General features: G+C 72.9%; 57 protein-coding genes and 1 riboswitch (1 of these 58 only partly in view). Of the genes, 15 read left to right on the forward strand and 42 right to left on the reverse strand.

Translation table 11 applies throughout. The annotated features are described in order from the left end of the window. Nucleotides 1-244: 244 nt before the first annotated feature. The 9 genes from HZF07_RS04495 to argC are packed head-to-tail and all read right to left on the reverse strand — an operon-like array spanning nt 245 to nt 9409. On the reverse strand, nt 245-838 hold the full coding sequence (locus tag HZF07_RS04495; protein ID WP_157339988.1) for a DNA-3-methyladenine glycosylase: 594 nt from the start codon (nt 836-838) through the stop codon (nt 245-247). After that, nucleotides 831-2243 (reverse strand): argininosuccinate lyase, encoded by a 1413-nt coding sequence (argH, locus tag HZF07_RS04500; RefSeq protein ID WP_157339989.1) that lies wholly within the window; start codon nt 2241-2243, stop codon nt 831-833. The genes HZF07_RS04495 and argH overlap by 8 nt, the downstream gene beginning before the upstream one ends. Then, complete coding sequence (gene argG, locus HZF07_RS04505) at nt 2243-3676, reverse strand: argininosuccinate synthase (RefSeq protein WP_181644793.1); 1434 nt, start codon at nt 3674-3676, stop codon at nt 2243-2245. The genes argH and argG overlap by 1 nt, the downstream gene beginning before the upstream one ends. After that, nucleotides 3673-4215: an arginine repressor gene (locus HZF07_RS04510; RefSeq protein WP_181644794.1), complete on the reverse strand. Its 543-nt coding sequence runs from the start codon at nt 4213-4215 to the stop codon at nt 3673-3675. The genes argG and HZF07_RS04510 overlap by 4 nt, the downstream gene beginning before the upstream one ends. Then, nucleotides 4212-5138, reverse strand: a complete 927-nt coding sequence (gene argF / locus HZF07_RS04515; protein WP_157344498.1) for an ornithine carbamoyltransferase — start codon at nt 5136-5138, stop codon at nt 4212-4214. The genes HZF07_RS04510 and argF overlap by 4 nt, the downstream gene beginning before the upstream one ends. Further along, nucleotides 5135-6304, reverse strand: a complete 1170-nt coding sequence (locus HZF07_RS04520) for an acetylornithine transaminase (protein ID WP_181644795.1) — start codon at nt 6302-6304, stop codon at nt 5135-5137. Before HZF07_RS04520 ends, argF begins: the two co-directional genes overlap by 4 nt. Then, nucleotides 6301-7236 (reverse strand): acetylglutamate kinase, encoded by a 936-nt coding sequence (gene argB, locus HZF07_RS04525; RefSeq protein ID WP_157339990.1) that lies wholly within the window; start codon nt 7234-7236, stop codon nt 6301-6303. Before argB ends, HZF07_RS04520 begins: the two co-directional genes overlap by 4 nt. Next, entirely contained in the window at nt 7233-8384 is a 1152-nt protein-coding gene (argJ, locus tag HZF07_RS04530) for a bifunctional glutamate N-acetyltransferase/amino-acid acetyltransferase ArgJ (RefSeq protein ID WP_181644796.1), read from the reverse strand. The genes argB and argJ overlap by 4 nt, the downstream gene beginning before the upstream one ends. After that, a complete protein-coding gene (argC, locus tag HZF07_RS04535) occupies nt 8381-9409 on the reverse strand; it encodes an N-acetyl-gamma-glutamyl-phosphate reductase (protein ID WP_157339991.1) in 1029 nt (342 codons plus the stop codon). Before argC ends, argJ begins: the two co-directional genes overlap by 4 nt. 80 nt (nt 9410-9489) lie before the next feature. Here argC and HZF07_RS04540 point away from each other — a divergent pair, with 80 nt between their 5' ends. The 5 genes from HZF07_RS04540 (at nt 9490) to HZF07_RS04560 (ending at nt 15104) form a co-directional block, all read left to right on the forward strand. After that, the gene (locus HZF07_RS04540; protein ID WP_157339992.1) at nt 9490-10287 is read left to right on the forward strand and encodes a maleylpyruvate isomerase family mycothiol-dependent enzyme; all 798 of its coding nucleotides are present in this window, start codon (nt 9490-9492) and stop codon (nt 10285-10287) included. Nucleotides 10288-10291: 4 nt separating this feature from the next. Further along, nucleotides 10292-11683: an endonuclease/exonuclease/phosphatase family protein gene (locus tag HZF07_RS04545; RefSeq protein ID WP_157339993.1), complete on the forward strand. Its 1392-nt coding sequence runs from the start codon at nt 10292-10294 to the stop codon at nt 11681-11683. Nucleotides 11684-11839: 156 nt separating this feature from the next. Further along, nucleotides 11840-13201, forward strand: a complete 1362-nt coding sequence (locus tag HZF07_RS04550; protein WP_157339994.1) for an exonuclease/endonuclease/phosphatase family protein — start codon at nt 11840-11842, stop codon at nt 13199-13201. Nucleotides 13202-13281: 80 nt separating this feature from the next. Beyond that, nucleotides 13282-14271, forward strand: coding sequence for an ATP-binding cassette domain-containing protein (locus HZF07_RS04555; RefSeq protein WP_157339995.1), 990 nt, complete (start codon nt 13282-13284; stop codon nt 14269-14271). Continuing rightward, the gene (locus HZF07_RS04560; protein WP_157339996.1) at nt 14268-15104 is read left to right on the forward strand and encodes an ABC transporter permease; all 837 of its coding nucleotides are present in this window, start codon (nt 14268-14270) and stop codon (nt 15102-15104) included. The genes HZF07_RS04555 and HZF07_RS04560 overlap by 4 nt, the downstream gene beginning before the upstream one ends. A gap of 73 nt (nt 15105-15177) precedes the next feature. Here the strand turns inward: HZF07_RS04560 and HZF07_RS04565 are convergent, their stop codons facing one another. The 9 genes from HZF07_RS04565 to HZF07_RS04605 all read right to left on the reverse strand — a co-directional run bounded on the left by HZF07_RS04565 (nt 15178) and on the right by HZF07_RS04605 (nt 25945). Then, entirely contained in the window at nt 15178-18168 is a 2991-nt protein-coding gene (locus tag HZF07_RS04565) for an ATP-binding protein (RefSeq protein ID WP_157339997.1), read from the reverse strand. Then, nucleotides 18152-20632 (reverse strand): phenylalanine--tRNA ligase subunit beta, encoded by a 2481-nt coding sequence (gene pheT, locus HZF07_RS04570; RefSeq protein ID WP_181644797.1) that lies wholly within the window; start codon nt 20630-20632, stop codon nt 18152-18154. Before pheT ends, HZF07_RS04565 begins: the two co-directional genes overlap by 17 nt. Continuing rightward, nucleotides 20629-21735 (reverse strand): phenylalanine--tRNA ligase subunit alpha, encoded by a 1107-nt coding sequence (gene pheS / locus HZF07_RS04575; protein ID WP_181644798.1) that lies wholly within the window; start codon nt 21733-21735, stop codon nt 20629-20631. Before pheS ends, pheT begins: the two co-directional genes overlap by 4 nt. Nucleotides 21736-21795: 60 nt before the next feature. Continuing rightward, the gene (locus tag HZF07_RS04580; protein WP_157339998.1) at nt 21796-22830 is read right to left on the reverse strand and encodes a sensor histidine kinase; all 1035 of its coding nucleotides are present in this window, start codon (nt 22828-22830) and stop codon (nt 21796-21798) included. A gap of 51 nt (nt 22831-22881) precedes the next feature. Then, the gene (locus HZF07_RS04585) at nt 22882-23682 is read right to left on the reverse strand and encodes a TrmH family RNA methyltransferase (protein WP_309504482.1); all 801 of its coding nucleotides are present in this window, start codon (nt 23680-23682) and stop codon (nt 22882-22884) included. A 5-nt stretch (nt 23683-23687) separates the two neighbouring features. Continuing rightward, nucleotides 23688-24074, reverse strand: a complete 387-nt coding sequence (rplT, locus tag HZF07_RS04590) for a 50S ribosomal protein L20 (RefSeq protein ID WP_181644799.1) — start codon at nt 24072-24074, stop codon at nt 23688-23690. Nucleotides 24075-24118: 44 nt separating this feature from the next. Further along, nucleotides 24119-24313, reverse strand: coding sequence for a 50S ribosomal protein L35 (gene rpmI, locus HZF07_RS04595; RefSeq protein WP_157339999.1), 195 nt, complete (start codon nt 24311-24313; stop codon nt 24119-24121). Nucleotides 24314-24401: 88 nt separating this feature from the next. Beyond that, nucleotides 24402-25106 (reverse strand): translation initiation factor IF-3, encoded by a 705-nt coding sequence (gene infC, locus HZF07_RS04600; protein ID WP_181645496.1) that lies wholly within the window; start codon nt 25104-25106, stop codon nt 24402-24404. Nucleotides 25107-25402: 296 nt separating this feature from the next. Continuing rightward, the gene (locus tag HZF07_RS04605) at nt 25403-25945 is read right to left on the reverse strand and encodes an SseB family protein (RefSeq protein WP_181644800.1); all 543 of its coding nucleotides are present in this window, start codon (nt 25943-25945) and stop codon (nt 25403-25405) included. A gap of 122 nt (nt 25946-26067) precedes the next feature. On the opposite strand from HZF07_RS04605, the gene HZF07_RS04610 reads away from it, so the two are divergent. Genes HZF07_RS04610 through HZF07_RS04640 form a run of 7 tightly spaced genes read left to right on the forward strand, consistent with a single transcriptional unit; the run spans nt 26068 to nt 32061 of the window. Next, entirely contained in the window at nt 26068-26883 is an 816-nt protein-coding gene (locus HZF07_RS04610) for an ABC transporter permease (RefSeq protein WP_157340000.1), read from the forward strand. Next, on the forward strand, nt 26871-27650 hold the full coding sequence (locus tag HZF07_RS04615) for an ABC transporter ATP-binding protein (protein ID WP_157340001.1): 780 nt from the start codon (nt 26871-26873) through the stop codon (nt 27648-27650). The genes HZF07_RS04610 and HZF07_RS04615 overlap by 13 nt, the downstream gene beginning before the upstream one ends. Continuing rightward, nucleotides 27647-28675: an ABC transporter substrate-binding protein gene (locus tag HZF07_RS04620; protein WP_157340002.1), complete on the forward strand. Its 1029-nt coding sequence runs from the start codon at nt 27647-27649 to the stop codon at nt 28673-28675. Before HZF07_RS04615 ends, HZF07_RS04620 begins: the two co-directional genes overlap by 4 nt. After that, complete coding sequence (locus HZF07_RS04625) at nt 28675-29835, forward strand: LLM class flavin-dependent oxidoreductase (RefSeq protein ID WP_157340003.1); 1161 nt, start codon at nt 28675-28677, stop codon at nt 29833-29835. The genes HZF07_RS04620 and HZF07_RS04625 overlap by 1 nt, the downstream gene beginning before the upstream one ends. 36 nt (nt 29836-29871) lie before the next feature. Then, on the forward strand, nt 29872-30297 hold the full coding sequence (locus HZF07_RS04630; RefSeq protein ID WP_157340004.1) for a cellulose synthase: 426 nt from the start codon (nt 29872-29874) through the stop codon (nt 30295-30297). Further along, a complete protein-coding gene (locus HZF07_RS04635; protein WP_157340005.1) occupies nt 30297-31526 on the forward strand; it encodes an amino acid deaminase/aldolase in 1230 nt (409 codons plus the stop codon). The genes HZF07_RS04630 and HZF07_RS04635 overlap by 1 nt, the downstream gene beginning before the upstream one ends. Continuing rightward, a complete protein-coding gene (locus tag HZF07_RS04640) occupies nt 31510-32061 on the forward strand; it encodes a nucleoside/nucleotide kinase family protein (protein WP_309504488.1) in 552 nt (183 codons plus the stop codon). The genes HZF07_RS04635 and HZF07_RS04640 overlap by 17 nt, the downstream gene beginning before the upstream one ends. Nucleotides 32062-32138: 77 nt before the next feature. On the opposite strand, the gene HZF07_RS04645 is transcribed toward HZF07_RS04640, so the two are convergent. The 10 genes from HZF07_RS04645 to HZF07_RS04690 form a co-directional block, all read right to left on the reverse strand. After that, on the reverse strand, nt 32139-32603 hold the full coding sequence (locus HZF07_RS04645) for a PH domain-containing protein (protein WP_157340006.1): 465 nt from the start codon (nt 32601-32603) through the stop codon (nt 32139-32141). After that, nucleotides 32587-33435, reverse strand: coding sequence for an ATP phosphoribosyltransferase (gene hisG, locus HZF07_RS04650; RefSeq protein ID WP_157340007.1), 849 nt, complete (start codon nt 33433-33435; stop codon nt 32587-32589). Before hisG ends, HZF07_RS04645 begins: the two co-directional genes overlap by 17 nt. A gap of 9 nt (nt 33436-33444) precedes the next feature. Next, the gene (locus tag HZF07_RS04655; RefSeq protein WP_181644801.1) at nt 33445-33708 is read right to left on the reverse strand and encodes a phosphoribosyl-ATP diphosphatase; all 264 of its coding nucleotides are present in this window, start codon (nt 33706-33708) and stop codon (nt 33445-33447) included. Nucleotides 33709-33719: 11 nt separating this feature from the next. Beyond that, a complete protein-coding gene (gene ribH, locus HZF07_RS04660) occupies nt 33720-34202 on the reverse strand; it encodes a 6,7-dimethyl-8-ribityllumazine synthase (protein WP_157340009.1) in 483 nt (160 codons plus the stop codon). 1 nt (nt 34203) lies between these two features. Continuing rightward, entirely contained in the window at nt 34204-35460 is a 1257-nt protein-coding gene (locus HZF07_RS04665; protein WP_157340010.1) for a bifunctional 3,4-dihydroxy-2-butanone-4-phosphate synthase/GTP cyclohydrolase II, read from the reverse strand. Then, the gene (locus tag HZF07_RS04670) at nt 35457-36155 is read right to left on the reverse strand and encodes a nicotinamide mononucleotide transporter family protein (RefSeq protein WP_157340011.1); all 699 of its coding nucleotides are present in this window, start codon (nt 36153-36155) and stop codon (nt 35457-35459) included. The genes HZF07_RS04665 and HZF07_RS04670 overlap by 4 nt, the downstream gene beginning before the upstream one ends. Beyond that, nucleotides 36152-36766 carry a riboflavin synthase gene (locus tag HZF07_RS04675; protein WP_157340012.1) on the reverse strand — a complete coding sequence of 205 codons (615 nt, stop codon included), beginning with the start codon at nt 36764-36766 and terminating at the stop codon, nt 36152-36154. Before HZF07_RS04675 ends, HZF07_RS04670 begins: the two co-directional genes overlap by 4 nt. Before the next feature lies 1 nt (nt 36767). Further along, nucleotides 36768-37811: a bifunctional diaminohydroxyphosphoribosylaminopyrimidine deaminase/5-amino-6-(5-phosphoribosylamino)uracil reductase RibD gene (gene ribD, locus HZF07_RS04680; protein ID WP_232523012.1), complete on the reverse strand. Its 1044-nt coding sequence runs from the start codon at nt 37809-37811 to the stop codon at nt 36768-36770. A 78-nt stretch (nt 37812-37889) separates the two neighbouring features. Then, nucleotides 37890-38018, reverse strand: a riboswitch (FMN riboswitch). 216 nt (nt 38019-38234) lie between these two features. Further along, a complete protein-coding gene (gene rpe / locus HZF07_RS04685) occupies nt 38235-38903 on the reverse strand; it encodes a ribulose-phosphate 3-epimerase (RefSeq protein WP_181644802.1) in 669 nt (222 codons plus the stop codon). Nucleotides 38904-38909: 6 nt separating this feature from the next. Next, complete coding sequence (locus HZF07_RS04690) at nt 38910-40526, reverse strand: RecQ family ATP-dependent DNA helicase (protein WP_157340013.1); 1617 nt, start codon at nt 40524-40526, stop codon at nt 38910-38912. A gap of 56 nt (nt 40527-40582) precedes the next feature. On the opposite strand from HZF07_RS04690, the gene HZF07_RS04695 reads away from it, so the two are divergent. After that, on the forward strand, nt 40583-40891 hold the full coding sequence (locus HZF07_RS04695) for an iron chaperone (RefSeq protein ID WP_157340014.1): 309 nt from the start codon (nt 40583-40585) through the stop codon (nt 40889-40891). Here the strand turns inward: HZF07_RS04695 and ligD are convergent. Next, complete coding sequence (gene ligD / locus HZF07_RS04700; protein ID WP_157340015.1) at nt 40888-41850, reverse strand: non-homologous end-joining DNA ligase; 963 nt, start codon at nt 41848-41850, stop codon at nt 40888-40890. The two genes, HZF07_RS04695 and ligD, sit on opposite strands and share 4 nt — an antisense overlap. A gap of 39 nt (nt 41851-41889) precedes the next feature. On the opposite strand from ligD, the gene HZF07_RS04705 reads away from it, so the two are divergent. Beyond that, nucleotides 41890-42600: an AAA family ATPase gene (locus tag HZF07_RS04705; RefSeq protein ID WP_157340016.1), complete on the forward strand. Its 711-nt coding sequence runs from the start codon at nt 41890-41892 to the stop codon at nt 42598-42600. A 36-nt stretch (nt 42601-42636) separates the two neighbouring features. Further along, the gene (locus tag HZF07_RS04710) at nt 42637-43086 is read left to right on the forward strand and encodes a hypothetical protein (protein WP_157340017.1); all 450 of its coding nucleotides are present in this window, start codon (nt 42637-42639) and stop codon (nt 43084-43086) included. On the opposite strand, the gene HZF07_RS04715 is transcribed toward HZF07_RS04710, so the two are convergent. The 13 genes from HZF07_RS04715 to pyrF form a co-directional block, all read right to left on the reverse strand. Further along, nucleotides 43083-44408 carry an RsmB/NOP family class I SAM-dependent RNA methyltransferase gene (locus HZF07_RS04715; RefSeq protein WP_157340018.1) on the reverse strand — a complete coding sequence of 442 codons (1326 nt, stop codon included), beginning with the start codon at nt 44406-44408 and terminating at the stop codon, nt 43083-43085. The genes HZF07_RS04710 and HZF07_RS04715 overlap by 4 nt on opposite strands. Then, nucleotides 44401-44805, reverse strand: coding sequence for an MmcQ/YjbR family DNA-binding protein (locus tag HZF07_RS04720; protein WP_157340019.1), 405 nt, complete (start codon nt 44803-44805; stop codon nt 44401-44403). Before HZF07_RS04720 ends, HZF07_RS04715 begins: the two co-directional genes overlap by 8 nt. A gap of 1 nt (nt 44806) precedes the next feature. Continuing rightward, nucleotides 44807-45733: a methionyl-tRNA formyltransferase gene (gene fmt, locus HZF07_RS04725; RefSeq protein WP_157340020.1), complete on the reverse strand. Its 927-nt coding sequence runs from the start codon at nt 45731-45733 to the stop codon at nt 44807-44809. Further along, complete coding sequence (gene def / locus HZF07_RS04730) at nt 45733-46278, reverse strand: peptide deformylase (protein ID WP_181644803.1); 546 nt, start codon at nt 46276-46278, stop codon at nt 45733-45735. Before def ends, fmt begins: the two co-directional genes overlap by 1 nt. 20 nt (nt 46279-46298) lie before the next feature. Then, complete coding sequence (locus HZF07_RS04735; protein ID WP_181644804.1) at nt 46299-48341, reverse strand: primosomal protein N'; 2043 nt, start codon at nt 48339-48341, stop codon at nt 46299-46301. Between the two features lie 37 nt (nt 48342-48378). Continuing rightward, entirely contained in the window at nt 48379-51093 is a 2715-nt protein-coding gene (locus HZF07_RS04740) for a M4 family metallopeptidase (RefSeq protein WP_157340021.1), read from the reverse strand. A 132-nt stretch (nt 51094-51225) separates the two neighbouring features. Continuing rightward, a complete protein-coding gene (gene metK, locus HZF07_RS04745) occupies nt 51226-52416 on the reverse strand; it encodes a methionine adenosyltransferase (protein ID WP_181644805.1) in 1191 nt (396 codons plus the stop codon). Nucleotides 52417-52484: 68 nt separating this feature from the next. Next, the gene (gene coaBC, locus HZF07_RS04750; protein ID WP_157340022.1) at nt 52485-53741 is read right to left on the reverse strand and encodes a bifunctional phosphopantothenoylcysteine decarboxylase/phosphopantothenate--cysteine ligase CoaBC; all 1257 of its coding nucleotides are present in this window, start codon (nt 53739-53741) and stop codon (nt 52485-52487) included. A gap of 13 nt (nt 53742-53754) precedes the next feature. Beyond that, the gene (rpoZ, locus tag HZF07_RS04755) at nt 53755-54084 is read right to left on the reverse strand and encodes a DNA-directed RNA polymerase subunit omega (protein ID WP_181644806.1); all 330 of its coding nucleotides are present in this window, start codon (nt 54082-54084) and stop codon (nt 53755-53757) included. A gap of 9 nt (nt 54085-54093) precedes the next feature. Beyond that, complete coding sequence (gene gmk, locus HZF07_RS04760) at nt 54094-54690, reverse strand: guanylate kinase (RefSeq protein ID WP_181644807.1); 597 nt, start codon at nt 54688-54690, stop codon at nt 54094-54096. Beyond that, entirely contained in the window at nt 54683-55003 is a 321-nt protein-coding gene (mihF, locus tag HZF07_RS04765; RefSeq protein ID WP_181644808.1) for an integration host factor, actinobacterial type, read from the reverse strand. Before mihF ends, gmk begins: the two co-directional genes overlap by 8 nt. Before the next feature lie 121 nt (nt 55004-55124). Further along, a complete protein-coding gene (locus HZF07_RS04770) occupies nt 55125-55556 on the reverse strand; it encodes a hypothetical protein (RefSeq protein WP_157340024.1) in 432 nt (143 codons plus the stop codon). Then, nucleotides 55553-55878: the final stretch of an orotidine-5'-phosphate decarboxylase gene (gene pyrF / locus HZF07_RS04775; protein ID WP_157340025.1), read on the reverse strand. Its footprint extends 487 nt past the window's final position; only the last 326 of its 813 coding nucleotides appear in the window; the start codon falls outside the window, past its right edge; its stop codon occupies nt 55553-55555. The genes HZF07_RS04770 and pyrF overlap by 4 nt, the downstream gene beginning before the upstream one ends.

Below are 55878 nucleotides of genomic sequence, written 5' to 3' on the forward strand. Positions count from 1 at the left end.
GGCATAACAAACTAATTCGTCGACTATGACACACTGTTGAGTTCTCAAACATCAGACGCACACCGAGGCGACCCTCGAGGGGGCCGGCCGCCGGGGCAACCTGCAAAAACTTACCGGTTCCGATCCTCCCCGTCAACTCGGGGCCGATCCTCACTGGTGCCGGGCATGCAGAAGCGCCCTGGTTTGCCTTTCGGCCCGAGGGGCGCCGCTCAGCGCGACAAGAAGAACGTTAGCAGCGGCCTGCTCAGGAACTCAAATCGGGTCGGCGTGACGCCCGCAACGGTGCCGCAGGACGGTAGCTCGACACGGTCTGCTCCCCCGTGATCCAGAACCGCCAGGACCGCTCGGCCGCGGCCCGCAGGCCCACGCGCGGACCGGTCGAGACGTCGTCGGGCGGGCTGCCGAGCGTGAGGGTGACCGGCCCTCGCTCGAGGTCGACCCCGTCGTCGGCCAGGCCGATGCCGAGGGCGCGGCACAGCCGGGCCGGCCCGCGGGCCAGGTCCCGGTCGGACGCGCCGGCGCGGCGTTCGCGGGCGACCTCGATGCCGTCGACGACCTCCCCGGCGCGGAGCAGCACCGCGCTCGCGATGCCCTCGGGGCCGCAGACCACGTTGCAGCAGACGTGCATGCCGTAGGTGAAGTAGCAGTAGAGGCGCCCCGGAGGCCCGAACATCACCGTGTTGCGGCGGGTCATGCCCCGGTAGGCGTGCGAACCCGGGTCGTTCGCGCCGTCGTAGGCCTCGACCTCCGTGAGGCGCACGGCGACGTCGCCGTGGCGCAGCACCGCGTTGAGCAGGCGGGGTGCCTGCTCGAGCACGGGACCGGAGAGGTCAAGCAAGGCGGGCACGGTGTCCGTCGACGACGGCGGTCAGCTCGGCGAGCTGCTCCCGCACCCGGACGGGCGCGGTGCCGCCGCGGCCGTCGCGCGACCCGACCGAGCCCTCGACGGTAAGCACCTCGCGGACGCCCGGGGTCAGGGCTGGTGAGATCTCGGCGAACTGCTCGTCGCTGAGCTGGTCGAGCTCGATGCCGAGCTCCTCGCACCGGCGCACGCAGGCGCCGGCGACCTCGTGGGCGATCCGGAACGGGACGCCCTCGCGGACCAGCCACTCGGCGATGTCGGTGGCCAGCGAGAAGCCCTGCGGGGCGAGCTCGGCCATCCGGGCGCCGTCGAAGGTGAGGGTGGCGACCATGCCGGTGAACGCCGGGAGCAGCACCTCGAGGGTGTCGACCGAGTCGAAGACCGGCTCCTTGTCCTCCTGGAGATCGCGGTTGTAGGCGAGCGGCAGCGCCTTGAGCGTGGCCAGCAGCCCGGACAGGTTGCCGACGAGGCGACCGGCCTTGCCGCGCGCGAGCTCGGCGATGTCGGGGTTCTTCTTCTGCGGCATGATGCTCGAGCCCGTCGACCAGGAGTCGTGCAGCGTGACGAAGCCGAACTCCTTGGTGGACCAGAGGATCACCTCCTCGGCGATCCGGCTGACGTCGATGCCGATCTGCGCGGCGACGTAGGCGAACTCGGCGACGAAGTCGCGGGACGCGGTGCCGTCGATGGAGTTGGCGGTCGAGCCGGTGAACCCGAGCTCGGCGGCCACGCCCTCGGGGTCGAGGCCGAGGCTGGAGCCGGCGAGCGCGCCGGAGCCGTACGGCGAGTCCGCGGCGACCCGCGCGTCCCAGTCCTTCAGGCGGTCGACGTCGCGCAGCAGCGCCCAGGCGTGGGCGAGCAGGTGGTGCGCGAGCAGCACCGGCTGGGCGTGCTGCAGGTGCGTGCGGCCGGGCATCGTCACGTCGAGGTGGTCGCGCGCCTGGGCGGTCAGGGCGTCGACGAGGTCGAGCACCTGCGCGGCGACCACGGCGGCGTGGTCGCGCAGGAACACCTTGAACAGCGTGGCGATCTGGTCGTTGCGGCTGCGGCCGGCGCGGAGCCGGCCCCCGACGTCGGCCCCGACCTCCTCGACCAGCAGGCGCTCGAGCGCGCCGTGCACGTCCTCGTCGAACGGGTCGGGCAGGAGCGTGCCGGCGGAGTACCGCTCCCCCAGCGCCTCGAGCCCGCGCAGCAGCGCGGCGTGGTCGGCGTCGGTGAGCAGGCCCGCGCGGTGGAGAGCGTTCGCGTGCGCCCGCGAGCCCGCGAGGTCGTAGGGCGTGAGGCGCCAGTCGAAGTGCGTCGAGCGCGACAGCGCGTCGAGCTCGGGCGACGGACCGCCCGCGAACCGACCGCCCCAGAGCTTCCCGGTGTTGGTGCTCATCAGTCGGTGCCGAACTCCATCGCGGCGGCGTCGAGAGCCGCCTCGTCCGGCTCCTTCTCGACGGCGGGGTTGGCCGCGATCCGGTCCGCACCGCCGGACTCGAGCTCGCCGTAGAGGGTGCCGTGCTCGACGAGCACCTGGCCCTGGTCCAGCGGCTGGGCGGCGTACTCCTCGAGCTTGGCGCGGGAGTCCGCGATGTCGAGGTTGCGCATCGTGAGCTGGCCGATCCGGTCGAGCGGGCCGAAGGCCGCGTTGTCGGTGCGCTCCATCGAGAGCTTGTCGGGGTGGTAGGACAGCGCCGGGCCGGCGGTGCGCAGGATCGTGTAGTCCTCACCGCGGCGCAGCCGCAGGGTGACCTCCCCGGTGACCAGCGAGGCGATCCAGCGCTGGATGGACTCGCGCAGCATCAGCGCCTGCGGGTCGAGCCACCGGCCCTCGTAGAGCAGCCGGCCGAGCCGCCGGCCCTCGAGGTGGTAGTTGGCGATGGTGTCCTCGTTGTGGATCGCGTTGAGCAGCCGCTCGTAGGCGATCCAGAGCAGGGCCATGCCGGGCGCCTCGTAGATGCCGCGCGACTTGGCCTCGATGATCCGGTTCTCGATCTGGTCGGACATGCCGAGCCCGTGGCGCCCGCCGATCGTGTTGGCCTCGTGGACCAGCGCGACCGAGTCGGCGTACGTCGTGCCGTTGATCGCGACGGGGCGACCGCGCTCGAAGCGGACCGTGACCTCCTCGGGTGCGATCTCGACCGCGGGGTCCCAGAAGCGGACGCCCATGATCGGCTCGACGGTCTCGAGCGAGACGTCGAGGTGCTCGAGCGTCTTGGCCTCGTGGGTAGCGCCCCAGATGTTGGCGTCGGTGGAGTAGGCCTTCTCCTGGGAGTCGCGGTAGGGCAGGTCGCGCTCGGTGAGCCACTGGCTCATCTCCGCGCGGCCGCCCAGCTCGGTGACGAAGTCGGCGTCCAGCCAGGGCTTGTAGATGCGCAGGTAGGGGTTGGCGAGCAGGCCGTAGCGGTAGAAGCGCTCGATGTCGTTGCCCTTGAACGTGGAGCCGTCGCCCCAGATGTCCACGTCGTCCTCGTGCATCGCGCGGACCAGCATCGTGCCGGTGACCGCGCGGCCGAGCGGCGTGGTGTTGAAGTAGGCGCGCCCGCCGGAGCGGATGTGGAAGGCGCCGCACGCCATCGCGGCCAGGCCCTCCTCGACCAGCTGCCGGCGGCAGTCGACGGCGCGGGCGATCTCCGCGCCGTACTGCTTGGCCCGGCCGGGGACCCCGCTGATGTCGGGCTCGTCGTACTGCCCGATGTCAGCGGTGTAGGTGCACGGCACCGCGCCCTTGGCCCGCATCCACGCCACGGCCACGGACGTGTCCAGGCCGCCCGAGAAGGCGATGCCGACCCGCTGGCCGATGGGGAGGGAGGTCAGGACCTTGCTCACGAGTTGTCTGCTTTCTGGTCAGGGTGGGGGTGGTGGTCGGCCATGGTGAGGAACCGGCGGGCCAGGTCGTCGCCGCCCTCGGGGTCGCGGCCGATCACGAGCACGGTGTCGTCGCCGGCGATCGTGCCCAGGATGTCGTGGAACTCGGACTTGTCGAACGCCGAGGCCAGGAACTGGGCGGCGCCCGGCGGGGTGCGGAGCACGACGAGGTTGGCGCTCGCCTCGGCGCTGACGAGCAGCTCGCCGCAGAGCCGGGCCAGGCGCGCGGCCGCCGCGGCGGTCTCCGCGGGGGCCACCGGACGGCGGTCGCCGCCCTCGGCGGGTACGGCGTACACGAGCGCGCCGGAGGGGGTGCGCACCTTGACCGCGTCGAGCTCGACGAGGTCGCGCGACAGCGTCGCCTGGGTGACCCGCAGGCCGCTCTCGGCGAGCAGCGCGGCGAGGTCGCTCTGGGAGCGGACCTCGTGCTGGGTCACGATCTCGACGATGCGCTGGTGGCGGGCGTTCTTGGTCGTCGGGCGGAGCGGGGCGCTGGTCACGTCGCCGCCTCGATCAGGAACGTGAGGATCGCCTTCTGGGCATGGCGGCGGTTCTCCGCCTCGTCCCACACCACGCTCTGCGGCCCGTCGAGGACCTCGGCGTCGATCTCCTTGCCGCGGTAGGCCGGCAGGCAGTGCATGGCGATGGCGTCGGCCTTGGCCCGGTCGAAGAGCGCGGTCGTGAGCGAGTACGGCGCGAACACCTCGGCCCGCGCGGCCGCCTGGTCCTCCTTGCCCATCGAGATCCAGGTGTCGGTCACGACCACGTCGGCGCCGGTGACCGCGGCGACCGCGTCGGTGCCGGTGGTGGCGGAGCCGCTTGTGCTCGCCGCGATCTTCGCGGCCCGCTCGACCATCGCGGCGTCCGGCAGGTAGCCGTCGGGCGAGGCGATGCGGACGTGCATGCCGGCGGTGGCGCCGGCCAGCAGCCACGAGCTGCCCATGTTGGACGCCCCGTCGCCGACGAACGCCACGGTCAGGCCGGCCAGCTGCTGCTTGTGCTCACGCACCGTGAGCAGGTCGGCGAGCAGCTGGCAGGGGTGGAAGTCGTCGGTGAGCGCGTTGACGACCGGGACGCCGGCGTGCTCGGCCATCTCCTCGAGACGCGACTGCTCGTAGGTCCGCCACACGATCATCGACGCCTGGCGGCCGAGCACCCGGGCCACGTCGTGCACGGACTCGCGGACGCCGATGCCGGCGAGCGCACCGTCGACGAGCATCGGGAAGCCGCCGAGCTCGGCGATGCCGGCGGCGAAGGACGACTGCGTGCGCAGCGTCTGCTTGTCGAAGATCATCGCGACCGTCCGGGGGCCGGCCAGCGGCTTCGCGGCGTACGGCGACTGCTTGAGCTCGAACGCCAGGTCGAGGACCCGCGCCTGCTCCTCGGGGCTGAGGTCGTCGTCGGCCAGGAAGTGTCGCATCAGAAGGCCTCGTCCAGGATCGCGGGCCACGCGGCGAGGAACGCCTTGGCGTCGTCGTCGGTGAGCACCAGCGGCGGGGCGAGCCGGATGCGCTGCGGCGTCGCGTTGTTGATGATGAAGCCCGACTTCAGCGCCGCCGCCGCGACCTCCGCGGACCGCTCCTCCGCGAGGTCGAGCCCGATGAGCAGGCCCTCTCCCCTGACCTCGGTGACCCGGGGGTCGGCGACCAGGCCGTCGCGGAGCTTCTGGCCCAGCACGCTCACGTGCTCGAGCAGGTCCTGCTCCTCGATGGTGCGGATCACGGCGAGCGCGGCCGCGCAGGCGACGGGGTTGCCGCCGAACGTGGTCCCGTGGTTGCCGGGCTGGAGCAGCTCACCGGCCGGGCCGAGGGCGATGCAGGCGCCGATGGGGAAGCCGCCACCGAGGCCCTTCGCGACCGTCACGACGTCCGGCGTGACGCCCGACGGGAGGTGCGCGAACCACTCGCCGGTGCGGCCCATGCCGGACTGCACCTCGTCGAGCCAGAGCAGCGCGCCGTGCTCGTCGGCGATGGCGCGCGCGGTCGCGAGGAAGCCGTCGGGCAGCACGTTGACGCCCGCCTCGCCCTGGATCGGCTCGAGCAGGATCGCGGCGGTCCGGTCGGTGACCGCCGCCGCGAGCGCGTCGACGTCGCCGAAGGGCACGAACGTGACGTCACCCGGCAGGGGCTCGAACGGCGCCCGGTAGGCCTCCTTGGAGGTCAGTGCGAGCGCGCCCATCGTGCGGCCGTGGAAGGACTGCTCGGCGACCACGACGTGGGTGCGGCCGGTGCGGCGGGTGAGCTTGAACGCCGCCTCGTTGGCCTCGGTGCCGGAGTTGGTGAAGAAGACCTTGCCGCCGCCGGCGTCCGCGCCGATGAGCTCGAGGAGCTTCTCGGCGAGCTCGACCTGCTGCGGGGTGGTGAAGAAGTTGGAGACGTGCCCGAGGGTCTGCAGCTGGGCGGACACGGCCTCGACCAGCGCCGGGTGGCCGTGGCCGAGCGCATTGACGGCGATGCCACCGAGCAGGTCGACGTACTCGTTGCCGTCGACGTCCCAGACGTGGGCGCCCTCGCCCTTGACCAGCACCAGCTTGGGCGGGCCGAACGTGTTCATCACGGAGGCGGCGTACCGCTCCTGGAACGTGCTCACTGGGCGTCCCTCGCCTTCCGGGTCTTGGTCTCGACGCCGGGCAGCACCTGGGTGCCGACGCCCTCGCTGGTGAACAGCTCGAGCAGCACGGCGTGCGGCTCGCGCCCGTCGACCACGGTCGCGCGGGGTACGCCGTTCTCGACGGCCTGCAGGCAGGCGCCCATCTTGGGGATCATGCCGGACGCGAGCGACGGGAGGATCTCCGCGAGCGCCTCCGGGCTGATCTCGCCGATCACGTCGTCGGAGTGCCCCCAGTCGAGGTAGAGGCCCTCGACGTCGGTGAGCACGAGCAGCTTCTCGGCCTTCAGCGCGACCGCGAGCGCTGCCGCCGCCGAGTCGGCGTTGACGTTGTGCACGCGGCCGTCGACGTCGGGCGCGACGCTGGAGACGACCGGGATCCGGCCCGCCTCGATGAGGTCGAGCACCGACTCGGGCCGCACCTGGGTGACCTCGCCGACCAGGCCGAGGTCGACCTCCTCGCCGTCGACCACGGTGCCGGTGGTGGTGGCCGTGAACAGGCCCGCGTCCTCGCCGGAGCAGCCGACGGCGAGCGGGCCGTGCTCGTTGATCAGCCCGACCAGCTCGCGCTGGACCTGGCCGACGAGCACCATGCGGACGACGTCCATCGCCTCGGGCGTCGTGACCCGCAGGCCGCCACGGAACTCCGACTCGATCCCGAGCTTGTCGAGCATCGTGGAGATCTGCGGGCCGCCGCCGTGCACCACCACCGGCTTGAAGCCGGCGAAGCGCAGGAACGCGATGTCCTCCGCGAACGCGCGCTTGAGCGCGTCGTCGGTCATGGCGTTGCCGCCGTACTTCACCACCACGATCTTGCCGTGGTAGCGCTTCAGCCAGGGCAGGGCCGCGGCGAGGGTGCGGGCCTTCGCCGGGTCCGGCTTGCTGGGGTCGTGGTGCACGTGGTCGATGCTCATGAGGAGTACGCGCTGTTCTCGTGGACGTAGGCGTGCGTGAGGTCGTTGGTCCAGACGGTGGCCCGCGCGGACCCGGCCTTGAGGTCGATCGTCACGCTGACCTCGCGCGGCTTGAGGTCGACGGTCGCCGGGTCGGCGTGCGGGGTGGACTGCTTGCAGACCCAGATCCCGTTCATCGCGACGTCGAGGTCGGCGGGGTCGAACTGCGCGCTCGTGGTGCCGATGCTGGCCAGCACCCGGCCCCAGTTGGGGTCGTTGCCGAAGATCGCTGCCTTGAAGAGGTTGGAGCGGCCGACGCTGCGGGCGACCTCGACCGCCTCGTCCTCGCTGGCCGCGTTGACGACGGTGATGGCGATCTCGTGGTCGGCGCCCTCGGCGTCGGCGAGCAGCTGCATCGCGAGGTCGGTGCACGCCTGGGTGAGCGCCGCCGTGAAGTCGTCGAGGCTCGGGGTGATGCCGCTCGCGCCGCTCGCCATCAGGGTGACGGTGTCGTTGGTGGACATGCAGCCGTCGGAGTCGAGCCGGTCGAAGCTGACCCGGGTGGCGGCGCGGAGCGCGGTGTCGAGGTCGGCCGCAGGTACGACGGCGTCGGTGGTGATCACCACCAGCATCGTGGCGAGCTGCGGCGCCAGCATGCCGGCGCCCTTGGCCATGCCGCCGATCGTCCAGCCGGCGCCCTCGACGACGACCTGCTTGCTCACCGAGTCGGTGGTCATGATCGCCTGCGCGGCCTCGGCTCCTCCGTCGGCCGACAGCGCGGCGTACGCCGCCCGCGCGCCGGCGAGGACCTGGTCGCGCGGGTTGGTGAGCCCGATCAGACCGGTCGAGCAGACGACGACATCGATCGCGCCGACGCCGAGCTGTCCCGCGACCGTCTCGGCGACCTGGTGGGTGGTCTGGAAGCCGTCGGGGCCGGTGTAGCAGTTGGCGCCGCCGGAGTTGAGGAACACCGCCCGCACGGTGCCGTCCTTGACCGCCTCCTGGCTCCAGAGCACGGGGTTGGCCTTGCAGCGGTTGGCGGTGAAGACGCTGGCCGAGTCGAAGGTCGGGCCGTCGTTGACGACGAGCGCGACGTCCTTGGCGCCGGTGGACTTCAGGCCGGCGGCGACGCCGGCGGCCCGGAAGCCGGCGGGGGTGGTGACGGTCACGGAGCTACTCCTACGGTCGAGAGGCCCAGGCCTTCGTCGAGGCCGAGCGCGAGGTTCATGCACTGGACGGCAGCGCCGGCGGTGCCCTTGGACAGGTTGTCCACGGCACCGACGGCGACCATTCGTCGTGCGTCCTCGTCGACCGTCACCTGGAGGTGGACGGCGTTGGAGCCGGTCACCGACTTCGTCTGCGGCCACTGGCCCGGCGGGAGCAGGTGGACGAAGGGCTCGTCGGCGTACGCCTTGGCGTAGACGTCATAGGCCTCGTCGGCGGTGAGATCACCGGTGATCCGCGCGCTGCAGGTGGCGAGGATGCCGCGCGGCATCGGCACCAGCAGCGGCGTGAAGCTGACCCGCACGTCGGCGTCGGTGAGCGTCGAGAGGTTCTGGGTGATCTCCGGGGTGTGGCGGTGCACCCCGCCCACGCCGTACGCGCTGGCGTTGCCCATCACCTCGCTGCCGAGCAGGTGCGGCTTGGCCGCCTTGCCGGCGCCCGACGTGCCGGACGCGGCGACCACGGTGACGTCGGGCTCGACGAGGCCGGCGGCGATCGCGGGCGCGAGGCTGAGCGTGGAGACCGTCGGGTAGCAGCCGGGGACGGCGATGCGGGTCGCGCCGCGGAGCCGGTCGCGCTGGCCGGGGAGCTCGGGGAGCCCGTAGGGCCAGGTGCCGGCGTGGGGGCCGCCGTAGAACTTCGCCCACGCGCCGGGGTCGGCGAGCCGGAAGTCGGCGCCGCAGTCGACGACGACCGTGTCGTCACCGAGCTGCGCCGCGAGCTCGCCGGACTGGCCGTGCGGGAGCGCGAGGAAGACCACGTCGTGGTCGCGGAGGGTTTCGACGGTCGTCTCCTCGAGCACCCTGTCGGCGAGCGGCACGAGGTGGGGCTGCAGCGCGCCGAGCGGCTGGCCGGCGTTGGAGGCTCCGGTGAGGGCGCCGATCTCGACGTCGGGGTGGCTCAGCAGCAGGCGCAGCAGCTCGCCTCCGGCGTACCCGCTGGCTCCGGCGACGGCGATCCTGGTCGGCATAGCGCATGACTATACATGACCCTGCATGTTCATGAATTCGGCTGGTTCGGTGTCGCCGGTCGCCCCTAGGTTTGCTGACCATGACGAGACTCGCCTTCGACGACTACCTCCGCCACCTGCGCGCCGACTCCACGCGGCTGCGCACCGTGCTCGCCGGGTGCGACCCGGAGGCCCGGGTGCCGGGCTGCCCGGACTGGACGGCGGCCAACCTGCTCGGGCACCACGGCGGTGTGCTCCAGTTCTGGGCCGACATCGTCGAGCAGCGACCGGCCGGGCCGGACGACGACTGGACCGAGCCGGAGAAGCCCGCGTCGTACGACGACCTGCTCGCCTACCACGAGGAGCAGGAGGCCCGCCTGGTCGCGGCGCTCGCCGCGGCCGATCCCGCCGAGGAGGCCTGGACCTGGTCGAGCGAGCAGACCGTCGGGTTCACGTTCCGCCGCCAGGCCCACGAGGCGCTGATCCACCGCCTCGACGCCGAGCAGACCGCCGGCGAGGTCACCCCGCTCGACCCCGTGCTCGCGACGGACGGCGTCGAGGAGGCACTCGCGGTCATGTTCGGCGGCGGGCCCACGTGGGGCACGTTCACCGGCTACGGGCGCCATGTCCGGGTCGACGTGGCCGACACCGGGGCGTCGATCTGGGTGGAGCTCGGCCGCTTCACCGGCACCGACCCCGAGAGCGGCAAGGTGTACGACGAGGACGACATCGCCGCGGTCGCCGATCCCGGGAGTGAGCCCGACGCGGTGCTCGTCGGCCCGGCCGCCGACCTCGACGCCTGGCTCTGGCGGCGCGGCGGCGACGACCGGCTGGAGGTCTCTGGCGACCGCACGACCTACGATGCCTTCCGCCGGGTGGTGAACCAGGCCATCGAGTGAACGCATGACCGAGGGCGGGTGGCGGTACGGGCAGACCATGTCCGTCCGCCTCGCCAGCGCGACCGCTGCGGTCCTCGCCGGTGTGCTCACCGCCACCCTCGTCCCGGCCTCCCCCGCACCGTCGGCCGGACCGAGCCCCCTGTCCAGCACGACCGGGACCGGCCCCGGCAGCCAGCCCAATGGTCGCGGCAACCTGGAGCTCAGCCTCGCGCTCACGGCCGACGGCTCCGTCGCGGTCAGCTGGAAGCGCCCGACGACGCCCGACAAGCTGGAGAAGTTCGTGGTGAAGGTGGGCGTCAACCGGCGCCTCGACAACCTCGTCCAGAGCTATTACGTGAGCCCGACCACGCAGTCGCTGGTCGTGCCGCCGGCGTACGGCGTGCTGCCCGACTCGGGCAACTTCACCTTCGTCAAGGTGGTCATCCACCGCCGGTCCGGGCAGGTCGGCGCCAGCCCGACCAAGTGGATCCAGGCGCCCACCGTCAGCCCGTGTACCGCCGCGCCCGACGACCGGGTCACCGTCGGCACGTTCAACATCCGCAACTGGCTGACCGAGAGGCGCAAGCGCAACAAGACCTACCCGTGGACGGTCCGGCGCGACAACGTCATCCACCAGATCCTGCACAGCGGCGCGCACGCCGTCGCGATCCAGGAGGCCAGCGGACCCGAGAACGCGGGCTTCGGCAAGCTCGAGCAGGACGAGTACGTCCTCCGGCAGCTGAACGCCCAGGATCCCGACCGCGACGCGCGGTGGCGCGATGCCCTCCCGGACGCCGCCTACAAGAACCCCGGCGGCCGGCCCGGTCTCAAGGGCACGCGGGTGATCTACGACCGGAACAGGTTCCGGCTGCTCGCCTCCGGTCTCTACCGGCTGAAGGCCCCGGGTCTGCGGAGCGACTCCCTGATGCCCTGGGCACGCCTCCAGGCGGTGGCCGGGAGGAGGTCGACGACCGGGCTCGCCGCGCCGTTCGTGCTGACCTCGAACCACCTCGACCAGGGTGAGGACCGAGCGTCCTGGAGCCACCGGACCCACCAGGTCGCGCAGACGGCCGACCACGTGCGCGAGCTCTACGCCACGTTCGGGGACCAGGTCATCGTCGCGGGCGACCTCAACGAGACTGCCAACACCAACCCCTACAACCAGGCGCAGCTGCGGCTCCTGGAGATCGGCATGTTCGACGCCTTCGCCACCGGGAACCGGAGGAACGCCGCGTTCCCCACCACCAACGGACTCGCCTTCCCGGTCCGCCGGACGCCGAACCGGCGCGACTACATCCTGACCTACGGGTCCGTGCGCGGATCGTGCCGCTACGTCAACGTCGTCTTCCGCAGGCCCGCGCAGGCGTCCTCCGACCACTTCATGCAGGTCGCGACACTGCCGCTCCCGCCGTACTGAGGCGCCGATCGGCAGTGGTCCAGCCCGTCGGACCCAGAAATCGGCCGCAACGCCAAAGATTCCGTCGTCCGGTGCCGATCTCGTTATCGTTGAACGGTCGTGCCACGGCACGCGCACTCGCTCTGACGCTGAATCGCACTGGGGAGCCTCCAGCCAATGACTGCCACCTCCGCGCGCCGTTCCGCGCGCGCTGCTCTGGTCGCCGCACTCGTCCTCACCGCCCTCACCGCGGCGTCCGCGACGGGCGCCTCCGCGCGACCCGCCGACACGCGGGCCGACCGGCCGGTGCCGAAGCTCGGCAACGCCACGGGCACGGCCGCCGGGAGCGCCCCCAACGGCGCGGGCAACCTCAAGATGAGCCTGGCCCCGACACCCGACGGGAAGATCCGGGTGACCTGGAAGCGGCCCGCTCCTGCCAAGCAGATCCGCAAGTGGACCGTGACCGTCGGCCCCAGCCGCAGCCTCAACACCAAGACGCAGACCTTCAACGTCAAGCGCAACAAGCAGTCCCTGGTCATCCCGCACGCGTTCGGCGCGACGCCGGAGTCCGGCAACTACTCGTTCGTCCAGGTGACGATCTACCGGACGCGCGGCACCAAGGCGTCGAGCCCGACCAAGTGGATCCAAGCGCCGGTGAACTACCCCTGCACGGCGAGCCCGGCCAACCAGGTGTCGGTCGCGACCTTCAACGTCCGCGGCTGGGACAAGGAGCCCGCGTCGTCCCAGTTCAGCTGGAGCCTCCGCGGTGCGAACGCCGCCGCGCAGATCCTCTCGAGCGGCGCGAAGGTGGTGGCGATCCAGGAGGCCAACGGGCAGGCCGACATGGGCTTCGGTCCGGTCCGGCAGCACCAGTGGCTGCTCGACCAGATGAACGCCGTTGACCCGGACCCCAACCACAAGTGGGTGGACGCGCTCGGTGACGACTACTACCGCCGTGGCGGTGGGCTCGTCGGCACCCGGATCTTCGTCGACTCGGCCAAGTTCACCGTGCTCGACCGGGGCCTGGAGCGGCTCAACGGCGGGGACGGGAAGGGCGACTCGCTGCTGCCGTGGGCACGCCTCCAGGCCGTCGGGGCCACGCAGCCGGCGTTCTACTTCGCGGGCACGCACCTGCGCGTCGGCGAGGACGCCAGCGCCTTCCAGGCCCGGGAGGTGCAGCTGAAGACGCTGATCCCGTTCCTCACCACCGTGCAGGCGCGGTCCGGGGAGCAGGTCATCCTCGGCGGCGACCTGAACTCGTCGATCAACTCGACGCCGTTCAACCACGTCCAGATCGCGCTCCTCAACGCCGGGTTCTACGACTCGTTCGCCGCCGCGTCGATCCAGAACGCCCAGTACGGCTCGACGTTCGCGTTCCGGTTCCCGCTGCGCATCACGCCGTACCGCCGCGACTACCTCATGTCGCTGGGTCCGGTGAAGGGGTCGTGCTTCTACAAGAACCAGGTGCCCGCCGACGCCTCGCAGGTCGCGTCGGACCACTTCCTCCAGCTCGCGACGTTCCCGCTCGCGACGTACTGAGGGCCGCGCCACGCACCTCGCCTTCAGCAGTGAAACCGCGCTGAAGGCGGGGTGAAACCGCGCGACGGCACGGTGGTGCCATGACACGAGTACCTGACACCGACCTGGCCGTCGCGGCCGCCGGGCTCGTCAAGACGTTCGGTGACTTCCGCGCGGTCGACGGGATCGACCTCGAGGTGCGTCGCGGCGAGGTCTTCGGCGTGCTCGGGCCGAACGGCGCGGGCAAGACCACCACCCTGAAGATGCTCGCGACCCTGCTGCCGATGGACGGCGGCGAGGCCAGCATCTTCGGGGTCGACGTCCGCCGCAACCCGCACATGATCCGGCAGCTCGTCGGCGTGACCGGGCAGTACGCCTCCGTGGACGAGAACCTCACCGGCCACGAGAACCTCTGGCTCTTCGGCCGGCTGCAGGGCCTGTCCTCGTCGCGGGCGAAGGCCATGGCCGCCGACCTGCTCGAGCGCTTCGGACTCGCCGAGGCCCGCGACAAGCAGATCAGCGCCTTCTCGGGCGGCATGCGCCGACGCCTCGACCTCGCAGCCAGCCTGATCTCCCAGCCCCCGCTGATCTTCCTCGACGAGCCGACCACCGGCCTCGACCCGCGCACCCGCGGGCAGATGTGGGACACCATCCGTGACCTGGTCCGTGGCGGCAGCACCGTGCTGCTGACCACGCAGTACCTGGACGAGGCCGACCAGCTCGCCGGCCGCATCGCGGTCATCGACCGGGGCATCAAGGTGGGCGAGGGCACGCCGGACGAGCTCAAGACCTCGGTCGGCAGCTCCACCCTCCAGCTGCGGATGTCTGACCCGGCGGAGACCGCCGACGCCGCCGCCGTCGTACGCCGGGTGCTCGACGAGGAGCCGGTCCTGACCCCGGAGGCGGGCGGCATGAACGCTGCGCTCCCCGATGCCAACCGGGCCGCGGACGTGCTGATCGCGCTGCGTCAGTCCGGCCTGTCCATCGCGTCCGCGACCGTCCAGAAGCCCACTCTCGACGAGGTGTTCATGGCCATCACGGGCCACAGCGCCGAGGACGAGACCGACGCCGAGATGGAGGTGGCCCGATGACCACCCAGAGCACCCTGCTCCCCGACCGCGAGACGGCCGAGGTGCTCGACCGCACCCTGGTCGCCCGCCCGTCCCTGCGCGACACCGTCGACCAGAGCATCGCGATGGCCTGGCGCGCGATGAAGAAGATGCGCCGCAACCCCGAGCAGTTCTTCGACGTCACGATCCAGCCGCTGCTCTTCACCGCGATGTTCGCCTTCATCTTCGGGGGCGGCCTCGCCGGCTCCGTGCAGGACTACCTGCCGTGGCTGATCCCGGGCGTCCTCGCCCAGACCGCGCTGACCGCCTGCATGGCGACCGGCACGCAGATGCGCGAGGACATGGACAAGGGCGTCTTCGACCGCTTCAAGTCGCTCCCGATCGCGCGGATCGCACCGCTCGCGGGCCCGATGCTGGCGGACGTGCTGCGCTACGGCATCGCCGCGACGCTCACGCTGCTGACCGGCTTCCTCCTGGGCTACCGGCCCGACGGCGGCGTCATCGGCGTCACCGCCGGCTGGGCCCTGACGATCTTCGCCGGCTGGTCGCTGTCCTGGATCTTCGCCTGGCTCGGCACCGTCGCCCGCTCCGCGCAGGCCGTGCAGGGCATCGGCATGATGATCATGTTCCCGCTGACCTTCCTCTCCAACGTGTTCACGGACCCGGAGACGATGCCGGAGTGGCTGCAGAAGTTCGTCGCGGTCAACCCGGTTTCGCAGGTCGTGACGGCGTGCCGCGACCTGATCAACGACGGCAACTTCAGCGCCCACGTGGGCTGGGCGGTGCTCGGCTGCAGCGTGGTCGTCGCGGTCTTCGCGCCGTTGGCCGTGCGGTCGTACTCGCGCAAGATCTGAGACGGCGGGCCAACTCAACGGTGACCGGGGCCCAACTCGACGGTGACCGGGGCCCAACTCGACGGTGACGGGGTTACTCGAGCTCCGCCAGGAGGGCACCGACCTCCGGGCGGAGCTCGGGCGCGCTCCGGCCCTCGAGGGTGGCGCGGAACCGCGCCTCCTCCCCCGGCAGCGCCGCCTGGGCCAGGGCCAGGGCCGGCGCCCAGGCCAGGCTGGGCAGCTGGCGGTTGTAGCCGAACCGGTCCGCGTAGACGAGCAGCCGTACGGCGGTGGTCGCCCGCTCGGTGTCGAGCTCGCCGGCCAGCTCCCACTCCGCGAGCGCGAAGAGGATCGAGCCGAAGACCGGGTAGTCGAGGAAGCCGATCGCGCCCCCCAGGATCTTCGGCGCCTTGTCGAGCAGGTCGCGGCGCATCCCGGCGACCTCCTCGCGGCGGCCGCGCTGGGCGTGGGCGGTGATCGCGGCGGCCTCGGCGTACAGCGTCCACGGCTCGAAGCCGAGCACCATCTCGAGCCCGGGGAAGCCGCGCTCGGCCAGGTCGGTCACGGCGTCGCGGTACCGGCGCAGGCCCTCGTCGACCCGGCCCGCGGCGAGGGCGAGCTCGGCCCGACCGCACAGCAGGATGATCGCCCCGCCGAAGATGCTGGAGCCGAGGTCCTCGGCCTCGATCTCGTCGAAGAGCCGCTCGGCCTCGGCGACCCGTCCCTGGTCCATGGCGCCGACCGCGAGCACGGCCTTGAGCTGCGCGACGTCCTCGCTGGCGCCCAGCGCCTGCAGCACGGGGATCGCGTCGCGCGCGAACCCCATCGCCTCCTCCATGTCGCCGACCTGCATGGTCAGGCCGGCGAGCTGCGCTCGGATGAGCGCCGCGCTCCACGGCCCGTCGGCGTCGTGGGCGAGAGCCAGGGCGAGGGCGTCCGTGCCGCGCTCCTGCGCCAGACGGACGTCGCCCTGGTTCTCGTGGAACTGGCTCGACCACTGCATCGCGAGCTGCGCGACCCGGGGGTCGGGGTCCGCGCAGAGCGCCTCGAGCGCGTCGAGCCGCTCGTCGCCGATGGTCTGGCGAGCAGCGAGCAGGACCGTGGCCGCGATGTCGCTGCGGCTCGCCCGGCCGCCGGGGCCGAGCTGCTCGAGCCGCTCGAAGGCCGGCCCCGAGACCGAGTCGGAGAAGATCAGCGTGTTGAAGGCGATCGCGACCAGCGTGGTGCGGAAGGCGCCCTCGAGCTCCGCGGGGATGTGCGCGTCGATGATGACGTCCTCGACCTCGGCCGCGAGGTTGACGACCTTGAGGTGGCTGCCCTCGATCGTCCAGAAGTCCGAGAGGCAGGCGACCAGCACGACGACGGCGTCCGCCTGCCGGTCGCGCAGGCACCGCCGCAGCAGGTCGACGAGGTTGCCCTCCTCGGTGCGGATCTCCGACATCGTGGCGATCTGACCGGGCCCGAACAGCGTGCCGGACGCCCGCAGGCAGAACGCAACACCCCAGTCCCGCAGCCGACGAGCGGTCTCGGCGTCGTCGCCGGCGTCGATCAGCTGCATCTGCCCGAACTCACGCACCGTCTCCAGCAGTCGGTAGCGCAGCCCGCCGGCGCCCTCCACGACGGTGACGAGCGACTGCTCCACCAGGTGCGAGAGGGGCACGATCGCGTCCCCGTCGATCACGGCGTCGGCACCGCCGAGCGAGAAGCCGTCGCGGAACACCGCGAGCCGGCGGAGCGCGGTGCGCTCGTCCTCGCCGAGGAGGTTCCAGCTCCAGTCGATCACGGCGAGCAGCGTCTGGTGGCGCTCCGGCACGTCCCGGGAGCCGCCGGTGAGCAGCGCGAACCTGTTCTCCAGGCGCCGGCCGATCTCGGCCACAGACATCACCCGGACCTTGGCCGCGGCGAGCTCCACCGCAAGGGGCAGGCCGTCGAGCCGCTCGACGACCTCGCGCACCTCGCCGACGTCCAGACGGGCGCCCGGCCGCGCTGCGGACGCGCGGTCGGTGAACAGCTCGACCGCGTCGTCGAGGCTCAGCTGCGGGAGCTGGTAGACCCGCTCCGCGGCCAGGCCCAGCGGCGCCCGGCTGGTGGTGAGCACGCGCAGCGCCGGGGTGCGGGTGACGAGGACCTGCACGAGGTCGGCGACGGCCGCCACGAGGTGCTCGCAGTTGTCGAGGATCAGCAGCGCCGGAGCGGTCCCGACCTGGTCGACGATGCGGCCGACGAGGTCGGTACGGCGGGCCGCGACCGTGGTCAGGCGGCCGGCGACCGACTCCCGGACGCCGAGGACGTCGCCGACCTCGACCGCCACCCCCTCCGGGGAGGTGACGCCGGCCAGCTCGACGAAGTGCACGACCGGCTGCTCGGCGAGCCGACCCATGAGGTGCGCGAGCCGGGTCTTGCCCAGGCCGCCCGCGCCGACGATCGAGGTCACCCGAGCGGTGCGGATCGTCTCCGCGAGGGCGGCGACGTCGCCGTCGCGGCCGATCAGCCGTGAGGCCTCGTAGAGCAGGCCCTCCCGGACCGGGCGGTCACGGGCCAGCAGCTCGGTGTGCAGGGCCTGGATGACCGGGCTGGGGTCGATGCCCAGCCGGTCGGCGAGGTCGCTGCGGTAGGCCTCGTACCGCTCCAGCGCCGCGGGTACGCCGTGCACCCCGGCGACCGCTCGCAGGAGGGCGGCGACGACCTCGTCGTCGGCGTCGGCGCGCTCGAGGAGCGGCAGCGCGGCGGCGTACTCCCCCGCGGCCGCCAGCCGCAGCCCCTCCGGGCGCAGGGCCCACGCGTCGACGTCGTCGGCCGTGAGCGAGAGGCGGTAGCCGCGCGGCGTGCGCTCGATGACCTCGGGCCGGGTCGCCGAGCGCGCCCGGGAGACCACGACCTGGAGGGCCTTCGTCGGGTTCGCCGGGACGTCGTCGCCCCAGATGTCCTCGACCAGCGCGGTCTCCGACAGTCCGCGTGGGCCGGCGTCGACCAGGCTGCGGAGCAGCGCATGCGTCCGCTCCCCGGGGACGGGCTCGCCCTCCCAGGTGACGTCGTCGAGGACCGTGAGCCGGGAGCCGGACGGTCCGTCAGCGCTGGACGGCACCGGTCCGCTCTGCGGCGAGCGCCACGGCCGCGTCGCGCGCGGCCGCCGTCTCCTCCTCCGTCAGGGTGCGGTCGGGTGCCCGGAACCGGAGCGCGAACGCCAGCGACTTGCGACCCTCGCCGACCTGGTCACCGGTGTAGACGTCGAAGAGCCGGACCGACTCGAGCAGGTCCCCGGCGCCCTCGCGGAGCGCGGCCTCGACCTCGGCCGCGGTGACGTCGTCGGCCACGACGAGCGCGACGTCCTCCTTGGCCAGCGGGTAGGTCGAGAACTGCGGCCCGGGGGGCACGTCGCGCGCGTGCCGCAGGAGGAGGTCGAGGTCGATCTCGACCGCGGCGCTGCGCGCCGGCAGGCCGAACGCCTGGGCCACCTTCGGGTGGAGCTCGCCGGCGTGGCCGAGCTCCTCGCCCGCGACCGTGAACACCGCACACCGGCCGGGGTGCCAGGGCTGGTACGTCGCCGACGCGACCGCCACCTCGACGCCCAGCTCGGCCGCCAGCCGCCGCACGACCGCGATGGCGTCGGACCAGTCGGCCTCTCGGCCGGCGCCCCACCAGCCGCTGCGCTCCCGCTCGCCGGCGAGCACGACGGCGAGGTGCAGGGGTTGCGCCGGCAGGGCCTCGAAGAGCTTCGCGAGCTCGTCCTCGCTCGGTCGCCACTCGACGCCGTAGATCGGCGCCGGGCCGCTCTCGGAGGGGAACGCGACCGTGCCGGTCTCGAAGAGCGCGACCCCGGTCGCGCCGCGACCGACGTTGCGGGCGGCCGCCTTGAGCAGTCCGGGCAGCAGGGTCGTCGTGTAGGACGGCTCCTCGCTCGAGAGCGGGTTGGCCAAGCGCACGGTGCGGCGGCGTACGTCGTCGGCCGGCAGGCCGAGCGTGTCGAACGCGGCGTCGCCGACGAACGGGAAGCTGATCACCTCGACGCAGCCGGCCCCCGCGAGGGTGCGCCCGACGCGGCGACGCAGCCGCTGCTCCCGGGTCAGGCCGCGGCCCGCCGCGTCGCGCGGCAGCACCGACGGCACCTGGTCGTAGCCGACGATCCGCGCCACCTCCTCGACCAGGTCGAACGGGTCGTTGAGGTCGGGACGCCACGGCGGTGGCGTCGCGGTCAGCGTGGTGTCCTCCTTGGTGAGCGCGCAGCCCACCGCCTCGAGGTTCGTCACCGTCGTGGCCGCGTCGATGTCGATGCCGGTGACCCGCGCGGGCAGGTCGTAGGACATCGTGATCCGCGGCTGGTCCGGCGGCGTGCCGACGACCGTGACGCCGGGGTCGACCGTGCCCCCGCCGTACGTCGTCAGCAACTCGACCACGCGGTCGGCGGCAGCCGGGGTGATGACGGGGTCGACGCCGCGCTCGTTGCGCTTGCCGGCCTCCGAGCTGATCCTGTGGCGCTTGCCGGTGCGGAACATCGACCGGGCGTCCCAGTGGGCGGCCTCGACCAGGATGTCGGTGGTGGTCGCGGACATCTCGGTGGTCTCGCCGCCCATCACGCCGCCGAGTCCGATGATGCCGGAGTCGTCGGTGACGACGAGGTCCTCGGCGGAGAGCACCCGCTCGGTGCCGTCGAGCGTCGTCAGGCGCTCGCCCTCGTGGGCGCGCCGGACCCGGATCGGGCCCTGGAGCTTGGCGGCGTCGTAGCCGTGGATCGGGCGCCCGGTCTCGAGCATCACGTAGTTGGTGACGTCGACCGCCAGCGAGATCGGCCGCATGCCGGCCTGCTGCAGACGCTTCGCCATCCAGTCCGGGGTGGCCGCGGCGGGGTCGAAGCCGCTCACCCTGCGGGCCACGAACACCGGGCAGCCGTCGGGGTCGTCGATGACGACCGGGTAGCCGGCGTCGTTCGACGCGGGGACGTCGCGCTCGGTCGGGTCGGTGAACCGCACGCCGTAGGCCAGCGCAGCCTCGCGGGCGATCCCGCGCAGCGACAGCGCGTAGGCGCGGTCGGGGTTGATCTCGAACTCGACGACCTCCTCGCGGAGGCCGAGCACGTCGAAGGCGTCGTCGCCGGGCTCACCGGCGTCGGCGGGCAGCACGATGATGCCGTCGTGGTCCTCGCCGAGGCCGAGCTCGCGGGCCGAGCAGATCATGCCGGCCGAGAGGTGGCCGTAGGTCTTGCGCGCGGAGATCTCGAAGTTCCCGGGCAGCACGCCGCCGGGCAGGATCACCACGACCAGGTCGCCGGGCGCGAAGTTGTGGGCGCCGCAGACGATGCCCTGCGGCTCGCCGGTGCCGTTGGCGGCGCCGACGTCGACGGTGCACCAGTTGATGGTCTTGCCGTTCTTCTGCGGCTCGGGCTCCACCGTCAGCACCCGGCCGACGACGAGCGGGCCGGTGATGTCGGCGCCGGCGCTCTCGATCGCCTCGAGCTTGAGGCCGAGCGAGGTCAACCGGGTGGTGAGGTCCTCGGTGGTGACCTCGGCCGGGAGGTCGACGTACTCGCGGATCCAGGAGACAGGGGCCTTCACAGTTCACTCCCGAATGCCGTGGTGAAGCGGATGTCGCCCTCGAAGAGCTCCCGCAGGTCCTCGATGCCGTGGCGGAACATCAATGTGCGGTCGATGCCCATGCCGAAGGCGAACCCGGTGTAGCGCTCGGCGTCGACGCCGCAGGCGGTCAGCACCCGCGGGTTGACCACGCCGCAGCCGCCCCACTCGATCCAGCCCTCGCCCCGGCAGGTGCGGCAGGTGACGCCGTCGACCACGGTCGCGCCGCGGCACACGAAGCAGACCAGGTCGACCTCGGCGCTCGGCTCGGTGAAGGGGAAGTACGAGGGGCGGAAGCGGGTGCTGATGCCCTCCCCGAACATCTGCGCGGCGAAGTGGTCGAGCGTGCCCTTGAGGTGGGCCATCGTGATGCCCTCGTCGATGGCGAGACCCTCGACCTGGTGGAAGACCGGGCTGTGCGTCGCGTCGTACTCGTCGGTGCGGAACACCCGACCGGGGCAGACGACGTAGATCGGGGGCTCGGTGCTGAGCATCGTGCGGGCCTGGACCGGCGAGGTGTGGGTGCGCAGCACCAGGTGGTCGTCGGCCGGGTCGGTCCAGAACGTGTCCTGCATGGTGCGGGCCGGGTGGTCGGCGCCGAGGTTGAGAGCGTCGAAGTTGAGCCACTCCGCCTCGATGACCGGGCCCTCCGCGACCTCCCAGCCCATGGCGACGAAGATGTCGGCGATCAGCTCGGAGCCGGTGGTGAGCGGGTGGCGGGCGCCGGCCGGGAGCCGGTCGGTCGGCAGGGTGACGTCGACGGTCTCCTCGACCAGCATCCGCTCCTCGTGCTCGGCCTCCAGCACCTCCTGGCGGGCCGCGAGCGCCTGGTTGACCGCGCCGCGCGCCCGACCGATGCGCTGACCGGCCTCCTTGCGCGCCTGCGGCGGGAGCGCGCCGATCTCGCGGTTGGCGAGCGCCAGCGGCGACCGGTCCCCCGTGTGGTCGATCCGGACCTGCTTGAGCTCGGCGAGGTCGGCGGCGGCCGCGATGGCGGCGAGCGCGGCGTCGCGCGCGGCCTCGACCTCCTCGGGCTTCAACGGAGTGACCTCCACAGGGTCGTAGTCGCTGTTCGGTCCAGACACGGGGACGAGTCTATTGACGGGCTCCGGGCGTCCGCGAACGGGTAACGCCTGCCGGACCGCTCAGTCCGCGAACTCGCCCGCCGGCAGCAGCACGACGATCCGCGCCCCGCCGCCCTCGGCGTCCTCGATCGCGACCGTCCCGCCGTGGGCGCGCACGAGTCCGTGCACGAGGTAGAGCCCGAGCCCGGAGCCGCCGCCGCGCCCGCCGGTCCAGAACTTCGTGAACACCCGCCGGCGCATCTCCGGGGAGATCCCCTCGCCCTCGTCCTCCACGGTCAGCCGTACGCCGGGCCCCTCGGCCGCGGGGTCGGCCGGCTCGAGCCGGACCCGCACCGTGCCCTCGCCGTGCCGTACGGCGTTCTCCACGAGGTTGGTCACGACCTGGGTGAGCTTGTCGGGGTCGACGAGCACCTCGGGCACCGCGTCCGCGACGGTCAGCTCGAGGGCGCGGCTGGTGCCGGCGCCGACCGAGTCGACGACCCGTCGGACGAGCACGGCTGCGTCGACCGGCCGCGGGTAGAGCTGGAGCCGTCCGGTGTCGATGCGGGCGATGTCGAGCAGCTCGGCGATCAGCCGGGTGAGCCGGTCGGAGTCCGCCGCGACGGTGGTGAGCATCAGCTTCTTCTGATCGTCGTTCAGCTGGTCCCACCGGTTGAGGAGCGCCTGCACGAAGCCCTTGACGCCCGTGAGCGGTGACCGCAGCTCGTGGGCGACCGTCGCCACGAGGTCGGAGCGCTCGCGGTCGAGCCGTGCGCGGCCCCGGCCGGAGCGCAGGCTCACCGCGACCGTGGACACCGGCTCGGACAGGGCGGCCCGGTGCAGGCGGGCGACGACGAGGACCTCGGTGCCGTCCGGGAGGAGCCAGGGCTGCTCCGGGACCGCCGTGCGGGTGGGGAGGCCGGCGTAGGGCCGGTTGTGGGAGCACCAGTCCCGGCCCTCGTGGTCGCGCAGCGTGAGCACGTCCTCCAGGAGCTTGCCGATGCCGTCGCTCACGCCGAGCATGCGGCGCGCCGTCGCGTTGACGGCGGTCACGCGACCGTCGGCGCCTGCGAGCACCGCACCGTCGGCGAGTGCGTCGAGCAGGTCGTCTCCCATGCCAGCACAGTAGTGGGCGCACTCGCGCCCCGGGCTGCTCGCGAGGCGTGCTCAGGTGGGCGAGGCCCGCCGCTGCGCCCGAGCCGACGCGTAGAGGCAGAGTGCGGCGGCAGTGGAGAGGTTGAGGCTCTCCGCGCGGCCGTGGATCGGGATCCGGACCCGGTGGTCGGCGAGCGCGGCCAGCTCGTCCGGCAGTCCCCACGCCTCGTTGCCGAAGAGCCACGCCGTGGGTCGGGCGAGCAGCTCGTCGGCCTCGTCGAGGTCGACCTCGCCGGCGCCGTCGGCGGCCAGCACCTGCAGGCCCGCGGCCTGCGCCGCGCGGACGGCGCTCGCCGCGTCGGGCTCCGGCACGATCGGCAGGTGGAAGAGGCTGCCGACGCTGGCCCGCACGGTCTTGGGGTTGTAGGCGTCGACCGAGTGCCCGGCCAGCACGACGGCGTCCGCGCCGGCCGCGTCGGCACAACGGATCACGGTGCCGGCGTTGCCCGGGTCGCGGACGTCGGCGCAGATCGCGGTGAGACGCGCCCGGGCCGGGACCGCCCCGTCCAGGAACCGGCAGAGCGCGACCACACCGGCCGGGCTCACCGAGTCGCTGAGCGAGGCCAGCGCGGCGTCGTCGACCAGCGTCCACGCCGGGGCGTCCGCCGCGAGCGCGGCGTACTGCTCGGTGGCGGCGGTGGTGGCGAACACCTCGACGACGCAGCCGGCGCCGAGGGCGCCCTCGACGGCCTTCGGGCCGTCGGCAAGGAACAGCCGCCGCTCGGATCGCTCCGAGCGGCGGCTGAGCTTCCGCGCCTCCTTGACCCGGGCGTTGCCGCGGGTCAGGGGCGGAAGGTGGTGGTCGTGGCCCACCTGAATCAGGCAGAGACCTTGGGCGCGTTGACGTCCTCGGGCAGGGCGGCCCGCGCGGTCTCGACGAGCGCGTTGAACGCGGCCACGTCGTTGACGGCGAGCTCGGCGAGGATCTTGCGGTCGACCTCGACGCCCGCCAGGTTGAGGCCCTGGATGAAGCGGTTGTAGGTCATGCCCTGCGCACGCGCCGCGGCGTTGATGCGCTGGATCCACAGCTTGCGGAAGTTGCCCTTGTTCTTGCGGCGGTCGTTGTAGCTGTAGACCAGCGAGTGGGTGACCTGCTCCTTCGCCTTGCGGTAGAGGCGCGAGCGCTGGCCGCGGTAACCGCTGGCGCGCTCGAGGGTCGTCCGGCGCTTCTTCTGGGCGTTCACTGCCCGCTTGACGCGTGCCACTGTCTTACTCCTTGTTGCTTGTTAAGTCTGGGTGCGGGAGCCGGTCAGAGACCGAGCATCTTCTTCGCGCGGGGGACGTCGGCCTTGGCGACCTCGACCGTGCCGGTCATCCGACGGGTGACCTTGGAGGGCTTCTTCTCCAGGTTGTGGCGCTTGCCGGCCTTCTCGCGAAGGATCTTCCCGGACCCGGTCACGCGGAAGCGCTTGCCGGCGCCGGAGTGGCTCTTGTTCTTCGGCATCTCTGTGTGTCTCTCTCTCGTTGCTGCAGACCGCGCCGGCCAGGCTCTCGGGCTGGCTCGACCGGCGAACTCGTAGGTCTGCGGAGTCTCAGGCCTCGATCTCGGGATCGAGGTTCTCGGAGCGGCCGCGCTCCTTCTTCTGCGCGACCGGCCCGGCCGCGTGGGCGGCGTCGCGCTCGGCGCGCTCCTCGGCCTCGAGGGCGGCGCGCTCAGCGGCGCGGCTCTCCTTCTCGGCCTTCATGTCGACCTTGGCGTCGGCCTTCTTCTTGTGCGGGCCGAGCACCATGACCATGTTGCGGCCGTCCTGCTTCGGGGACGACTCGACGAAGCCCAGCTCGCTGACGTCCTCCGCCAGCTTCTGGAGCAGCCGGAAGCCCAGCTCGGGGCGGTGCTGCTCACGACCACGGAACATGATCGTGATCTTGACCTTGTCCCCGGCGCGCAGGAACCGCACGACGTGACCCTTCTTGGTCTCGTAGTCGTGCTGGTCGATCTTGGGACGAAGCTTCATCTCCTTGATGATCACGTTCGTCTGGTTGCGACGGGCCTCACGGGCCTTCTGGGCGTTCTCGTACTTGAACTTCCCGTAGTCCATGAGCTTGCAGACGGGCGGCTTGCCCTGCGGCGCGATCTCGACGAGGTCGAGGTCGGCCTCCTGGGCGAGCTTGAGTGCCTGGTCGGTCGGCACGATGCCGACCGTCTCCCCGTTGGGTCCAACGAGACGGACCTCGGGAACCCGGATCCGATCGTTGATACGCAGCTCGGTGCTGATGTGTCCTCCTGTTGGCCAGATGACCGGAAGCCGGTGTCGGCTCCGGGGCCCTGGGAGGGTCCGAAATCAACGAAGGCTTCCGCTTGGTGCAAGCGGAAGCCAGTCGGAAGGCCTCCCACGTCACGTGGGAGCACCGCCGCGACACCCTCATCGCCTACGACGTACGCCGCGGGCGGGTGCCTCGGGACCGGACCCGACGACCTGTGCTGACTAGCTGCGACAGCTGCGGTCGGTGCGGGTGGGAGGCGATCGTGCTGACCTCCGCTTGTCGGATCGGCTCCGGCTCGGCCGCGGACGGTCGGGTCGGAACTGATCGGTCAACCACGAATGCTAGCCGAAGATTCCCCGCCGGGCCGAATCCAGGCGACGTCCCCGCCCACCCGCGCGATCTCCCAGCCCTCGGCCAGGCCGCGGAGGTCCTCCCCCTCGACGACGAAGCGCACCGGGCCGGCCAGGTCGAGGACCAGTGCCGCGGCGCCGTCCAGGAGGGCCGACCGGGCCGCGACGGCGGTGGTCACGGGCACCGGACGGGCGTCGGGGCTCCAGGCGGCGAGCGCCTCGGTCCCGCTGAACGCCAGCAGCGCGAGGCGTCCGTCGGCGCCCTGCACCAGGACCGTGGCCATGTCGCTCGACTTGTCGTGGGTCAGCCCCGCCTCGTCGATCTCGACCTCGCCGAGGACCGCCACGACCGGAACCAGGACCCGCGCCTCGCGCAGGGCCCCGAGCGCGTCGGCGTACGCCGCCGGGTCGCGGTCCCAGGCGGCGAGCGCCCTGGCGAGGTCCGGTTGGGCCGCCCCGTCGTCGCCCGCGAAGCCGGGGTCCGGGATCACGCGGGAGTGGGTCGGGTCGGGCTCGAGCACCTCGCCATTCTCCCCGCCGACGCGGGCGAGGAGCGAATCGGCCGGCGGTGTGAGCCGACCCACGGGTCAAAGTCGAGTGTCTTAGTTGATTTACTCGTTTCGCTGGTCTAGACATGGACGACATGTCCACCACCGCCCTGGCAGGCACCCCTGCTCCCCCACGTCAGCGACCTCGGTCGCGGTCGGCGAGGTCCCGCTTCGCCTTCCTGCGCCGGTGGGTCTCACCGATCGCCCTGATCCTGCTGTGGCAGCTGCTGTGCGTCGCCGGCGTCATCGGCGCCCGCACGCTGGCCGCCCCGACCGAGGTCGTCGCCACCGGCATCGACCTGGTGCAGGACGGCACCCTGGGCACCGAGACTCTCATCTCGCTGCAGCGGGTCGCCCTCGGCGCCCTGATCGGCGGCGTGGTCGGACTGTCCTTCGCGATCGTCGCCGGCCTGAGCCAGATCGGCGAGGACGCCATCGATCCGCCGATGCAGATGCTCCGCACGCTGCCGCACTTCGGCCTGATCTCGCTCTTCATCACCTGGTTCGGGCTCGGCGAGATGCCGAAGGTGACGCTGATCGCCATGGGCGTGTGCTTCCCGCTCTACCTCAACACCCTCGGCGGCATCCGGGGCATCGACCGCAAGATGCTCGAGGCCGCCCGCTCGATGCACCTGACCTGGCGGCAGCAGGTGCGCCACGTGATCTTCCCCGGCGCACTCCCCCAGACGCTCGTCGGGCTGCGCCAGAGCCTCGGCATCGCCTGGCTGTCGCTGATCGTCGCGGAGACGATCGCCGCCGACTCCGGGCTCGGCTACATGATCAACGACGCCCGCGAGTTCTTCCGCACCGATGTCATCGTCGTCGGCCTCGCCATCTACAGCCTGCTCGGGCTCGGCACCGACGCCATCGTCCGCCACCTCGAGAGGAAGGCCCTCGCATGGCGAGCCTGACCACCACCGGCGCCCCGGTCGCCCGGGTCCGGGGACACCACCGCTCCTTCGGCGAGACCCACGTGCTCCGGTCGATCGACCTGGACATCGCCCCCGGCGAGTTCGTGGCACTGCTCGGACGCAGCGGGTGTGGCAAGTCCACGCTGCTGCGCAGCCTCTCGGGCCTCGACCCGACCCCGACCGAGGAGGTCGAGGTCGCCGGCCGCACGTCGGTCGCGTTCCAGGAGCCGCGCCTGCTGCCCTGGCGCCGCGTGCACGAGAACGTCGAGCTCGCGCTGCTCAACAGCCCGGAGCGCCGGCAGCGCGAGGAGCTCGCCCGGCGGACCCTGGTCGAGGTCGGCCTCGAGGAGAAGCTCGACGTCTGGCCGCTCCAGCTCTCCGGAGGCCAGGCGCAGCGGGTCTCGCTGGCCCGCGCCCTGGTCAGCAGCCCCGACCTGCTGCTGCTCGACGAGCCGTTCAGCGCCCTGGACGCGCTGACCCGCATCGACATGCACCAGCTCGTCATCGAGCTGTGGCGCCGGCACGCGATGGCCGTGCTGATCGTGACCCACGACGTCGACGAGGCCATCGCGCTCGCCGACCGGGTGCTGGTCATGGACAGCGGCCGGATCGCCCGCGAGTGGTCCATCGAGCCGCGCCGCGACGACCGCGACCTCTCCAAGCCGGAGATCGCCCGGATCCGGGCCGAGCTGCTCGACGCGCTCGGCGTCCGGCCGACCCCGCCCAACCCCAACCGTGAGCCCGTCCGAGACCAGGGAGCAGCATGATCCGCAAGCACAGCCCCACCCGCCGTACGAAGCTGGCCGCCCTCGGCGCCGCCCTCGCCACCGTCCTGGCCCTCGCGGGCTGCGGCGGCTCGGCGACCGGCAACGAGGGCGCCGTCGACGACGACGGCAACGTCGACCTCTCGAAGGTGACGCTGATCGTCGGTGACCAGAAGGGCGGCTCCAAGGCGCTGCTGGCGGCCGCCGGGCTGCTCGACGACGTGGAGTACGACGTGCAGTGGAAGGAGTTCACCTCCGGTCCCCCGCTGCTCGAGGCCCTCAACTCCGGCGCGATCCACGTCGGCGGCGTCGGCAACACGCCGCCGCTCTTCGCGGCGGCCGGGCAGGCCGAGTTCCAGGCGATCCAGGCGGCGACGTACGGCGGGACCGGCGACGCGATCGTCGTGCCGCCCGGGTCGTCGATCAAGAGCGTCGCCGACCTGAAGGGCAAGACCGTCGGAGTCGCCGAGGGCAGCTCGGCCAACTACCACCTGCTGGCGCAGCTCGAGAAGGCCGGCCTGACGTTCTCCGACATCACGGTGAAGGACCTCCAGCCCGGCGACGCGCTGACGGCGTTCGACGCCGGCCACCTCGACGCGTGGGCGATCTGGGAGCCGTTCACGTCCCAGGCGGAGATCCAGGCCGGAGCGAAGGTGATCGCCGACGGGACCGACGTGGTCAACGGCCTGGTGTTCCAGGCGGCGTCCAACGAGGCGCTCGAGGACCCCGCGACCACCGCCGCCCTGCAGGACTACGTCGGCCGGATCGCGCAGGCACAGGTGTGGTCGCAGACCCACCAGGAGGAGTGGGCGAAGACCTGGGCCGAGGAGACCGGCCTGCCCGAGGAGGTGACGCTCGCGGCCGTGCAGAAGCGCCGGATCGAGCTGGTGCCGATCGACCAGTCGGTCATCGACTCCGAGCAGGAGATGGCCGACACCTTCGTCGACAACGGACTGCTGCCCGAGAAGTACGACGTGGCGCCGTACTTCTCCGACGCCTACAACGAGTACACGACCGGGGAGAAGTGATGGGGCTCAAGCTGCACTGGTTCCTGCCCACCTCGGGTGACAGCCGGTCGCTGGTCGGCGCGGGACAGGGTGTGCCCGGCGGGCTCACCGGCCTCGGGGCAGGCGACGAGAGCGACTTCCGGGCGCCGACGATCGACTACCTGGCCCAGGTCGCCCGGACCGCCGAGCAGGCCGGCTTCGAGGGCGTGCTCACCCCGACCGGGACGTTCTGCGAGGACGCCTGGCTGACGACCGCCGCGCTGATCCGGGAGACGACCCGGCTGAAGTTCCTCGTCGCCTTCCGGCCGGGGGTCATCAACCCGGTGCTCGCCGCACAGATGGCGGCGGCCTACCAGCGCCACTCCGGCGGGCGGCTGATGCTCAACGTGGTCACCGGCGGCGAGCCGCGCGAACAGGCGCGCTTCGGCGACCGGGCACCCAAGGACGAGCGGTACGCCCGGACCGAGGAGTTCCTCGCGGTCGTGCGCGGCACGTGGAGCGAGGCGCCGTTCGACTTCCACGGCCGCTTCTACGACGCCGAGGGCGCGCTGGTCAGCGGTGGCATCGACCCGGTGCCGCCGATCTACTTCGGCGGCTCGTCGGGTCCGGCAGGCCCGGTCGCCGCGAAGCACGCCGACGTCTACCTCACCTGGGGCGAGCCGCTCGAGCAGGTCGCGGAGAAGCTGTCCTGGATGCGCGAGCTCGCGGCGCAGGAGGGCCGGGCGCTGCGGTTCGGACTGCGCATCCACACCCTCTCCCGCGACACCGCCGAGGAGGCGTGGCAGCACGCGCAGTGGCTGCTCGACGGGCTGGACCCGGCCGACGTGGCCAAGGCGCAGGAGGCGATGCGGCAGAGCGAGTCGACCGGCCAGCGGCGGATGCTCGGGCTGCGGTCGCGCACGGCGTACGCCTCGGCCCGCGAGCTGGAGGTGGCGCCGAACCTGTGGGCTGGCGTGGGCCTAGTCCGCGGCGGCGCGGGCACGGCGCTGGTGGGCAGCCACGAGGAGGTGGCCGACCGGCTCGCGGACTACCACCGCATCGGGATCGACGAGGTCATCCTCTCCGGCTACCCGCACGTCGAGGAGGCGTACCGGTTCGCGGAGGGCGTCACGCCGGTGCTCCGGCGGCGTGGCCTGCTCGACAGCGCACCGACCGACGCCCGGGTGGCGGCGCTCGCCTGAGCCGCCGCCCCACCGGGCGTGTGGGATCCTGGCACCGTGGAGGACGCAGCCTGGTTGGCCCTCGCCCTGAGCCTCACCGTGCTCGGCGGGATCTGGACGTGGATCTCGTTCCGGCGCCGGGGCGCCCGCTCGGGGCTCCGGGCGCTCGCGGTCACGCTGCTGCCCCTGGCGGCGTACTTCACCGACACGCTCCAGATGGTGACCGCCGTCGCCACCGAGGTCGGTGACTGGGCGACGTCCCTGGCGTTCAACCCGGTGACCTGGCTCGGGATCACCCTGGCCGGCCTCTCGGTGGTGCTGTTCGTCGTCGCCGGCAGGATGCGGCCCCGGGCCGTCGACCGCGCCTCCGGGACGCCCGAGATTCAGAATCGGACGCGTTCTGACGCAAAACGCCCGGCGATAGCCCAGGATGACGACATGGCGGAGATCGAGGCGCTGCTGCGCAAGCGAGGGATCAGCTGATGGCGTCGCGGTCCGGAGCGGGAGTGGTGGCCCGCAACCAGCTGTGGACGCGGCTCAACGACGCCGTCGCCAAGTCCGACGCGCCGCTGCCGACGCCGGTCTTCGTCGTCGACCTCGACGCGTTCGACGCGAACGCTGCCGACCTGGTCCGCCGGGCCGGTGGACTGCCGATCCGGGTGGCCTCGAAGTCGCTGCGGATCCCGGCACTGATCGAGCGGGCGCTCGCGCACCCCGGCTTCCAGGGCGTGCTGGCGTTCACGCTGCGCGAGGCGCTGTGGCTCTACCGCGAGGGCATCTCCGACGACCTCGTGGTCGCCTACCCGACCGTCGACCGCGGCGCGCTCGCCGAGCTCGTCGCCGATGAGGGCGCCGCGGCGGCGATCACGCTGATGGTGGACTCGGCCGCGCACCTCGACGTCGTCGAGAGCGTCCGGATCCCCTCCTCGCCGCAGGTGCGGCTGGCGCTCGACGTCGACGCCGGGCTGCACCTCGCCGGGCAGCACATCGGGCCGAAGCGCTCCCCGCTCCAGGACACCGCCGCGATCGTCGCTCTCGCGCGCGAGATCGCGCGTCGCGAGGGCCTGCGCCTGGTCGGCGTGATGACCTACGAGGGCCAGGTCGCCGGGCTCCAGGACACCGTGCCGACCGCGCGCGCCAAGTCGGTCGTCGTACGCCGGCTCAAGGCGCTGTCGATGTCGCAGCTCGCCGTACGCCGCCGCGAGATCGATGCCGCGCTGCGGCAGGTCGCGTCGCTGGAGTTCTGGAACGGCGGCGGCTCCGGCTCGGTCGCCGAGACCGCCGCCGACGCGGCGGTCACCGAGATCGCCGCCGGATCGGGCCTGCTGGTGCCGACGCTCTTCGACCATTACGCCTCCTTCGAGCCGCGGCCCGCGTCGTACGTCGGCCTCCCCGTCGTACGCCGGCCCGCGCCGGGCGTCGTCACCGTGCACGGCGGCGGGATCATCGCCTCCGGCCCCACCGGCGCCGACCGCTCCCCGACCCCCTGGGCGCCCGCCGGGCTCGAGCTGACCGCGCTCGAGGGCGCCGGTGAGGTGCAGACTCCACTCACCGGTCCGTCCGCCGACCTGCTCGAGGTGGGCGACCTGGTGTGGTTCCGCCCGGCGAAGTCCGGCGAGCCCTTCGAGCACGCCCCGACCGTGCACCTGCTGTCCGGCAGCGAGTTCGTCGACTCCGTGCCGAGCTACCGCGGGTGTGGCCAGGCCTTCTGACGGGACCGCCGCGGCCGTCCTCGACCTCCTGCTCGCCCGGCCCGCGACCCTGGGCGCGGGGCGGCTGCTGAGCATCGACGGCCCGTCCGGCTCGGGCAAGACGACGCTCGCGTCGGCCGTCGCCGGGCTCGTCCCCGATGCCCGGGTCGTGCACGTCGACGAGCTCGTGCACGGCTGGGACGGCCTGCCCGACGTGGCCGGCCGCCTCGACGCGCTCCTGCGGCCGCTGGCCACGGGTCGTGCGGGCGCCTGCCTCGGCTACGACTGGGTCGCGGCCGCGCCGGGCGGCGAGGTGGTCGTCGAGCCGGCATCCCTGGTCGTCGTCGAGGGCGTCGGGTCGGGGTGCCTGCCGATCGCCGACCTGGTGACCGTGCTGGTCTGGGTCGAGGCCGACCTCGACGTACGGATGACCCGCGGGCTCGAGCGCGACGGCGAGACCTTCCGGCCCCACTGGGAGCAGTGGGCGCTCGCCGAGCAGCAGCACTTCGCCGAGCACCGCAGCCGGGAGCGGGCGGACCTCGTCGTCCGCACCTAGGTCGAATCGAGACTTCTGACGGTCGAATCGATCGATTCGACCGTCAGAAGTCTCGACTCAACGGCAGAAGCCTTGCCTCACGGCGCGGACTGGTGCTCGACGGTGGCGCGGAGCTCGCGGACCGCCTGCTTGGCGCGGTTGCCGTCGGAGCCCTGGATGCCCATGGCGGCGACCGTGCTGCCGTCGGCGAGGTCGATGGTCACCCACGGGGCGCCGGGCGGGAGGTGCACGGCGACCACCTGCGCCCAGGCGTACTCGCGGCGGCGGTAGCCGTTGACGACGACCAGCCGGTCGGGCTCGGCCACGACCCGCGACCGGACGAGCGCGAACCACACCGCGAACGCCAGCAGGCCGAGGGCGATGACCGTGATCCGCTGGAAGGTCGTGAAGCGCGCCTGGGTCTCCTCGTCGAAGCCGACCCAGGCCAGCGCGCACACGATCAGCAGGCCGGCGCCGAGGACCGTGCCGGCCATCCGGACGCCGAAGGGGCGCCAGGTGTGCGGCAGCGCCGGCACCGGCCCGCGCTCAGAGGCGGCAGGCATGGATGTCGGTGAGGAGGATGCCGCGGGCACCGATCTCGAACAGCTCGTCCATCAGCCGCTGCGCTCCGGCGCGCGGGACCATCGCCCGTACCGCGACCCAGCCCTCGCGATGGAGCGGCGAGACCGTCGGGCTCTCGATGCCCGGGGTCAGCGCGACGGCGGCCGCGACGTGCTCGCTCTTGATGTCGTAGTCCATCATCACGTAGCTGCGGGCCACCAGGACGCCCTCGATCCGGCGGCGGAAGATCTCGAAGCCGTCGGGCACCGAGCCGCCGCGGGTGACGAGCACCGCCTCGGACTCCAGGATCGTGTCGCCGAAGACCTCGAGCCCCGCCTGGCGCAGCGTGCTGCCGGTCTCGACGACGTCGGCGATCACGTCGGCGACGCCGAGCTGGATGCTGGTCTCGACGGCCCCGTCCAGGCGTACGACGGTCGCCTCGATGCCGCGCTCCTCGAGGAACGCCCGCACGACCCCGTCGTACGACGTGGCGATGCGGGTGCCCGCGAGCTGGAGCAGGTCGGTGTAGACGCCCTTCGGGCCGGCGAACCGGAACCGGCTGCGGCCGAACCCGAGGCCCATGACCTCCTCGGCCTTGGCGCCGGAGTCGGAGAGCAGGTCACGGCCGGTGATGCCGGCGTCGAGGGTGCCCTCGCCGACGTACAGCGCGATGTCGCGCGGGCGCAGGTAGAAGAACTCGACGCCGTTCTCGGTGTCGGTCAGCGTGAGCTGCTTGGCGTCATCGCGCTGCCGGTAGCCGGACTCGCGCAGGATCTCGGAGGCCGAGAGGGACAGCGACCCCTTGTTGGGGACCGCGATGCGGAGAAGTGCCATGAGTCGTCCTCAGAGGTGTGCGTAGACGTCGTCGAGCTCGATGCCGGCGGCCAGCATCAGGACCTGGGCGTGGTAGAGCAGCTGGCTGATCTCCTCGGCCGCACGATCCTTGCCCTCGTGCTCCGCGGCCATCCAGGACTCGGCGGCCTCCTCGACCAGCTTCTTCCCGGTCGCATGGACGCCGGCGTCGAGCTGTCGCACGGTGCCGGATCCCTCGGGTCGGGTCCGAGCCTTCTCGCTCAGCTCGGCCCAGAGCTCGTCGAACGTCTTCACGGTCGTCAACCCTACGGCGTGCCGTCCCTCAGCCCCGCCAGGGTCCGGGCGGTGAGCAGCGCGGCCGAGGTCGCCTCGTAGCCCTTGTCCTCCTTGGAGCCCTCGAGCCCCGCCCGGTCGAGCGCCTGCTCGTCGTTGTCGCAGGTGAGGACGCCGAAGCCGACGGCGACCGTGTGGTCGAGCGCGACCCGGGTCAGGCCGTCGGTGGCGGCGCTGCAGACGTACTCGAAGTGGGGGGTGCCGCCGCGGACGACGACCCCGAGCGCCACGACGGCGTCGTACCCCTGCTGAGCGAGGGCGGCGGCGACGACCGGGAGCTCGAACGTGCCGGGCACCCGGACAGTCGTCGCGGTGGCGTTGAAGTCGCGCAGCGCCCGCTCGGTGCCGGCGAGCAGGCCGTCCATCACCTGGGTGTGCCAGCTCGCGGCGACGACGGCGACCCGCAGGCCGCTCGCGTCGAAGGTCTCCGCGTCCGGGGCTCCGTGTCCGGCCATGTCAGGCTCCGTCCTGGGTCGGCTGGTCGAGGTCGGGGAGATGGTGGCCCATCCGGTCCCGCTTCGTCAGCAGGTAGGCGAGGTTGTGGTCGTTGGGGTGCGGCGTCAACGGGACCCGCTCGGCCACCGGCACCCCGAAGTCCTCGAGGTTGGCGACCTTGTCGGGGTTGTTGGTGAGCAGCCGGACGCTGCCGATGCCGAGGTCGCGGAGCACCTGGGTCGCCGTGCCGTAGTGGCGGGCGTCGGCGGGCAGGCCGAGGTCGAGGTTGGCGTCGACGGTGTCCCGGCCGCCGTCCTGGAGCTGGTAGGCCTGCAGCTTGGCGACCAGACCGATGCCCCGGCCCTCGTGGCCGCGCAGGTAGACCACGACGCCGCGGCCCTCCTCGACGATCCGCTCGAGCGCCTCGTCGAGCTGGGGACCGCAGTCGCAGCGGTGGCTGCCGAAGACGTCACCGGTCAGGCACTCCGAGTGCACCCGGGTCAGCACCGGCTCGTCGCCGGAGACGTCGCCGTGGACGAGCGCGATGTGCTCGGAGCCGTCGACGGTGATCCGGTAGCCGTACGCCGTGAAGTGGCCGAACCTCGTCGGCAGCCGGGTCTCGGCGACCCGCTCGACGAGGTTCTCGTGCCGCCGCCGGTAGCGCACCAGGTCCTCGATCGAGATCATCGCGAGCCCGTGCTCGTCGGCGAACTCGCGCAGCTCGGGGGCCCGCTTCATCGTGCCGTCGTCGTTGACCACCTCGACCAGCACACCGGCCGGCGTCAGCCCCGCGAGCGTGGCGAGGTCGACCGCCGCCTCGGTGTGGCCGCGCCGGACCAGGACGCCGCCCTCCCGGTAGCGCAGCGGGAAGACGTGGCCCGGCCGGGTGATCTCCCACGGCTCGGTCGCCGAGTCGGCGAGCACCCGGGCCGTGTGCGCGCGGTCGGCCGCGCTGATCCCGGTGGTCACGCCGTCGCGGGCGTCGACCGAGATCGTGTACGCCGTGCGCAGCTTGTCCTTGTTGTGCGGGGTCATCAGCGGGATCTCGAGCCGGTCGAGCATGTCGGCCGGCATCGGCACGCAGATCACGCCGCTGCTGTGCCGGATCGTGAACGCCATCAGCTCCGGGGTGGCCTTGCTGGCCGCGAAGATGATGTCGCCCTCGTTCTCCCGGGTCTCGTCGTCGACGACGACGACCGCCTTGCCGGCCGCGATGTCGGCGATCGCGCGCTCGATGGGGTCGAGCCGGATGCCGTCGTGCTGGGCGTCGCTGCTCATGCGGGGACCTTCTCCCGTTCGGTGGGGCCGGGCGAGTCCGCAGTGGCGCGCCACCAGGTGACGAACCCGGCGAGGCACAGGCCGCCGTAGAAGACGTAGAGGATCGCGGACGGGTAGTAGCCGGAGTGCCAGAGCAGCGGCACCCCGACGAGGTCCACGGCGATCCAGACGAGCCAGAAGTCGTTCCAGCCGCGCGCCATCGCATAGGTCGCGAGCATCGAGCCGACGAAGATCCACGCGTCGCACCAGAAGTACCACCGCGGTGCCGGCCAGCCCGCGCCGACGACCGAGAACACCCACTGCAGCACCAGCACGCCGGCGACCGAGGCGACGACGTACGCCGTGCGCTCGCGCACCGTCGCCCAGCGCGGGTCGATCGCGGGGGCGTCGGCGCCGTGGAGCCGCTGCTGCTCGCGCCAGCGCGCCCAGCCGTAGACGCTGGTCGCGATGAAGAAGACCTGGCGGGCGGCCTGTCCGAACAGCGGCTGCTGCGCCTGCGCGTCGAACGTCGCGGCGATGAAGACCGTGAACAGCAGGACGTTGCCGACGATCCCGACCGGCCAGGCCCACACCCGGCGGCGCAGGCCGCCGACGGCCGAGGCGAAGCCGAACGCGTTGCCGAGGATCTCCCGCCAGGTGATCGGGTGGCCCGCGATCGTCAGGTGGGCGTCGTAGAGGGAGGAGAGGGCGCTCATGCGTGGTCCTGGCTCGTGGGGTTCTGGAAGGGCAGCAGGCGCTCGACGTACTTGGCGATCACGTCGACCTCGAGGTTGACCCGGTCGCCGGGCTGCCGGGTGCCGAGCGTGGTGCGGGCGAGCGTCTCGGGGATCAGGCTGACCGTGAACCGCTCGTCCCCGGCCTCGACGACGGTCAGGCTGACGCCGTCGACGGTGATCGAGCCCTTGTCGACGAGGTAGCGGCTCAGCGCGGCCGGCATCGCGACCTCGACGACCTCCCAGTGCTCGCTGGGCGTGCGGCTGACGACCTCGCCCACGCCGTCGACGTGGCCCTGCACGATGTGGCCGCCGAGCCGCTTGTCAGCGGTGACGGCGCGCTCGAGGTTCACCCGGTCGCCGGGGCGTACGCCGTGGAGGCTGGTCTTGTCGAGCGTCTCCTGCATGACGTCGGCGGTCCAGGTGTCGCCGTCGATGCTGGTGACGGTCAGACAGCAGCCGTTGACCGCGATCGAGTCACCGAGGCCGGTGCCCTCGAGCACGGTCGTGGCGCTGATGCCGAGGCGGATCGCGTCGCCCTGGTCCTCGACCGCGGCGACGGTGCCGAGCTCCTCGACGATTCCGGTGAACATGTCAGGCTCCTTGGTCGGTGCGGGCTGGTGCCAGGGTGAGGCGCACGTTGGGCTCGTCGCCGTCGAGCACGGCGATGTCTGTGACGCGGGGACGGAACGCGTCGGCGATGGTGGAGATTCCGAGGTCGGCGACCGCGCTGCGGCCGGCGCCGAGCAGCATCGGCGCGACGTAGACGACGATCTCGTCGACCAGTCCCGCCCGGAGGAACGCTGCGGCGAGCGTCGGTCCGCCCTCGAGGAAGACGTGCTGGCGGCCGCGGGCGTAGAGCTGCTTCAACGCGGTGTCGGGCTCGCGGGTGCGCAGGTGGACGGTCTCGGCGTCGCCGTTGAAGATCCGCCGGCCGGGGTCGAGGTCGCGCTCCCCCATCACCGCCCGCAGCGGCTGCCGTGCGAGCGGCTGGTCGTGCTCGTCGCGCACGGTGAGCAGCGGGTCGTCGACCGCGACCGTGTTGGTGCCGACCAGCATCACGTCGCACAGGGCGCGGAGCCGGTGGGTGTCGCGTCGGGCCGCCGGGGAGCTGACCCAGCGGCTGGTGCCGTCGGCCGCGGCGCTCCGGCCGTCGAGCGTCGTGGCGAACTTCCAGGTCACGAACGGCCGGCCGTGGTCGATCGCGAACGTCCAGACGGTGTTGAGCTCCCGGGCCTCGTCCTCTAGGAGACCGCCCTCGACCTCGACGCCGGCCGCGCGGAGCGTGTCGGCGCCGCCCGCGGCCTCGGGGTTGGGGTCGGGCTGGGCGAACACGACACGGCGTACGCCGGCCGCGACCAGCGCCTCGGCACAGGGCCCCGTGCGGCCGTGGTGGTTGCAGGGCTCGAGCGTGACGACGGCGGTGGCACCCCGAGCGCGGTCGCCGGCGGTGGCGAGGGCGTCGGCCTCGGCATGGGCGGTGCCGGCGCCGCGGTGGTGGCCCTCGGCGATCGTCGCGCCGGCGTCGTCGAGGAGCACGCAGCCGACCCGCGGGTTCGGCCCCAGCGGCACGCCGGGGGTCGCCGCGAGCGAGAGCGCGCGCCGCATGGCGGCCTGCTCGGCTGCGGTGTGGCCCATCACTGCCCCTCGTGTCCGGTCGCGGACTCCGGGGCTGACGGGTGGCGTCGTCGAGCGTCGCGGCTCGACGGATCCACCCAGCGTGCGCTTCCCATCCGGACTTTCACCGTCGGTCCAGGATTTCCACCTGGTCAACCGGTCACTGCTGTGACCGGGTCGCGGACTGTCACCGCCGGTTCGGAATTACACCGACCCCAGAGCACGCGAGCTGATTGCTCGTCGCGTCGAGTGTGCCACAGGGGCCGCCGTCCGGCGCCGTGGGCCGCGTCACACGAGGCGTCGAGTTGGGCCGGGCTGACCCGCGGGTCGGGCCGGGCTCACTCTCCAATTGGGCCGGGATTCCTGCCCAGCTCAACGGTGACGCGGGCCCAACTCGACGGTGACGCGGGCCCAACTCGACGGGGACGCGGGCCCAACTCGACGTCAGCCGGCGGTGGCCGCCTCGGCCTTCTCCCGCAGGGCGGCGATCATCCGGTCGGGGTCGTCGGCGGAGTAGACCGCCGAGCCGGCGACGAACACGTCGGCGCCCGCCTCGGCGCACCGCTCGATCGTGTCGAGGGACACGCCGCCGTCGACCTGGAGCCAGGTCTCGACGCCGTGCTTGTCCATCAGCTCGCGGGCGCGCCGGATCTTGGGCAGGCAGAGGTCGAGGAACCGCTGGCCGCCGAAGCCGGGCTCCACGGTCATGACCAGCACCATGTCGAGCTCGGGGAGCAGGTCCTCGTAGGGCTCGATCGGGGTCGCGGGCTTGAGCGCCATGCTGGCCCGGGCGCCCGCCTTCCGGATCTCACGGGCCAGCCGGACCGGCGCCTTGGCGGCCTCGACGTGGAAGGTGACCGAGCCGCACCCGGCATCGACGTACGCGAGGGCCTCGCGGTCGGCGTCCTCGATCATCAGGTGCGCGTCGAGAGGTACGTCGGTGGAGCGGACCAGCGCCTCGACCATCGTCGGCCCGAAGGTCAGGTTGGGGACGAAGTGGTTGTCCATCACGTCGACGTGCACCCAGTCAGCGCTGCCGATCCGGGCGACCTCCTCGCCCAGCCGGGCGAAGTCCGCATTGAGGATGCTCGGGGTGATCTGGATGTGTCCCACGGGCGCTCAGTCTAGGGGTTCGAGCAGGCCGCCCTCGGCCAGGTCGAGCGCCAGGGTCCGGTAGCCGACCTCGTCGAACAGCACGGTCAGCCGGTCGTCCTCGAGGTCGGTGACGACCCCGTCCCCGAAGTCCTCGTGCCGCACGCGGCCCTGGACGGCGTACGACGTGTCCGCGCGGTCGCGCGGGTCGGGCGCGACACCCGCCCGGCAGTTGTCACAGCTCCCGCACCGGTCGTCCTGCGGCTCGCCGAAGTAGCCGATCAGCAGCTCCGAGCGACACCGCCGGCTCTCGGCGTACTGGCGCATCATCTCGACCCGCGAGCGCTCCAGCTGCCGGTGCGACTCGGCCATCTCGATCACGACCGCGGCGAGGTCGAGGTCGTCCTCGGGCTCGGTGCGCGACTGGCGGGCCAGCTCGAGCAGGTTGAGGATCCGGCCGACCTTCCGCGGCCCGAGACCGGTCCGGTCGGCAACCGCGCGCGGCTCGTCGCCGACCTCCGCGGCGGCTCCGACGACGCGGTCGAGGTCGGCGCGCTTCGGCACGCCGGCGCTGAAGAAGCGGCCCAGGGAGAGGTCCTCGGGCCGGTAGAAGAGGGTGGCGGTCGCCGGCTCGCCGTCGCGGCCCGCGCGTCCGACCTCCTGGTAGTAGGTGTCCAGCGACTCCGGCACCTGCGCGTGCAGGATCCAGCGGACGTCGGGCTTGTCGATGCCCATGCCGAACGCCGAGGTCGCCACCATGACCTCGCGCTCTCCTGCCATGAACGCCTCGTGCTCCTCGGCGCGCCGACGGTGACCCAGCCCCGCGTGGTAGACGCCGGCCCGGCGGCCCCGCTCCGCCAGCGCGGCGGCGTACTCCTCCGCGGCGGGCCGGGTGCGGCAGTAGACGATGCCCGCGCCGGCGGCGGACGCCGCGGCGTCGAGCACCGCGGCCCGCTGGTCGTCTGCCGTCACCTGCCGCTCGACCGCCAGCGCGATGGTGGGCCGGGCGAAGCCCGTCACCACCGTCAGCGGCGACCGCATCCGCAGCCGGGTCACGATGTCGTCGCGCACGGGCGGCGCCGCGGTCGCGGTCATCGCCACCACACGCGGCTCGCCGACCTCGGCCAGCAGGTCCCCGAGCCGGAAGTAGTCGGGACGGAAGTCGTGGCCCCAGGTCGACACGCAGTGCGCCTCGTCGACCGCGACCAGGCTCGGCCGCAGGGCGGCCACCTGAGCGCGTACGTCTGGGTTCGCGAGCTGCTCGGGGGCGAGGAACAGGAACTCGAGGTCGCCGGCCGCCGCCGCCTCGAGCACGTCGCGGCGCGCGGACTCCGACTCCGCCGAGCTGACCCGGCCGGCGCGCACGCCGGCGGCCGACCGCTCGATGTGGTCGATCTGGTCCTGCTGGAGCGCGAGCAGCGGGGAGACCACGATCGTCGGGCCGTCGATCATCAGCCCGGCCACCTGGTAGACCAGGGACTTGCCCGACCCGGTCGGCGACACCAGCAGGACGTCGTGGCCCTCGAGCAGCGCCGCCGTCGCGTCCGCCTGCCCCGCGAGCAGGTCGTCGTGCCCGAACGCCGACCGCGCCGTCCGGCGGGCCGCCTCGGCGGTGTCGACAGCATCGGCGGCGGGCTGGGACATGCGGCGTGGGTGCCCGAGGCTGGGCGGCGGCATGCGCGGCCGCCTACGGTGGACCGATGGCGACCTACGACGAGCTCCACGACCACGTCCGCGGGCTGGTGCTGGCCGAGGTGCCCGACGCCGAGGAGGGCACCAGCTACGGGATGCCCGCCTGGCGGGTGAAGGGCAAGCCGCTGCTCGGCCTCAACCGGGCCAAGGCGCACGTCGGCGTCTACCCGTTCAGCCCCGAGGTGGTCGACGCCGTGCGCGGCAGGCTCGCGGGCTTCACCCTCACCAAGGGCGGCGTGCAGTGCACGCCGGACCGGCCGGTGCCCGACGACGTCCTCGTCGAGATGGTACGGCTGCGCCTGGCCGAGATCGGCTAGTCCTCCGGCTCGGCGGGAGTCTCGGCGCCGGCCGCGGCGTCGCGCTCCGCCCACTCCAGCAGCGGCGCGATGTCGAAGACGTGGTCGTCGATGTCGGCGTGCAGGTCGCCGAGCGCGGCGAACCGGTCGGGGACGGTGAAGATCGTGAAGTCCCGCGGGTCGGCGTCGTCGACCTCGTCCCAGCGGATCGGGGTGGAGACGCGGGCGTCGGGCAGGCCGCGCACCGAGTACGCCGCCGCGATCGTGTGGTCGCGGGTGTTCTGGTTGTAGTCGACGAAGAGCTGGTGCGGGTCGCGGTCCTTCTTCCACCACGTCGTGGTGACGTCCTCGGGCGCCCGGCGCTCCACCTCGCGGGCGAAGGCCAGCGCGGCCCGGCGTACGTCCTGGAAGCCGTGGTCGGGCTTGATCCGGACGTAGACGTGCATGCCCTTGCTGCCGCTGGTCTTCGGGTAGCCGACCGCGCCGAGGTCGTCGAGCACCTCGTGGGCGACGTGCGCGACCCGGCGGACCGTGGCGTAGTCGCAGAGCGGGCCGGGGTCGAGGTCGATGCGCCACTCGTCGGGCTTCTCGGTGTCCTCGCGTCGGCTGTTCCAGGGGTGGAACTCGACGGTCGACATCTGCACCGCCCAGATCACCGAGCCCAGCTCGGTCACGCACAGCTCGTCGGCCGTGCGCCCCCAGCGGGGGAAGTACAGCTGCACGGTCTCGACCCACGGCGGGGCGCCCGCGGGTAGCCGCTTCTGGTGGACCTTGTCGCCGGCGAGGCCCTTGGGGAACCGGTGCAGCATGCACGGCCGCTCGAAGAGGGCGTTGACGATCCCGGGCCCGACGGCGAGGTAGTACTCGACCAGGTCGAGCTTGGTGGCCCCGGACTCCGGGAAGTACACGCGGTCGGGGTTGCTCACCCGCAGCACCCGGTCGTCGACCTCGATCTCGACCGACGGCGACTTCGAGGGCATGGCCCCAATCTAGGGGGTGCCGGCCTCTACGGTTCGGACATGGACTTCGACCAGCCGCCGGTCGTCCGGGTCGTCGTCGACGAGCCGCCACCGCGCGGGGAGTGGCCGATGACGGTCCCTGCCGTCGCCCAGCTCGTTCGCGAGGGCCTGGACCTGCCGAAGGGCGTGACGTTCCTGGTCGGCGAGAACGGGTCGGGCAAGTCGACGATCGTCGAGGCGGTCGCCACGGCCTACGGCCTCTCGCCCGAGGGCGGCTCCGCCCAGGGCCACCACTCGACCCGGCCGACCGAGTCGTCCCTGGGCCGCGGGCTGCGCCTGCAGCGCGGGATCGGCGCCGCCAGGTGGGGGTTCTTCCTGCGCGCGGAGACGATGCACGGCTGGTACACCTACAGCGAGCAGACCGGCGGCGGGCCGCGCTACCACGAGATGAGCCACGGCGAGTCCTTCCTCGAGGTGCTGCGCACCCGCTTCGACTCCCCCGGCTTCTACTGCCTCGACGAGCCCGAGGCGGCGCTGTCGTTCTCCTCCAGCCTCGGCCTCGTCGCCGCGCTGCACCGGATCGCCGAGGACGGCGGGCAGGTGCTGTGCGCCACCCACTCGCCGGTGATCGCGGCGCTGCCGGACGCGACGATCCTGGAGGTCGGCGACTGGGGCTACCGGCGTACGACGTGGGAGGAGCTCGAGCTGGTCCAGCACTGGCGCCGCTACCTCGACGCGCCGGGCCGCTACCTGAGGCACGTCCTGGACTGACCGCAACCTCTCGCGCGTCTCCGGCGTCTTCCTTGCATGAGCAGGGAAGCCGTGCGCGCCGCGGCCGCCGCCCTCGCCGCGGCCGCCGCCGTCGTCCTCGTCGCGGTTGCCGCGACCGCGCTCCGGAGCAACCCGGAGCCGGCGCCCGCCGCCCGGGCGCAGCCGCAGTCGACGCCGACGCCGCCTCCGCCGGCCTCGGCGCCCGCGTTCGAGGGTCCGGTCGGGGTGCTCGCTCCGGGCTGGGCGTGCGAGGTGCCGGCCGACGAGAAGTTCGCCTGCTGGAAGGGGCACGCGGTCGTGGTGGTGAACTGGCGCGCGAGCGAGCAGCGGGCCGCCTACCTCGACCCCGGGAAGGCGGACGTGCTCCCGGACGTGCACACGTTCGTCAGCGAGGCGCACGGCCCCTACTTCGCGACGGTCTCGCCCGTCCAGGCGCAGCAAGCGGACGTCGACGAGGTCGGCGCCGCCCTCGTCTGGGCCGACTAGGCCCGCCGCAGCAGCGCGAGGAACATCGCGTCGGTGCCGTGCCGGTGCGGCCACAGCTGCACGGTGCCGGGCAGCGGGCCTGCGGCGTCCGGGACCGTGAGGTCCAGCGGCTCGAGCGCGACGTCGGCGCGCTCGGCGAGCACGGCCTCCACCACCTCGCGGGTCTCGGCGAGCACCGGCGAGCAGGTCGCGTAGAGCACGATCCCGCCCGGGCGGGTGAGGTCCAGGGCGCTGTCGAGCAGGCGACGCTGGAGCACCACGAGCTCGGCGAGGTCCTGCGGCCGCCGCCGCCAGCGGGCCTCGGGGCGGCGGCGGAGCGCGCCGAGCCCGGTGCACGGCGCGTCCACGAGCACGCGGTCGAAGGCCGCGGCGCGATACGGCGGCGCGGTGCCGTCGGCGGTCACGACGCCCGCGACCCCGTCGGCTCCGGTGAGGGACCGCCGGACGAGCCCCGCGCGGTGCGGCTGCCGCTCCGAGGCGACGAGCGACGCCCCGCGCTGGGCGGCGAGCGCGGCCAGCAGGGCGGCCTTGCCGCCCGGCCCCGCGCAGAGGTCGAGCCAGCGCGTGTCGGACCCCTCGACGGAGGCGCCGGCGGCGGCGACCGCGACGAGCTGGGAGCCCTCGTCCTGCACGCCCGCGCGGCCCTCGGCGACCGCGGGCACCTGGCCCGGGTCGCCGCCGGCGAGCGTCACGCCGTACGGCGAGAAGGGGGTCGGCTCGCCGGGCAGCTCCTCGCGCGTGGCGCGGCCGGGCCGGGCGACGAGGGTGACGCGGGGCGCCTCGTTGTCGGCCGCGAGCAGCGCCGGGAGCTGGGCGTCGTCGCCGAGCGCGAGCCGCAGCTCCTCGACGACCCACGCGGGGTGGCTCCAGGCGACGGCCAGGTCGCCGGGGGCGACCTGCACGACCCAGGCGGCCAGGTCCTGCTGGGAGACCTTGCGCAGCACCGCGTTGGCGAACCCGGCGGCGCCGGCGCTGACCCGGTCGCGCACGAGGTCGACGGTCGTGCTGATCGCGGCGTGCGCGGCGACCCGCATGCCGAGCAGCTGGTGGCAGCCCAGCCGGAGCGCGTCGAGCACCTTGGCCTCGACCTTAGCGAGCGGCCGGTCGATGCAGGCGGCGAGGATCGCGTCGTAGGCGCCCTGCCAGCGGATCGTGCCCGAGGCGAGCTCGGTCGCGAACGCCGCGTCGCGCCCGCTCAGCCCGTAGCGGCGCAGGAGGCCGGGCAGCGCGAGGTTGGTGTAGGCGTCGTCGACCCGGACGGCCTTGAGCACCTCGAAGGCGACCATCCGGGCCGGGTCGACCGAGCGTCGTCGGTCAGCCATCGCCGAGGTGCTCCTTGACCAGCCGCGCCGGCGCCCTGGCCGCCCAGGCGTCGGTGATGATCTCGGCCAGCTCGTCGCGGTCGATCTCGCCGAGCCGGCTCTGCTGCACCAGCACGGCGTTGAAGCCCCGGAAGTGGTCGATGGTGAAGAACGGCAGCGACGCGTCGTCCACCAGCGCCTGCTTCTCGATCTCGCTCGGCGTGTGGATCACGAGGAGGTCGTCGTACATCTCCCCCGTCTCGGGGTCGATCGCGGTCCTACCGGGTGCCCGGTAGAGCAGGAACCCCTTGCCGCGGACGAGGTACGTCGGCCGGTCGCCCCACGAGGTGCCGAAGGTGACCTCGGGCAGCGACATGCAGATCGCGTCGATGTCCTCCGGGGTCGCCGGCCGGCCCATGTCAGGCCTCGCCGAGCATGGCGCCGCTCTCGAGGCGCAGGCCGCGGGCCCAGTCGGCGGCCGGCATCTGCTTGCGGCCATGGGCCTTGACGTCGCCGAGCAGGACCGCGTGCGTGCCGGTGCCGACGAGGACCCGCGTCTTCCCGACCTCGAGCCGGCCGGCCGGGACCGGCAGGTCGGTGAGGGTGAGCGGGCCGAGCTTGAGCCGCTCGCCGTCGTACGTCGTCCACGCGCCGGGTGCGGGGGTGCAGGCCCGGACCTGCCGATCGATGGCGACCGCCGGTCGGGTCCAGTCGATGCGCGCGTCGTCCACGGTGATCTTCGGGGCGAACGACACGCCCTCGGCCGGCTGCGGACGGGCCTCCAGCGAGCCGTCCTCGATGCCGTCGAGCGTGGCGACCAGCAGCCCGGCCCCACCCTCGGCCAGCCGCTCGAGCAGGTCGCCGGCGGTGTCGTCGGGCCGGATCCGCTCGGTCATGATCCCGAACGTCGGTCCGGCGTCGAGCTCCTTGACGATCCGGAAGGTCGTCGCGCCGGTGACCTCGTCGCCCGCCCAGAGCGCGTGCTGGACCGGTGCCGCGCCGCGCCACGACGGCAGCACGGAGAAGTGCAGGTTGACCCAGCCGCGCGGCGGGATGTCGAGCGCCGACTGCGGGAGCAGCGCGCCGTAGGCGACCACCGGGCAGCAGTCCGGCTCCAGCGCCCGCAGCGCCTCCTGGAAGTCCGGGTCGCGCGGGTGGACGGGCTTGAGCACCGGGATCCCGAGCTCCTCGGCGCGCTGCGCCACCGGGCTGGGGGTGAGCCGGCGGCCGCGGCCGGCCGGCGCGTCCGGCCGGGTGACGACCCCGACGAGGTCGTGGCCCGAGTCTGCGATCGCGTCGAGCGCGGGGACGGCGACCTCGGGGGTGCCGGCGAAGACGACGCGCATCAGAGCTGGAGCCCGCGGGTCGCGTGCGGGGACACCTTGACGGTCGGCTGCTCGAGGCCGAACCACTCGGCCTCGCGGATCGCGCGCATGGCGGCCTTCCGCCCGTCGGGGTCGAGCCGGTCGATGAAGAGCACGCCGTCGAGGTGGTCCGTCTCGTGCTGGATCGCCCGGGCGAGCAGGTCGGAGCCCTGGACCACCAGCGGCTCGCCGTACATGTCGAACCCGTGCGCGACGACGTCGAGCGCGCGGGTGCAGTCGAAGCTGAGCTCGGGGATCGACAGGCAGCCCTCCGGGCCGTGCTGGGTCTCCGAGGACAGGGTGAGCCGGGGGTTCACGAGGTGGCCGAGCTCGCCGTCGACGTGCCAGGTGAAGACGCGGAGCCCGACCCCGATCTGGGGAGCGGCGAGGCCGGCTCCGGGCGCGGCGAGCATGGTGTCGGTGAGGTCCTCGACGAGGCGCCGGAGCTCCTTGTCGAAGTCCACGACCTCGATCGCGGGCCGGCGCAGGACAGGGTCGCCGAACAGGCGGATGGGCTGGGTGGGCACCCCGTCATCCTAGAGAGCGCTCAGAGGGTCGGCGGATCCACCTGGATGCGGACGGCGTCGAGCTTGCGGGCGGAGCGGACCCGCTGCAGCTCCCCGAGCGCCAGCGAGAGCGCCGCGCCCTCGGCGCGGGGCACCCGTACGACGACCCGGCTCTCGCCCTCGGCGACGTCGACCGGGCCGAGCACCTCGGCCGAGGTGGGCGCCGCCAGGAGGGTCAGCGCGTCGTCGACGGCGCCGGGCTCACCGGCGATCGTGGCGAGCCGGCTCGCCGGCGGCAGGTGCGCCTCGACGCGCTCGGCGGTCTCGCGGTCGGCGTAGCCGGCCGCGTCCCAGCGGACGAGCGCCTGGAGGGCGGGGTGGGCGGGGTCGCCGACGGCCACGACCCGACCGCCGGGCCGGACCAGGCCGACGGCGTTGGCCCAGCGGCGCAGCGCCTCCTCGCCGGCGCGCAGGTCGATCCGGGAGAGCAGCAGCCAGGTGTCGAGCAGGACGACGGCCGCGTAGCCGCCCTCGGCCACCGGCTCGGCGCCCGGAGTCGCGACCACGACCTGGCGGGCCGCGGAGACCGTGGCCAGGACGCCGTCGCCGGAGCTGGTGCGCACGCGGACGCCCGGGAGCGCGCGGCCGAGCTCCTCGGCCGTCCGCGCGTCGCCGAGCACGGGAGCACGCAGCCCGCGGTGGCCGCACTCGGCGCACGCCCAGGCATCCGCGACGACGCCGCACCACCGGCAGGCCGGTGGCGTGGTCGGGCCGGTGAGGGCGAGCGGGCCGCGGCAGGCGGCACAGCGCGCCGGCGTACGGCAGCGCTCGCAGGCCAGCGCGGTGGCGTAGCCCAGCCGGGGGGTCTGCACGAGCACGGGGCCGTCCGCGACGGCGTCCCGGATCGCCAGGTGCACCTCCCGCGGCATCCGCGCGGCGCGGGCGTGCACGTCGCGGGACGTCTCCTCCCCCGCGATGCTGACCGTGACGCGGCGGCGGACCTCCTCGCGCGCGGGGCCGATCGGCTGCGCCCACCCGGTGCGCAGCAGGTAGGCCGCCTCGACGGTGCGCACGAAGCCGCCCACGAGGGCGGCCGCGCCCTCGTGCTCGGCGCGCAGCAGCAGCGTCTCGCGGGTGTGCGGGTACGGCGCCCGCGGCTCGGCGTGCAGGTCGTCGCCGTCGTCCCACACGACCACGAGCCCGAGGTCGTGGACCGGTGCGAACGCCGCGGCGCGGGTGCCCACGACGACCCGACGCGCGCCGCGGCTGACCGCCAGGAAGTCGCGGTAGCGCTGCGCCGGACCGGAGTCGGCGGTGAGGGTCACGTGCTGGTCGGCGCCGAGCACCGCCGTGAGCGCGCGGTCGACGCGGGCGACGTCCTTGCCGTCGGGCACGCAGACGACGACGCCGCGGCCCGAGGCGTAGGTCGCGGCGGCCGCGTGCGCCACCAGGAGCGGCCAGTCGGTGGCCGGGGCTGCGGCCCAGACCCCGCGCGGGCTGCCACCGGAGGCGAGGTGGCGCAGGAACGCCGGCCCCGGCTCGTGGCCGGCCCAGGCGGTCTCGCCGGCGGCGGCGTCGTGCCGCCACGGGCCGGAGGGAGCGGACGGCTCCTTCTCGGTCGTGGCGTGCCGGTTGGGGATCGCCAGCCGCAGCACGTCGGACCGGGTGCCGGCGTACCGCTCGGCGAGGTCGCCGGCCAGCCGGGCGACCTGCGGGTGCAGCACCGGCTCGGGGCTGACGACCCGGCGCAGCGGTGCGAGCGGGCCGGTGTGGTCGGTCTCGGAGCCGCGACCGAGCACGAACCCGTCGACGTCCTGACCCGCGAAGCGCACCTTGACCCGGACGCCCGGCAGGGCGGTGTCCGCCATGGCCGCGGGGACGGCGTAGTCGAACGGGCGGTCGAGGTGCGCCAGCGGCAGGTCGACGAGCACCCGGGCGACCGGGTCAACGGCGGCCGGTGCGGCCTGGGCCGCCTTGCGTGCCCGGGTCGCCTTCGCCTTGGCCTGGGACGCCTTCACCGACGCCCGCGCCATGCCGGGGAGCAGCTCGGGGTGCTCCTCGGGCGTAGGGTCGGACGGCGGCATGGCGCAGTTCTACCAGCGCCCGAGGACGGCCCCGCCACTACCGGCGCTTCGGCTTCACCTTCCCGGTCGCTTTCGAGGTCGCTGCCGCGCTCGCGTAGCCCGCCTTCGTCCCGGTGACCCGCACGGCGATGCGCTTGCCCTGGTCGGCGCGCACCAGCTGGTAGGCCGCCCCGGTCGCCTTGCCGATCGTCCTCCCGTTGCGTAGCCACTGGTAGGTGAACCTCACTCCGGTCGGCTGCCAGGTGCCGGGCCTGGCGGCGAGCTTCCTGCCGACCCGGGCCGTCCCGACCACGCGGGGCGTCCCGGGCTGGAGGGTGACCGTCGTCGGCGCCGGAGCGGGCACAGCCGGAGCGGGCACAGTCGAAGGGGGCAGAGCCGGAGGAGGAGCCGGGTCCGGTGCGGGCGCCGGGGTCGGCGTCGGGGTCGGCGTCGGGGTCGGCGTCGGGGTCGGCGGAGGCGTCGAGGACGCCGGGTCGCAGGTGTAGACCCGGATGTCGTCGAGGGCGACGCCCAGCAAGGCCACCTCGTTGTCGGTGGCCGTGGTGAACTGGACCGCGATGGTGTGTCCGGCCAGCGACGAGAGGTCCAGCCGACTTGCGACGTAGCCGCGGCTGTCGCCGCCGAACCCCAGGCGGCCGGCCGCTGGGTTCTCCGAGCCGGTGTAGATCCGGTCGCCCGGCCCGTTGACCCAGGGCAGCCCCGACGCATCGACCGCCGGGGCGACGTCGCCGAGGTCGTCGACCTCCACGGTCAGGGCGTCGAAGTAGTCGTCCAGGAAGTAGTCGAGCACCTGCCAGCGATGGAAGATCAGGTACGACGGCTGTCCCGGCGGGAGCGCGACTCCCGGGTTCATGACGAGCGGGCTCAACCCCGCTGTGGAGGGCTCCTGGGAGATCCACGACGAGTCGCCCGAGTGCGCCAGGCCGGGGCCGCGTGCCCAGGTCGTCCCGGCGGTGAACGTCGACGTCGGTGACCCGCTCTCGCTGTCGAACAGCAGGCGAGGCACTCCACTCGGACAGGTGGCCGCAGCGTCCACGCGCTGCGGCACGCCGAACGGGACCGAGCGGAGCGCCGTCGCCAGCGTCGCCTGGTGCACCGCGGTGCAGTCCGCGGCGGTGAACGACGATCCGACCGTGCCCAGCAACGCCTGGCAGCTCTGCTCGAGGACGGCCGCGAGATCCGCCCAACCCGCGCCCGAGGTGAGCGACTGATCGACCAGGACCCACAGCTTCGCCGACTTGGTGAGGCCGGGGTCGCCGGAGTCGATCCCGGAGATCGTCTGGCCGTTGAACGAGCCGCCCTGGGAGATGAGGTAGAAGGTCTTGTTGCCGACGCCGGAGTTGGTGTGCACGCCGTCGTGGTCCGGATAGGTCGTCGAGGTGCTCACGGTGGCGGTCTCGAGGAGGTAGAGCGGGCTCGACGTCCGGTCGGGCTGACCGAACGCCGGCGGGCTCGCGAGGTCGCGGATCGCGCCCCCGGGCAGGTCCTCGCCGGCCGACCAGCTCGTCGGACTGTCCCCGGCGTCGACGTGCCGGTGGTCGACGATCTCACCCATGATGTCGGAGACGGACTCGTTGATGGCCCCGGACTGACCCCAGTAGAAGAGGTTCGACGTCCGTTCGGTGACGCCGTGGGTCATCTCGTGGCCGACGACGTCGTCGGCGGCCGCATACCCGGCGCCGTAGTACATCTGTGAGCCGTTCCAGAACGCGTTCTCGTAGCCCGGGCACGTCGGCGGGAGGGGGGCGCTCGTGGGGCAGAAGTTCACGGTCTGCGCCAGCGCCTTGGCGCCGCCGGTCACGGTCCGACCGATGAGCGCGGTCAGGTCCACCCCGACCGCCTGGTAGAGGTCCGAGACCGCCTCTGCCTGCGAGTAGGCGCCGTCGACCTCGGCGTTGCCGGTGTCGGGCTGACCCTCGCTGCGTGCGTAGGTGGGGCCGGCGCACGCCGGCCGGGCCGCGTTCTGGTCGCGCGGCGTGTTGTTGTCGTCGCAGACGACGCGGCGGATGCCCGCTATGTCGGAGACGTTCAGCAGGACGCCGCCGCTGCGATCGTCGACCAGGATCATCCGGCGCTCGTCGACGCCGCGGGTGACCTCGAACCGCCAGGCCGTGCGTGCCGGAGCGACCGCGCTGCCGCCGATGAGGCCGGCGTCCACCAGCCAGCGCCCGCGCGGGGTGACCGAGACGCCGGGCCCGCTGCCCTCGATCTTGACGAACGCCGTCCGCGCCTCGACGGCCGCGTCGTCCTGGGTCACCGTCGGATCGCCGACGATGGTCTCGTCAGAGGTGTCGGCGAGGATCGAGGAGAGCTCCCCGTCGTCGCGGAGGCTGATGACGACCTGGCCGCCCAGCACGCGCACGCCGTCGACCGTCTGCTGATAGCGCACGACGTCCCCGCTGGGGGTGGCCTGGACGGAGGTGCGGGTCACCGCCGTCCCGCGCTGCTCGGTGCCGACGGCCGCGCCGTACCTCTCGATGGCGGCGTCGGCGGCCGCCGCCGGTGTCATCGACGCCCGGACGCCCGGGTTGTCGACCTCGGCGCGGGCCGGGACGCCCACGAAGTCGAGCGAACCGGGCTCGTCGCCGACGACCGTCAACGGCCGGTCGGCGTCCCGGTCGAGCCGCGCGAGCGCCTGGTCGGCCGGGTCGGGGTCCGGGGCGCCGGAGGCCGGACCGAGGGCGAGCAGCGCGCCCGCCGTCAGGGCGAGGGTCAGCGCGAGGGAACCGGCTCGTCGGGCGCGTGCAGGCATCGGGTCTCCGAGATGAGCGTTGCTGGGCGCGTTGACACGCTCAACACCACCGTAGGCCCGAATGGGCCAGGCGCCATGCCCCGATCAGGGCATGGCGCCTGTGCAGGTGCGCTCAGTCGGGCGGCCCGACGATCAGATGCCGACGGCCCGCTTCAGCGCCTCAGCGCGGTCGGTCTTCTCCCAGGAGAACTCGGGGAGCTCGCGACCGAAGTGGCCGTAGGCGGCGGTCTTCGCGTAGATCGGGCGCAGCAGGTCGAGGTCGCGGATGATCGCGGCCGGGCGCAGGTCGAAGACCTCGAGCACGGCGGCCTGGATCTTCTCGTCGTCCACGGTGCCGGTGCCGAAGGTCTCGACGAAGACGCCGACCGGCTGGGCCTTGCCGATCGCGTAGGCGACCTGGACCTCGCAGCGCTTGGCGAGGCCGGCGGCGACGACGTTCTTGGCCACCCAGCGCATCGCGTACGCCGCGGAGCGGTCGACCTTCGACGGGTCCTTGCCCGAGAAGGCGCCACCGCCGTGGCGGGCCATGCCGCCGTAGGTGTCGACGATGATCTTGCGGCCGGTGAGACCGGCGTCGCCCATCGGACCGCCGACCACGAAGCGGCCGGTCGGGTTCACGAGCAGGCGGTAGCCCTCCGACGGCAGGTCGAAGGTCGCGAGCACGGGGTCGATGACGTGCTTCTTGACGTCGGCCTCGAGGGTGTCGAGCTGGGTGTCCTCGTCGTGCTGCGAGGAGAGCACCACGGTGTCGACGCGGAGCGGGCGGTTGTCCTCGTCGTACTCGATCGTGACCTGGGTCTTGCCGTCGGGGCGCAGGTAGGGCAGCGTCCCGTCCTTGCGCACGGCGGTGAGCCGCTCCGCGAGGCGCTGGGCCATCACGATCGGCAGCGGCATGAGGACGTCGGTGTCGTCGCAGGCGTAGCCGAACATCAGGCCCTGGTCGCCCGCGCCCTGCTTGTCCATCGCGTCGGAGGAGCCGGTGCGGCTCTCGTGGCCGGTGTCGACGCCCTGCGCGATGTCGCCGGACTGGCCGCCGATCGCGACCATGACGCCGCACGACGCGCCGTCGAAGCCCTTGTCGGAGGAGTCGTAGCCGATGTCGAGGATCTTGGCGCGGACCTTGGCCTTGATGTCGACGTAGCCGGTGGTGGTCACCTCACCCGCGACCACGACCAGGCCGGTCGTCAGCAGCGTCTCGACGGCCACACGGCTGTGAGGGTCCTGCTCGAGCATCGCGTCGAGGACCGAGTCGCTGATCTGGTCGGCGATCTTGTCCGGGTGGCCCTCGGTCACCGACTCCGACGTGAAGAGACGTCCGGTCACTGCAACTCCTTATGCGTACGGGTGTTGCGCACACCCTAACTGGCGTCCCGATGGGTGGGACGCGGGTCTCAGGTGTCGCGCCCCAGCCGGGCGGCGACCTGGTCCCAGATGACGTGCGCGAGCACGGTCTTGGACCCTCGCGGGACGGGGACGGCGGCGCCGTCGGCGGCCAGGATGACCGCCTCGTTGTCGGGGCTGCCGAAGACCGCCCCGCCCGACACGTCGTTGACGACCAGCAGGTCGCAGCCCTTGCGGGCGAGCTTCTCGCGGGCCAGCTCCTCGACCGAACCGCTCGCGTCGCCGGTCTCGGCGGCGAACCCGACGACCACCTGTCCGGGGTGGACCCGGTCGGCGCTCAGCTCGCGGAGGATGTCGGGGTTCTGCGTCAGCTCGATCGCGGGAGCCGAGCCGTCGGCGGCCTTCTTGATCTTGGCCTCGCTGGTCGTGACCGGGCGGAAGTCGGCGGGCGCGGCCGCCATCACCACGGCGTCGGCCGCCGCGGCCGCGGCGAGCACCTCCTGCCGCAGCTCGGCGGTCGTCTCGACCCGCACCACCTTCACGCCGGCAGGGTCGGCCAGCGCGACGTTGGCGGCGACCAGCGTGACCTCCGCGCCCCGGGCGGCGGCCGCGCGGGCGAGGGCGTAGCCCTGGAGCCCGGACGAGCGGTTGCCGAGGAAGCGGACCGGGTCGAGGTACTCGCGCGTGCCCCCGGCGGAGACCACGACGTGCCGTCCGGCCAGGTCCGGTGAGGTGGTGCCGCGGGCCAGGACCTCGCGGCAGGTCTCGAAGATCTCGTCGGGCTCGGGCAGCCGGCCCTTGCCGGTGTCCTTGCCGGTGAGGCGGCCCTCGGCGGGCTCGATGACGAGCACGCCCCGCTCCCGCAGGGTGGCGACGTTGGCCCGGGTCGCCGGGTGCTCCCACATCTCGGTGTGCATCGCCGGGGCGAAGACGACCGGGCAGCGGGCGGTCAGCAGGGTGTTGGTCAGCAGGTCGTCGGCCAGCCCGTGGGTGGCCTTCGCCATCAGGTCGGCGGTCGCGGGAGCCACGACGACCAGGTCGGCCGCCTGCCCGATCCGCACGTGCGGGACCTCGTGGACGCCCGACCACACGTCGGTGGCGACCGGCTTGCCCGAGAGCGCCGCCCACGTGGGCGCGCCGACGAACTCGAGCGCGGACGCGGTCGGCACGACGGTCACGTCGTGCCCGGACTCGGTGAACCGGCGGAGCAGCTCGCAGGCCTTGTAGGCCGCGATGCCGCCGGACACCCCGAGAACGACACGAGGCCGCCCCCCTGGGGAGACGGCCGTGTCGTGGGTCTCGGTCATGGGACCCGTCGGGTCACTCGCCGGCGAAGCCCGCGTCCGCGGCGGCAGCCTGCGCGGCGGCCTCCTCGGCGGCGAGCTCGGCCGGGTCGATGTCCTCGCAGACGAGCAGGTCGTCGTTGATCTCGCGCAGGGCGATCGAGAGCGGCTTCTCCTGGACGTGGGTGTCCACGAGAGGGCCGACGTACTCGAGCAGGCCCTCACCGAGCTGCGAGTAGTACGCGTTGATCTGGCGGGCACGCTTGGCGCTGAACAGGACCAGCTTGTACTTGCTGTCGGTCTTCGACAGCAGGTCGTCGATCGAGGGGTTGGTCACGCCCTCGGCGGCGATGGTGGGAGACGGCACGCTGAAGCCTCACAGATCTGTTGGGGATTGCAGCATCAAGGCTACCAAGTCCTCCGCAGCAGCGTGAACTTCGTGGTTGACGATGCTCACGTCGAACTCCGCCTCGGCGGCCAGTTCCTCCCGCGCGGTCTCGAGCCGGCGCTCGCGCTCCTCCTCGGTCTCGGTGCCGCGGCCGACCAGCCGGCGGACCAGCTCGTCCCACGAGGGCGGCTTGAGGAAGACGAAGAGGGCGTCGGGCATCGACTCGCGGACCTGCCGGGCGCCCTGGAGATCGATCTCCAGCATCGCCGGGCGACCCTCGTCGAGGACGGCCTCGACCGGCGCCCGCGGAGTGCCGTAGCGGGCGGACTTGTGCACGACCGCCCACTCGAGCAGGTCGTCGCGCTCGACCATCGCGTCGAACTCGTCGTCGTCGACGAACCAGTAGTGGACGCCGTGCTGCTCCCCCGGGCGCGGTGCCCGCGTGGTCGCGGACACCGAGATCCAGACCTCCGGGTGGTGGCGGCGTACGTCGGCGGCGACCGTGCCCTTCCCGACCGCGGTGGGTCCGGCGAGCACGACCAGCCGCGACCGCCCCGGGGCCGGTCGCCGGGCAGCGTCAGTCACGCCCGGCGAACTCCTTCTCGAGGGCCGCGACCTGCTTGGAGCCCAGGCCGCGGACCCGGCGGCTCTCGGCGATGCCGAGGCGCTCCATCAGCTGGCGGGCGCGCACCTTGCCCAGGCCGGGCATCGACTGGAGGAGGTCGATCACCTTCATCTTGCCGATGACCTCGTTGCGCTGGCCCTCCTCGATCACGTCGGCGATCGACGCGCCGGAGTTCTTGAGCCGGTTCTTGACCTCTGCCCGCTCCCGACGGGAGGCGGCGGCCTTCTCGAGGGCCGCCTGGCGCTGTTCGGGGGTGAGCGGGGGCAAAGCCACGTGGGGGTCCTTCTGCTGATGTCTCCGGGCTACGAGTCGCCCGGCCGGGTGAGAAGTCAATCTAGTCACAGCCGCGCCCAAGTCGCCACCGGGCCTCGGGCCGGTCCAGCCGTCGCGACCGCTACAGGGTGAGCGGGGTGTGACAGACGTCGCGGACCTGCTGGTCGACCGCGCGGAGCGCCTCGACGACCTCAGGGGAGGCGAGCCGGGTGGAGGCCGTCGCGATGGCCTCGCGCTGCTCCTGGGTGACGCCCTCCGGCGGGTGGTCCGGGTCGTAGGTCTCGGGGTCGGCGCCCGCGTCGCGGATCGCGTCGCCGAGGCCGTCGACGGCCCCGACGAGCACCTGCCACTCGTCCGCGATGTCGTCCGGGGCGCTCTCGCGCAGGTCCTCGAAGATCCCCTGCGCCTGGAGCAGGGCGTCGGGCCGGGTGCTGCTGATGATGTCGGTCAGCTCGGCCTGGTGGTCCTCGACCGCACCGCAGTAGTCGTCCTGGTCGGAGCCGCAGCCCACGACCAGCGGGACGGCCAGGGCGAGGGCGAGGAGCCGCCTCACGATCGCAGCTCGTCGTTGGTACGGCGTACGAAGTCACGCATCGCCGCGGGATCGGGGCCGAGCCGCAGCACCTCGCGCGAGGAGCTGGCCAGCACGGCGGGGTTGGTGCCGAAGATCCGGCGCAGGTCGGCGACCGTGCCGCCCTGGGCTCCGAAGCCGGGCGCCAGGACCGGCCCGTTGAACGCCAGGTCCTCGGTCGTCGCACCGATGGTGGCACCGACGACGGCCCCGAAGGAGCCGAGCGGCTCGGCGTCGGCGTTGAGGTGGCGCAGGTGGTCGAGCATCCGGCCCGCCACGGTGCCGCCGTCCTCGACCCGGGCGT

Origin of the sequence: Nocardioides agri, assembly GCF_013778305.1 — a bacterium.
In the GTDB taxonomy this organism is placed as follows: Bacteria; Actinomycetota; Actinomycetes; order Propionibacteriales; family Nocardioidaceae; genus Nocardioides; species Nocardioides agri.

Coding starts and splice junctions, on each gene's coding strand:
- HZF07_RS04625 (WP_157340003.1), top strand. CDS start 28,675: ATGGGGCTCAAGCTGCACTGGTTCCTGCCCACCTCGGGTGACAGCCGG.
- argC (WP_157339991.1), bottom strand. CDS start 9,409: ATGCCGACCAGGATCGCCGTCGCCGGAGCCAGCGGGTACGCCGGAGGC.
- HZF07_RS04670 (WP_157340011.1), bottom strand. CDS start 36,155: ATGAGCGCCCTCTCCTCCCTCTACGACGCCCACCTGACGATCGCGGGC.
- HZF07_RS04560 (WP_157339996.1), top strand. CDS start 14,268: ATGACCACCCAGAGCACCCTGCTCCCCGACCGCGAGACGGCCGAGGTG.
- HZF07_RS04735 (WP_181644804.1), bottom strand. CDS start 48,341: ATGCCGCCGTCCGACCCTACGCCCGAGGAGCACCCCGAGCTGCTCCCC.
- HZF07_RS04540 (WP_157339992.1), top strand. CDS start 9,490: ATGACGAGACTCGCCTTCGACGACTACCTCCGCCACCTGCGCGCCGAC.
- HZF07_RS04690 (WP_157340013.1), bottom strand. CDS start 40,526: ATGTCCCAGCCCGCCGCCGATGCTGTCGACACCGCCGAGGCGGCCCGC.
- HZF07_RS04645 (WP_157340006.1), bottom strand. CDS start 32,603: ATGCCTGCCGCCTCTGAGCGCGGGCCGGTGCCGGCGCTGCCGCACACC.
- HZF07_RS04555 (WP_157339995.1), top strand. CDS start 13,282: ATGACACGAGTACCTGACACCGACCTGGCCGTCGCGGCCGCCGGGCTC.
- HZF07_RS04715 (WP_157340018.1), bottom strand. CDS start 44,408: ATGGCTGACCGACGACGCTCGGTCGACCCGGCCCGGATGGTCGCCTTC.
- HZF07_RS04675 (WP_157340012.1), bottom strand. CDS start 36,766: ATGTTCACCGGAATCGTCGAGGAGCTCGGCACCGTCGCCGCGGTCGAG.
- HZF07_RS04665 (WP_157340010.1), bottom strand. CDS start 35,460: ATGAGCAGCGACGCCCAGCACGACGGCATCCGGCTCGACCCCATCGAG.
- HZF07_RS04545 (WP_157339993.1), top strand. CDS start 10,292: ATGACCGAGGGCGGGTGGCGGTACGGGCAGACCATGTCCGTCCGCCTC.
- fmt (WP_157340020.1), bottom strand. CDS start 45,733: ATGCGCGTCGTCTTCGCCGGCACCCCCGAGGTCGCCGTCCCCGCGCTC.
- coaBC (WP_157340022.1), bottom strand. CDS start 53,741: ATGACCGAGACCCACGACACGGCCGTCTCCCCAGGGGGGCGGCCTCGT.
- HZF07_RS04705 (WP_157340016.1), top strand. CDS start 41,890: ATGGACTTCGACCAGCCGCCGGTCGTCCGGGTCGTCGTCGACGAGCCG.
- ribH (WP_157340009.1), bottom strand. CDS start 34,202: ATGGCCGGACACGGAGCCCCGGACGCGGAGACCTTCGACGCGAGCGGC.
- HZF07_RS04740 (WP_157340021.1), bottom strand. CDS start 51,093: ATGCCTGCACGCGCCCGACGAGCCGGTTCCCTCGCGCTGACCCTCGCC.
- HZF07_RS04635 (WP_157340005.1), top strand. CDS start 30,297: ATGGCGTCGCGGTCCGGAGCGGGAGTGGTGGCCCGCAACCAGCTGTGG.
- HZF07_RS04710 (WP_157340017.1), top strand. CDS start 42,637: ATGAGCAGGGAAGCCGTGCGCGCCGCGGCCGCCGCCCTCGCCGCGGCC.
- HZF07_RS04695 (WP_157340014.1), top strand. CDS start 40,583: ATGGCGACCTACGACGAGCTCCACGACCACGTCCGCGGGCTGGTGCTG.
- ligD (WP_157340015.1), bottom strand. CDS start 41,850: ATGCCCTCGAAGTCGCCGTCGGTCGAGATCGAGGTCGACGACCGGGTG.
- HZF07_RS04610 (WP_157340000.1), top strand. CDS start 26,068: ATGTCCACCACCGCCCTGGCAGGCACCCCTGCTCCCCCACGTCAGCGA.
- argH (WP_157339989.1), bottom strand. CDS start 2,243: ATGAGCACCAACACCGGGAAGCTCTGGGGCGGTCGGTTCGCGGGCGGT.
- HZF07_RS04550 (WP_157339994.1), top strand. CDS start 11,840: ATGACTGCCACCTCCGCGCGCCGTTCCGCGCGCGCTGCTCTGGTCGCC.
- argB (WP_157339990.1), bottom strand. CDS start 7,236: ATGAGCATCGACCACGTGCACCACGACCCCAGCAAGCCGGACCCGGCG.
- HZF07_RS04580 (WP_157339998.1), bottom strand. CDS start 22,830: ATGGGAGACGACCTGCTCGACGCACTCGCCGACGGTGCGGTGCTCGCA.
- hisG (WP_157340007.1), bottom strand. CDS start 33,435: ATGGCACTTCTCCGCATCGCGGTCCCCAACAAGGGGTCGCTGTCCCTC.
- rpmI (WP_157339999.1), bottom strand. CDS start 24,313: ATGCCGAAGAACAAGAGCCACTCCGGCGCCGGCAAGCGCTTCCGCGTG.
- HZF07_RS04620 (WP_157340002.1), top strand. CDS start 27,647: ATGATCCGCAAGCACAGCCCCACCCGCCGTACGAAGCTGGCCGCCCTC.
- HZF07_RS04720 (WP_157340019.1), bottom strand. CDS start 44,805: ATGGGCCGGCCGGCGACCCCGGAGGACATCGACGCGATCTGCATGTCG.
- HZF07_RS04615 (WP_157340001.1), top strand. CDS start 26,871: ATGGCGAGCCTGACCACCACCGGCGCCCCGGTCGCCCGGGTCCGGGGA.
- ribD (WP_232523012.1), bottom strand. CDS start 37,811: ATGGGCCACACCGCAGCCGAGCAGGCCGCCATGCGGCGCGCGCTCTCG.